Here is a 56738-nt window from a genome sequence, read left to right as displayed (position 1 = left end):
TTGTCGGAGGTGATCATGTGATACGAATCGTCGAGATAGATGGTGCGCATGACCGTCGATCCAATATTGGACGCGACGAATTGCGCATTGCGCGGGCTTGACGTCTCATCGTCGATAGCGTGAATCAACAGGCAATCGTTCTTCAGCGCGGCCAGTGTTTTTTTCACGCTGGCGGCGAGTCGGCTGGCTTCGTGCAATGCGGGAAGCGAGATGCTCGACGGGCCGACTTCGCTCAGGTCGTTGCGCTGCATCGCCCGGCCGACCTTCGCGCGCAACGCCTCGTTGCGCAGCCCGAACGGCGACTCTTCGCGATACCGCCAGCGATGCCGCAACGGCGTGTAATACGCCCAGTCGAGCAGGAAGCGATACCACGGCATGGCCCAGCCGTCGTAGTCGAGCGTGACGGACAGCAGCACGATAGCCTGCACGCTGGGCCGTTCACGCACCAGCGCCAGCGCAAGCGTGGCGCCCATGGACAGGCCGCACACGGACACGCGCGGGTAACGCGCGCTCAGCGCATCGAATTCCTTCACGGCAGCCGTGACCCACGCTTCCATCTTCAGTTCCGGCGTGCCTGCGCTGTAACCGTGGAGGTTGGGCACGCACGTGGTGAGCCCTTCGCTATTCAAATAGCGCGCGAGATGGCGCATTTCAAGCGGTGAACTTGACAGGCCGTGCAGCATCAGGACGGCATGGTCGCTGCCGGAGTAGAAGGTCGACGTATTCAACGCGGGCGTTTCCTTGGTCACGCTAATCAACCCTGCGCAAGATCAGGAACTCGCCGGCATGCGTGGTAAAACGCTCGCAGATGCATTCCACGAGTTTATGCACGCCATCGCCGGAACCAATGCGCACGCGATGCCGCCCCGGTTGCAAACCACGCTGAAGCCTTTCGATATCGTCAGGATGCGCACTGGCAAAAAGCCGCCCTGGCGCCATTTCCTTCGCGCCTTGCGCCGCGTTGCGATCGACCGCCTGCAGCAGGATGATGGCGTCGTGATAATGCGGAAGATGCCGCACGAGCCGATGCGTTTCGTCCACCGCACGGCGCGAAAGCGCACGCTCGTTATCGGCGCGCAGCAGCATTTCATAGCGCGAGAGAGCCACCGCCGCTATCAGTTCTGCGCTGAACTGCGCGCGTCGGAGCCGTTCAATAAGGGTAATCGTGGAAAGCGTGACAAGCGGATAAGAAATCGCCAGCATCACGTCAGCGCGATTGATGACAGCAATCTCGCCGTAAGGTGGCACGAACAGGTAATCGGCAATGCCCAGTCCCAACAGCATGACCGTCAGCGAAGGGATGAGCCCAAAGAAGTATTCGACCATGGCCGCCGCTATGCAGAAGGCGACGCCCGGCATGACCGGGCCCAGGAACGGGTGCAAGGCAAGCCTGACGCCGCTTGCGATACAAAGCGCAAGCGCGCTCATTAACCACACTCGCTTGCCTCGCGGCGCCCAGCGGCGGGCGTTTTGAATATTCATTAATGCGGCTTGTGTCAGCGGGATATCCAGGACGGGGGTGAATTATTACACACAGTTACACGCATTGTGCTACCCAGTTGCTTAAGACATGCTTAAGGTCTTGTTAGCGGCTGACTTGTCGCTCAGGGCTGTAATTTTTCAGTTGTTTATAATCGCCGAATACTAAGGATTACTGGCAATTTGCGACGTTCGGGCAAGCAGCGATTGATTCCTGGAAGTCCGTGCTTAAGAAACGCTTAAGGAATACTTAAGCACCTTCCAGGGACAATTCATGCTCGATACTTGTTGGCAAGACCGGGGAACTTCACGATGCGGCTATTACTGGTGGAAGACGACGAAATGATTGCCGAGACCGTGCTGGATTCCATGCGCCGGCTGGGTTACGCAATCGACTGGGCGGCGGATGGACGCGCCGCTGACCTGTCGCTTGCCAATGGGGTGTACGACCTTGTTTTGCTCGACCTCGGCCTGCCGAAACGCGATGGCATACAGGTGTTAAACACGTACCGCAAAGCGGGCGGTGCGGCGTCGGTCATCATCCTGACGGCGCGCGATGCGGTGGACGACCGCGTTCGCGGGCTCGACGCAGGCGCGGACGACTACCTCATGAAGCCTTTCGATCTCGACGAACTCGCCGCACGCGTGCGCGCTGCACTCCGGCGTCGTACCGGACAAAAGCAGCCTGTTTATACGCATGGCGAGCTAGCGCTGGATCCCGCGTCGCACGAGGCTAGCAAGGCCGGCGTGCCGTTGCCGCTGGTGCCACGCGAGTTCGCGTTGCTCCAGGTGCTGATCGAGGAGCCCACGCGCGTATTCAGGCGTGCGGAGCTGGAGGAGAAGCTGTACGGATGGGGCGAGGAAGTGGGCAGCAATACCATTGAAGTGCATGTCCACAGCCTGCGGCGCAAGATTGGCGCGGAGCAGATACTGACGGTCCGGGGCGTGGGCTATCGGCTCAAGGGACTCGAATGACATCCATTCGCCGCTGGCTGCTCGGCTGGCTGATCTTCGGGCTGGCGGCGACGTCGCTGATCGCGGCCTATGGCATCTTCCACACCGCGCGCCGCGAGGCGAGCGAGTTGTTCGATTACGAACTGCGCACCGTCGCGTTGTCGTTACCCGGGAATATTGCTGCGGCCGATGCTGCCGACCGGGCCAGCCACGACTTCAACGGCATAGCCGACGACCGGATCGCCATCGATATCTGGGACAAGCAAGGCAAGCTCGTTTATCACTCGCTCAAGGAGCCGGCGTTGCCGCGCGTCGCCGAGGGATTCCGGTCGATTAAACGCGATGACTATTCGTGGCGTGTGTTTGGCCTGCAGCAGCCGGACCGATACATCCAGGTGGCGCAACCGTTCTCCGTTCGCGAGGATCTGGCGTTGCGGCTCGCATGGCGCACGTTGTGGCCGCTCGCGCTGGTCGTGCCCGTGACCATTGCGCTGGTGTTGTTTGTCGTGGCGCGGGGCCTTGCGCCTATTGGTGGATTGTCGCGGGCGTTATCGCGGCGCTCGCTTGACTCGCTTGAACCGTTGCAAGTGGGCACGCGAGTACCCGTGGAGATCCGCCCACTGGTCGATGCGTTGAACGACTTGCTCCGGCGATTAAGCGACGCGTCGCAGGCGCAGCGAATCTTTGTTGCCGACGCAGCCCACGAGTTGCGCACGCCGCTAACCGCATTGAAGTTGCAACTTCAGGCGGCACGTCGCGACGGCACGTTGCAAGGCGATGGCCAGACACTGGAACGTCTTGAGGGGCGGTTGAACCGGATCATCCACCTTGCACATCAGTTATTAGCGATGGCGCGCGAGGACGCGAACCGGGCGGCTTCCACGACGCTCATGAGTCTGCGTCGGCTTGCGGAGCGGTCTGTGAGTGATCTGTCGTTGCTGGCGGAGGCCAAGGGTATCGATCTCGGACTGGAGGAGCGCGGGCGCGATACATCGGACAACTATGTCGTGCTGGGCGATGAACACGCGCTGGGGATCCTGTTGAACAACCTGATCGATAACGCGATTCGCCATACACCCGAGGGCGGTAAGGTCGATGTGATCCTCGCGCGCGATGCACAGGGTGTGGGCGTTGAAGTCATCGATACAGGGACGGGCATTGCCCCCGATGAACTCAACCGTGTCTTCGACCGGTTTTATCGCGGTGCCGGTGCGCAGGGATCGGGCAGCGGACTGGGACTCGCGATTGCGTCAAGCATTGCGGGGCGGCATGGGGCTACGCTCGAGGTGCGCAATCGCGATGGCGGGGGTGGGCTGATTGTGAAAGTGGGCGGACTGGCGGCGGGAGTCGTCACCGGCTAAACCCTCAATCGACCAACGCCCCATCGTCGTCAAAAAACGGATACGGCCCGTCGAACTGCTCAACGTATTCATGATGCGACACAAGCCCCACGCCCGCCGTCCAATAGTGCAACGCGAACGCCCCAGGCTCGAGCACGAATGCCGAAGGCGCATCGGCATGCAGATCAAGCACCACCTGATGCGCGGTCGACGGCGCGATAGAAGCGATCGTCCCCGCGAACCGCTTATGCACCGGCCGATGCACATGCCCGCACAAAACGCGCTCCACATTCGGATACCGCGAAATCAGCGCCTCCAGCTTCGCCGACGCCTGCGCGTCGAGCGCCATGTCGTCCATATGCCCAATACCGGTAGCAAACGGCGGATGATGCAACGCCACAATTACCGGCCGGCCGTCAGCCGCCTTCAACTCACGTTCAAGCCACGCAAGACGCGCGTCGCATAACGTGCCCGGACTTTCCCGCGGCTTCTGCGAATCCAGCGCAATGACCCGCATATCGTGCAGATCGAACGCGTATTGCACGAAGTCGCTACCCGTACCGCTGTCGTGCAAATAATGCGCATCGAAAACCTCGCGCAACGCCGCGCGATCGTCGTGATTCCCGACCATCAGGTACACCGGTATTTCCAACGGTTTCAGACACGCCGCTAGATGCCGGTATTCATCGGCGGTGCCAAAATCCACCAGGTCACCGGTCACAAGCACGGCATCCGGACGCGGGCTCAGCGCGTTCAGCCGTTCGACACAGGCACGCAAACAAGCGGCGGTATCGACTTTTTTATACGCAAGCACACCGGGAAGCTTGATATGCAAATCGGTGATTTGAGCGAGCAGCATGGCATCTCCTTGGTTTGACCTGAAGCGAACGTGAAGCCTCAATGCAGCGCAACCCATCCTTCATCGCGCACCGATATCCCCACGGCCGTTCCCTGCGCCAGTTCAACGCGGCCGGCCACATCGACAATCAATGCATCCGGCGCCGCGTCCCTGATTTTCAACCGGGTGCGTTCACCCAGAAACAGCGCCGACTCCACCGCGCCGCGCAACTGCGCAGACTGCGGGTCGACAAGCACTGCATCTTCCGGCCGGAAGAAAATTTCCGACCGTGCACCCTCGCGCGCGCGCAGTTGCGCAACGAGTCCCGTGACGCTAATCGTACCGCCAAGCGTGACGAATGCGTCATCGCGACACTCGCCCGTCACCCGGTTCAATGTGCCGATGAATTGCGCCACCGCGCGGCTCGCGGGCTGGTAGTAAATCTCACGCGGCGTACCGCATTGCTCGATGCGCCCGGCGCTCATCACCACGATCCTGTCGGCCAGCGCCATCGCTTCGGACTGGTCATGCGTGACATAGATGCTGGTCACGCGAAGTTCGCGCAGCAACGCATTCATCTCGGCACGCAAGGTTTCGCGCAAGCGGGCGTCGAGTGCGGTCAGCGGTTCATCGAGCAACAATACACGCGGCCTCGGGGCCAGCGCGCGAGCCAGCGCAACACGCTGACGCTGACCGCCGGACAACTCGGTAATCGACTTGTCGGCATGCGCCGTCAGCTCGGTCATTTCAAGCAGTTCATCTACCCGTCGACGCGCCGCCGAGACCTCGACCCTCTGGATCCGCAAGCCATAACCCACGTTGCCGCGCACCGTGAGATTGGGAAACAGCGCGTAGTTCTGGAACACCATGCCTACCTGACGACGCTCGATAGGCAATGCCGTGACATCGTCGGCACCGAAGCTCACGCGGCCACCGGCATCGGGCTTTTCCAGGCCCGCGATCAACCGCAACGTAGTGGTCTTGCCGCAGCCTGACGGTCCGAGCAGCACGAGCGTTTCGCCAGGTTCGATGCTGAGATCGACAGGTTCGAGCACGCGCTGCCCGCGAAATGTTTTCGCGCAACGGCTGAGGGTGACGGGAACGGCTTCGAGTCTCATCGTGCAGTCTCTACAGGTTGTGTAAGTGGTTGCTGCTCTGGAGCACTGCTTTTCGATAACGCGCGCTTGCGTTTCGCCGCGGCACGCGCACTCTGCGCGCCCACCGGATCGACACCCAGCCATTGCATCGCAATCAACAACGGCAAGGTCATCAGCAAGAAAAGAATGGTGTAGGCGCTGCCGACTTCAAGGCGCATGGACGCGTAGGCATCGGCGAGACCGACGGGCAAAGTCTTGGTGTCGGGCGTATGCAGCATCCACGTCAGGTTGAATTCACCTATCGACAAAGTCAGCACCGCGAGCGCGCCAGCGACAATGCCAGGACGCGCATTCGGGAGCACGATTGTCAGGAAGCGCTGCGTGAACGACGCGCCCAAACTGGCCGCGCCCTCTTCCATGGTTCGCAGATCGGTGCCTGCGCAAACGGCTGCAACCGAGCGCACCATGAATGGCAGGGTAAAGACCACGTGCCCTGCAACGATGAACCACATGCTCGATCGAAACGCGCTCCAGCCACCGTACACGGACAACAAAGCCAACGCCGTAGCGAGACCCGGCAACGCGATAGGCAGGACCAAGAGTTCTTCGACAAACCGCGCCCAGCGCGTATTGCTGCGTGCCAGTGCGTACGCTGCGGGCACACCAATCGCGAGCGTGATGGCAAGCGTCGCAAGCGCGATCTCAATTGATAGCCAGACCGAACCCTGATACATCGCCCACACTTGTTCGAGCCATTTAAGCGTCAGCCCACTCGATACACCGCGAAAATAGTTGACGGTCAATCCGGCCATGACCGACATCACCACGGGCACGACCATGAACGCAACCAGCGCAAGCGTCAGCAGCAGTTGCCCTGCAACGAGCAGACGACGCGGCTTAAGGAACTCAGGCATAAGCGTCCTCATGCAGTTGCGGCAACAGTCGCGCCGGTGAGGCTGCGCGCAACCGCCAGTACGGCCCACGTCACCAGGCCGAGCACGATCGATAACGCCGCCGCCGTCGCAAGATTCGCGTTCAGCGTGAACTCGGTATAGATGGTCATCGGCAATACGTCGAGGTCGGTGGCGAGTGTGAACGCGGTGCCGAATGCGCCCATCGCGGTAGCAAAACACACGGCGCCCGCCGCGATCAACGCAGGCATCAGCGCGGGCATGATCACGTCCATAAAGATGCGCCACGGCGATGCCCCCAGCGAACGCGCCGCTTCTTCCAGCGACGCATCCAGCTTCGTCGCAGCCGCCATCACAGTGACGATCACGCGCGGAATCGAAAAATAAAGATAGCCCAGGAACAGGCCGCTGAGTGAATAAGCGAACACCCAGCGGTCGCCCGTCAGCCGTGTTGAAATGGCGCCGATCAACCCCTGGCGCCCGGCGAGCATGATCACCATGAACCCCACCACCACGCCGGGAAACGCGAGCGGAAACGTCAGCAGCGCGACCAGCAAGCGCTTGGCCGGCAACTCGCGTCGCGCGAGAAACAAACCGGCGATAGTCGACAATACCAACGTCGCCGCCGTCACCGCCAGCGACAACGCAACGGTCGCGAGCAAGCTATGCAGATAACGCGCGTTGGTCAGGACCTCGCGATACGCGGTGAACGCGTCCGGCACCGCGCTGGCCTGCAGCAACGCGACCAGCGGCAGCAGCCAGAACGCGCAGAAGACAGCCAGCGCGGGTGCCAGCAGGAAGACCCGCGCGTGGTTGGAGAAGGTGGAATCTTGCATCGCTAAAGTGTCAGTGCATGACGCGCAAATACTCTTCGCCGAACGCGCTTTGCTTCGCGGCCATCTTCGCGAAGTCGACGTCCTTGGCGCGCGCATACTCCGACGCCGGCAAGAACTTCGCAGCGATATCAGGCGGCAACGTTCCACCGCGAACCGGTCGCAAATACGCGTTCGCCCACAGGCGCTGTCCTTCATCCGACAGCACGAAATCCAGCACTTTCTCGCCGTTCGCCTGATGCGGCGCGCCCTTCACGAGACTCATCACATAGGGCACCACGATCGTGCCTTCCTTCGGAATCACGAACTCAACGTTCGCATGATCCTTGTATTTCGCACGATACGCGTCGAAGTCATAGTCCAGAAGAATCGGAATCTCGCCCGACATCACGCGTGCATAAGCGGTCTGTTTCGGCACGATCGGCGCGTTCGCTTTCATCTTCGCGAACCAGTCGAGACCGGGCTTGAAGTTATCGAGCGTGCCGCCCAGCGCCTGATTCACTGCCACTGCACCCGCGTATCCCACGAACGCCGATGACGGATCAAGATACCCAACCATGCCTTTGTATTCCGGCTTCAACAGGTCGGCCCACGAGCGCGGTACCGGCTTGCCATCGAGCGCATCCTTGTTCACGAAAAAGCCTAGCGTGCCGGAGTGAATCGCGAACCAGGAGCCGTCAGGATCCTTCATGCCGGCAGGGATATCGTTCCAATGTGCAGGTTTATACGGCTGCACGAGACCCTTGTCTTTCGCCTGGAACGCCGACGACACGCCGAGATACACCACGTCCGCAATCGGGCTCTTTTGCTCGGCCATCATCTGCGCGATCGCCTGGCCGGAGCTCTTGTTATCGAACGGCACGCGGATGCCGGTCTGCTTCTGGATAGCAGCAATCTGGCTCGCCCAGTCCGCCCATTCCGGCGGACAGTTGTAGCAAATCGCCGTGCTGTCGGCATAAGCCGCGCCGGCCGCGCAAAACGTAGCCGTCGCTGCAAGCAGCGTAGCGAGGACATGACGGATTTTCATGCAGGTTTCTCCGATACGAGGGAGGCCGTTGTGGCCGCGGGATCGATCAATGACGCGATAGTCGCGCCGGTTCTTACGCTATGAGGCAACTTGAACGGAATGGGGCCGCTGGTGGTATCGCCGGGAAGGCCGAGCTGCGTGGCGAGATGAAGCCACGCGCACCGGCCGATCTCGCGGTTCGGCGTGGCGACGCTGGACAACGCTGTCGACAACCATTCGCCAAGCGGAATGCCATCGAAACCAAGCACTGAAATATCGTGCGGCACGGACAAGCCCGCATGCCGCAAACCGCGCATCACGATAATCGCCAAGCGGTCATTGCTGCAGAAAAGCGCAGTGGGGCGGCGAACAGGATCGGCGAGATGAGCGAGCAGCGAAGCCGGTAAATCGTCTGCGTTGAAATCAAGTTCAAGCGGTGGATGAGGCGCGAGACCGGCGTCGAGCATCGCGTCTTCGTAACCGCGATACCGCAAGCGCGCACGGTCCGATTCGGCGAACGAACCCGCGAGCATCAGGATTCGACGATGCCCGCGCTGCAACAAAGCACACACGCCATCACGCGCCGCCCGCCGGTTATCGACCGACACCGCCGCGCGATACGCCGTGTCGTTATGCGCCAGCACATAAGGCAAGCCGATGCGATCAAGTTCGTCCAGCAACGGGTTGGATTCGGCATCCGCGACTGTCGCGATCAGGCCATCCACGCGCTGCTCGCGCAAAGTCTCGATCGCGCGACGCTCACGCGCGCTGTCATACGCAGTGGTCATCAGCATCAGCCGATAGTCACTGGCAGAGGCCGCTTCATCGATGCCTTGCAACGACTCGGCGAAGACCGGGTTGGCGAGCGTGGGTACGACCACGCCGACCAGCCGCGTGCGCACGCCGCGAAGCTGGCGGCCTCGTGCGCTGGGCATGAAGTCAAGCGCTTCGATCGATTCGCGCACCTTGGCAAGCGTCTCCGCATTCAGCAATTGCGGTGCGTTGAGTGCACGCGAAACGGTGGCGATAGACACGCCTGAATGCGCGGCAACGTCCTTGATGGTCGAGTGCATGAGCGATGGCAAGAATGAACTGAAAACGTTTACAGAAGCGATTATCGAAGCGCTCTGTGACGTCCGCGTGAAAGCAAGCGACTCATTGCCATGGGCTTCATTCGAGCTTTTTCATGCAATTAAAAGTGCCGCTGTCAAACCGTGGATTCAGCGTTGGAGCGCTGATTCCAGCGTGATTTGACGTCCGGCCTTACCGACTCTTTCTGCTTGTTATTTTCACGTAACCCCAGCGAAAGCGGACCGTCTTTTAGGGTTCATACGCAAGTGTTCCAATGCGCTCGGATCGAAAGAAAGGTCTTTGAACAGTCCGCATCCTAGTCCGCACCCGTCCCCAAAGGCCACGCGGCCACAACAAGCACTGAAACAACGACATCGGGAGCTTCACACATGTTTCGTCGAGCCTTAATGGTTGGCGTACCCACCGCAGCAATGGCCATCGGCCTATATGCCTGCGGCGGCAGCAACAACAGCAGCAGCGGGTCCATCCAGAACCGGATCGCGACCGCTACCCCCATCAAGCACGTCGTCGTGATCTATAACGAGAACGTCTCGTTCGACCACTACTTCGCGACTTACCCGAACGCAGCGAACCCGGCAGGCGAACCGGCATTCACGCCGGCTGCAGGTACGCCGGCAATCAATGGGCTTAGCGGCACGTTGCTGACGGCCAACCCCAACTTCACGAATACGGCGAACGGCACGGGCGCAGCCAATCCGTTCCGCCTGGACCGGACGCAAGCCGCGACCGCCGACCAGAACCACTCGTACACACCGGAACAACATGCCTACGATAACGGCGCAGCCGACCTCTTCCCGAAGTTCACGGGTAAGGGCACGGCAGGCGGCGCAGGCGCATTCGGTACCGCAGGCCAGGTCATGGGCTACTACGACGGCAACACGGTCGGCGCTCTGTGGAACTACGCGCAGCACTTCGCAATGAGCGACAACGCGTACACGGCCACGTACGGTCCGTCGACGCCGGGTGCACTCGAAGTCGTGTCGGGCCAAACCAACGGCCTGACGCCGGTCAAGTTCAGCACGGCCGCAGTCAGTGCAACGAACACGGGCTCGTACTACGTGAACGACGGTCAAGGCGGCTTCACGCTGATTAACGACGTCGATCCGGCCAACGATATCTGCTCGAGCACGACCGACACCGCATTGCTGGCCGCCAAGAACATCGGCGACTTGCTGAACGCGCAGAACATCTCGTGGGGCGGCTTCATGGGCGGCTTCAACCTGGCGACCGTGAACAGCAACGGCACAACGGGTTGCAAGCGCAGCACGTTGTCGCCGGTCGTGGGTCAGGCTACTGCCGACTACGTCCCGCACCACAACTGGTTCCAGTACTTCGCATCGACGGCTAACCCGACGCACGCACGTCCGAGCTCGACGGCAGTGATCGGCTTGTCGCTTGAAGCGGATGGCAAGACGCCGGAACCCGCAAACCACCAATACGACACCGACGACTTCATTGCAGCGGTCAAGGCGGGTAACTATCCGTCGGTCAGCTTCATCAAGGCGCCGGCGTTCCAGGATGGCCACGCAGGTTATTCGGATCCGCTCGATGAGCAGGCTTTCACCGCGAAGATCGTCAACTTCCTGCAGCAGCAGCCGGACTGGGCGAGCACCGCTGTGATCGTGGCGTGGGATGACTCGGACGGCTGGTACGACCATGCTTACGCAGTGCCGACCTCGGCGTCGTTCGATGCGATCGCCGACCAGGTCAACGGTGCGGGCACGTGCGGTACGGCTACGGCTCCGCTGGGTGTGAAGGGCGCGCCGGTGAATGGCCGCTGCGGTCCGGGCACGCGTATTCCGTTCGTCGTGATCTCGCCGTGGGCGAAGGTGAACTACGTGGACCACACGCAGATTACCCAGGCTTCGGTGGTTCGCTTCATTGAAGACAACTGGCTCAACGGTGCGCGTCTCGGTGGCGGTTCGTTCGACGCGACTGCAGGCAGCATCAACGGCATGTTCAACTTCAGCGGTCCGGGTAACAACCCGACGCTGTTCGTCGACCCGAACCTGGGTACGCCGGTCGCATCGGTTCCCGCGATCTGATCGTAGTCTGAACGCCTGCGTCGGCTCACTGACGCAGGCGGCAATGTTCTTGTCGCGTCGCCGCCGGGCAATTGGCCGGCGGCGTTTTTTCAATGCTGCTTCTGCTTCCTGGCTCACATGTCGCACACCGTCATACCTCCGGTTACGCCCACCACTGGCGAGAAGCCACGCCTTCCCCGCCCGAAACATGTCTTGCTCGGATGCCTCGCCGCCGTGGTCGTGGGCGCCGTCGGATTCAGCGCATGGGCCGTCGCGTTCCCCTCCCAAGTCCCTGCCCGCGTGGGCGCTGTCGTGGAAGACCTGACGGGCGCCAATCCGGCTCCTGTCGTACTCTCCCGTCCGCCGGTCGCGCCGCTGAGCGCGGTCGCGCAACTCGGCCAGAAGATTTTCTTCGACGAGTCGTTGTCCGGCTCCGGGAAACAGTCCTGCGCGTCCTGTCACAGCCCGGACCACGCCTACGGACCGCCGAACAAACTTTCCGTGCAGCTGGGCGGACCGCACATGAATCTGGAAGGCTACCGTCCGCCGCCTTCCCTGATGTACCTGTATCTACAGCCTAACTTCAGCATTGGTCCCGATGCCGGTGAAGCCGAGGCGCCGCCCGATTTCGCCGCCCTCGCCTCGCAAGCCGCCGGCACCGCCAAGGCGCAAAAGAACGCGGGCGTCGCGCCCGCTGCGCCGGCCATGGTGCCGCAAGGCGGTTTCTTCTGGGACGGCCGCGCCGATACGCTGCAAGCTCAAGCGTCCGGCCCGATGCTCAACCCTGTGGAAATGGCCAATAGCAGCGAAGCCGATGTCGCCGCAAAATTGCAGCGCACGGCGTACAAGGACGACTTCACGAAGTTGTTCGGCGCAAATATTTTCCAGAGCACGCAGCTCACCGTCTCCGAGGCCATGTTCGCAATTGCGCGCTATCAGGTCGAAGAGCAGTCGTTCCATCCGTACTCGAGCAAGTACGATTACTGGCTCGAAGGCAAGGCGCGGCTCTCCCAAACCGAGTTGCGCGGCTTGCGCCTCTTCAACAATCCCGACAAGGCCAACTGCGCCGGTTGCCATCTGTCGAAGCCGAGTGCCGACGGCATCCCGCCGATGTTCACCGACTACCAGTACGAAGCGCTCGGCGTTCCGCGTAACACCACGCTTGCTGTGAACCACGATCCGAAGTTCTACGACATGGGCGTGTGCGGCCCGTTCCGTGACGATATCAAGGACCAGACGCAGTATTGCGGCATGTTCCTCACGCCCACGCTGCGGAACTCCGCTACGCGGCAAGTGTTCTTCCATAACGGCGTATATCATTCGCTCGACGACGTCATGTCGTTCTACAACGACCGCAATACGGCGCCGGAGAAGTTCTATCCGAAGGGCGCTGACGGCAAGGTCAACAAGTACGATGACCTGCCGGCGAAGTTCCACGCGAATGTCGATGTGGCCGACGCCCCGTTCGACCGCAAGTTCGGCGACAAGCCCGCGATGACGGATCAGGAGATGAAGGACATCATCGCGTTCCTGCATACCCTGACCGACGGTTATCAAAAGGGCAGCTGACTTTTTGATCAGCTCTTCGCGAGCTTGATGCTGGAGGCGTCCGCGGTCAGGTAACCGACCGTGGCGCCGAAGCGGTCCTTGTAGTTGGCGCGCACGAGCGGGTCCAGCGCGGCCTTCACCTTGTCGTGAACCGGGCTTTCCCAATCGCCCGCGTGCTGGAAGTTGCTCATGATGTAAGTCCAGCCGTTGATCTCGTCAACCGCGTGAAGGCCGGTCGATTCCGCGCCGGCCGGACACGACAGCACGCGCGACAAAGTCTGCGTGTCCACGTTGTAAGCCCACAGGAAGTTGTTCACGTGCATGCTCGAATCCTCGCCGATGAACAGCGTGCGCAACTTCTCCGAGAACTTCACGTTGTCCGGGTTCGCAATTTTGCTGGCGCTCGCGGTATTGCCGAGCGCATCCGCTGGTGAAAGATCTTCGCCCACCAGCGCGGCCGGCGCGGCCATGTCGACTGGCACCCATTCGCTGTTGATCGCGGCGCCGCTCGTGTCCCTCTGCCCCGCTTTCAGGTTCAACGCATAGACCGCACCGGCGTTGATGGTTTTATCGACGGCTACATCGGTCGATGCCGAGTTGCCCTTCACCATCGACTTCTCGATGCGTGACATCGCGCTGTACACGATCTTGTCCTTCGCATTGATCGTCGTGCCTTCGAGCTTCGTAAAACCCATGCTCCCGCCGATATACGCCGCATAGCGATGCGTCTCCAGATACGCCGCCGCCTTCTCCATGCCGGGCTTGATGCGGATCCAGTTGAACGTGCCGTTAAAATTGATCTTCGTGAAGCTCGCGTCGAGCGGGTCCTTGGTGCTCACGTCCATGATGTCGGATGCCTTCAGCTTCGACGCCATCGCTTCGATCTCCGCACTCGTCGCGCTGCCAATCCTGATCCACGTCAGGTTGGCCGAGCCCGCGCCCGCCGATGATGTCTGCGCCCACTTCGCCACATACAGCGTGCCCGAGGACAAGTCCTCTGCCCGGTCCGCGATGAACATGAAGAGGCCGCCGTTGGTCGCGTCGTCGCCCATCATGACGGTGCGTTTGTCCGGCATCACCTGCACCAGTTCGTGGGAGATGCGTCCGAGGTTGTAGTGTTTCTTGATGGTGCCGGTGCCGTCCGGGTTCACCGTGACTTCCGGGAGATGGCCATAGTTGTACGGGTTCGCGCGGCTCGCGTCGCCATAAAGACTTGTGCTGAACGCCTTGAACTGTGCGTTGGTTGCAATGGTGGTCGCGTCCGGCTCGTACTCTTCGCTCGACAAATGCGTGTTCCATGGCGACAAGCTCGCGCCGCACGTGATCCACAATCCGTTCGCCTTCGACGTATCCACGTTGTGATACTTCACGAGCGTGAGTTTGCCGGTCGTTTGATCCTGGTCGAGCGTGAGCACGGCGATAGGCGAAGGCAACTGTCCATACGCCGACACGAGGCTCTGGTCGCGCGTCGCGTATTCGAACTGCACGACGGCGAACACGGCCTTGCCCTTGATGCCGGCAACGGTGGGTTTATCGAGTGACAGCAGCGAGGTTCCATCCGGGCAGTCCGAGAAGAACTGGCGCTCTTTGCCCGACACGGATTGATCGATGATCGGCTGGTTGTTGATGTCGTAATAACCGCCGGCGAGCGTCGTGCCTCCGCTGCCGTTCGGGACCATGTCGCCCGTTACGAAGAACGGCTGGTAGGCGAGCTTGTACGCTTGTGTCGTGCCGTCGCTGTAAGTCACGCTGAGCGTCGAGCCGACCGTGGTGGTCGCCATGGCGGCCGCGTCCGTGAGGGAGGGCGCGGCCATTGAAGCAAACGAAGCGGACTTGAACGATGCCGACGCGGCCGGTGCCGCCGCGCTGTCGCCGCCGCAGCCTGCCAGGAGCGTGGAAACCGAGAACGCGCCTAGAGGCAGCATGGGTGCGCCCACCAGCAGTTTGAGGGCTTTACGGCGCGATACGTTGGGCTGCTCTTGCATGTCGTCTGGTCCGGTTTTCTATTGAGTGGGGTCCTCGTGTCCCTGTCATTAATGGCCCAGGCACACGCGATGAAGGCGAAGTGTAAGTTTCATTAATGAAAGCTATATGACAGTAAATGGTATTGAATATGGAAGATTTTACGAAGCGCAGGTTGGCGAGCAAGAGGAAGTAGTTTTTTCAACGCGACGATGAAACGCTTTATGTGGCGCGCGCCGGAGCACGGGCACGCAAAAAGCTGACGTGGATAGAACCTTCGTCATCTGGTTCGATCAAGGAGCTTTCATGAAGCACGATCTTCAATCTGCCCGCCACGCTTCAACCCTCGACTATGAAATCCTCAGGCTGACACCGCACGCGTGGGTCCCGAACAACCGGCACTTGCCGGTACTGATTTACCGGCGTGCGCTTTCCCCCTCCCGCAAGGACCTCGGCCCGGAATTTGAAGCGCTCTTCGCACGCAATCAATGGCCGCCGCAATGGCGCGACAGCATCTTCGACTACCACCACTTCCACTCCACGGCGCATGAAGTGCTTGGGGCAATATCGGGGAAAGCAGAGGTGATTGTTGGTGGACCTGGCGGACTCGTGGTCTCGCTGGACCCGGGCGACGTCGTGCTGCTTCCAGCAGGAACCGGCCACTGCCTGCAAGCAACGGAGGGGCGGTTTCAGGTAGTCGGCGCGTACCCCGAAGGGCAGCAATGGGACATCCGGCGCGAGGCGTTATCGGAGGGAGAAATCGCTGCAATGGAGGCGTTGCCGTTTCCACGCAGCGATCCTGTTGGAGGACGCGAAGGTCCATTGCTTGAGCAATGGACTTGAATCAACACGCCCTCGTCATTCCATGACGATCTGAACCTTCACGTCGGCAGGGTTGCCGCTGGCGGCTTCCTCGAACGCCTTGATGCCGTCTGCAAATGCAAACGAGCGCGAGATGAAGGGTTTTACATCGAGCCGGCCCGATGCAATCAACTGGATCGCGCGCGGGAACATATTGGCGTATCGGAACACGGACTCGATCCGCACTTCCTTGATCTGGACCGCGACAATATCGATAGGCACGGCGTGTTGTGGCATCCCGACGAGGACGAGGCAACCGCCGGGACACATCAGGTCGACAATGCCGTCGAACGCTTTTTCGTTGCCGCTGGCTTCGAACACAACGTTCGCGCCCCAACCGCCTGTAAGTTCCGACACCACGTCCTGGACGCGCTGATCGCGAATGTTCACTGCCGTCACGCCCTGCACGCCGCCGATCAGTGCCAGCTTCTCCGGCACGAGATCGCATACGATCGCGCGGCTGCATCCCCCTGCGAGCGCGGCCAACGCACACATCATGCCGATGGTGCCGGCGCCCAGAATAACGGCTACATCCCCCGGTTTTATCTTCGCTTTCGTTGCCGCCTGCACGCCGATAGCCAATGGCTCGACAATCGCGCCTTCCGCAAAACTCACGTTGTCCGGCAGCTTGAATGTGAACGCCGCGGGGTGCACGACGAACGGCGTCAGACAACCGTGCACGGGCGGCGTCGCCCAAAAACGCACGCTCGGGTCGAGGTTGTACATGCCCTCGCGCGACGCGCGTGACTCCATGTCGGGCACGCCCGGTTCCATGCAGACGCGGTCGCCCACTTTCAGATGCTCCACTTCATCGCCGATCTGGATCACGGTTCCCGCCGCTTCGTGACCCAGGACCATCGGCTCGTTGACAACGAACGGCCCGATCCGGCCGTGCTGGTAATAGTGGATATCGCTGCCGCAAATGCCGACCGTATTGATGCGAATCCGTACATCGCGCGCACCGACGGCTTGCGGCAAGGTGAACGGACGCAAGCTGATACGGCGCGCTTCTTCGAGAACCAGTGCTTCCATGATTGAAGCCCTCTGCCATGAGTAAAAGTAGTGAAATCAGCCGGCCTGGAAACGGCCGCTCTTTACATCGTACCCTCCCCCTTTCGTTCCAATACGCGGCCCTGCTGCCGTTGACTTGTGCACGGTGGCACTTTATCCATGCACGAGTGCGTTGAAATCCCACTCCGGTGCATGCCGGCCAGCCTAAAACATCGCGTCACGGGTCTTTTTCATATGGCACACTTCATGCATAGTGAATTTCATTCAAGTATCTTGAACAAAATTCACTAACCCCTCTTTGCGGCGTGGCCGCACGGGAGCATCATGCATCAGTCACTTCGCAGGTTTGTCTTGTCAATGACCGGCGCACTTGCGCTATGCGCGTCGATTCCGGGTCACGCGCAAAGCGGCGACTTGCTTGCGCGCGTAAAAGCGAACAAGGAAATCACGGTGGGAACTGAAGCGCGTTATGCGCCGTTCGAATCCGTTGAGAACGGCAGGATCGTGGGATACGACAGTGACCTCCTGCAATATGTGCTGAAGTCATTGCCCGACGTCAAGCTCAAGCAACTCGACCTGCCGTTCCAGGGCTTGCTGCCAGGCCTCGATGCCAAGCGCTTTGACATGGTCATCACCGCCGTCACCGTCAACAAGGATCGGGAGAGCCACTTCGCGTTCACGCTGCCCATCGCCGATGCAACCGCAGGCGTCCTCGTGCGTTCGAATGAAGCATCCATCAAGTCTCCCAATGACCTGAACGGCAAGATTGTCGGATCGCAAACGGGCTCGGCGCAACTGCAGGCTCTCATGACGCTCGACAAGAACCTGAAGGCCGCAGGCGGTCCCGGCATCAAGCAGATCAAGCAATACGTCGCCTTCGATGAAGCCTATGCGGACCTCGCGGTCGGCCGTCTGGACGCGGTCGCGCAATCGGTCGCGAATCTTGGACCGCTGCTGAAATCGCGTCCGGGCGTGTTCAGCGTATTGCCGCAAAGCATTGGACCGAAGAGCTATTTTGCGTGGGTCGCGCGTAAGGACGCGGACAGCGCGACGCTGCTCAAGCTTTTCAGCGACGCCATCGCCCGCGCGAATCATGACGGCACCATGAAAGCGCTGCAAATGAAATGGTTCGGTACGACCATGGATGTCCCCGCCGACGCGATGCCCGAACCGTCGATGTAGTCAGGTATTAACAAGCATCAAACATCGACTGATATGAACCCACCCGATCTCCTCGCGCGTTGTCTTGGCTATCTGCCGCAACTCTTGGACGGCGCGATCACGACGCTATGGCTCTCGGCGATCGCAGTGGCGTGCGGCTTTTTCGCGGGCATCTTCATCTACATGATGTCCGCGAGCAAAAGCCGCACGCTGGCCACAGCGGCGCGCGTCTATGTGAGCCTCTTTCGCGGCACGCCAGTCCTCGCGCAATTGCTCGTGTTTTATTACGTGCCCTCGGGACTTGGGTGGGCCATCCCAGGCGTGGTCGCGGCGGCAGTGGGTTTGTCGATGAACACGGCCGCGTATCAGTCGCAGATCCTCGGCGCGGGTTTTCGGGCGATTCCGCGCGGGCAGATCGAAGCGGCGCAGACTTTCAATCTCACGCGCCGCCAGGCGTTGTGGCATGTGGAGATTCCGCAGGTCATCGCGTTGACGTTGCCGGCGCTGGTGTCGGAGATGATCGACATAGTGAAGGCTTCAGCGGTGGTGTCGGTGATTGCGGTCACGGACCTGATGCGCGTCGGACAGCAATTGTCTTCGGTCAGTTATCGGCCGCTGGAGGTCTATACGCTCGCGGCGTGCTTCTATCTCGCGATTACTTCGCTGCTGTCGCTTGCGGGTCGGGGTATCGAACGACGCGTGGCGCGACGGACCTGAGCCGACCATGAACAGTTTCCTCTCGCTCATCCCGCGCTTCGCCGACGCCATCCTGGTGACGCTCGAGGTCAGCTTGCTTGCAGCCTTCATCGGCGCGCTGGGTGGCTTCGTCCTCAATGCGTTGCGGCTGCGGTTCCCGCGCTGGCTTGCCGCGCCTTATCGCGCGTATGTGTGGCTCGTACGTGGTACGCCGTATCTGTCGCAACTGGTGATCGTCTATTTCGGCTTGCCGGTCATCGGCATCACGATGACCGCGGTGCAAGCCACCATTGTGTCGCTCGCGTTTTATTCGGCCGCGTATTTCGCGGAGATTTTTCGTGCCGGCTGGGCCAGCATTCCGCGCGGACACGGGGAAGCAGCGCGCGCTTTTGGCATCAGCCGATGGGCTGCGTTTCGCAGCATCGAGATGCCTCAGGCCATTGCGTTCGCTATTCCCTTGCTCGCCAACCAGACCATTCTCGTCATCAAGGAAAGCGCCGTGGCGTCGATCATCACTGTGCCCGAATTGACCATGACAGCAAGCGACATAGTTTCGTCCACTTACACGTACATCGCTCCGTACACGATGTTGATCGTGTGCTACTGGCTCCTCACGCAATGTATCGCCCTCGCTGCCCGATGGGCGCAAGTGCTGATTGCTCCTTCGCGGAAAACCTCATGAGTTCATTGCCCATTCTCGAACTGCGCGCCGTGGGTAAATCGTATGGCGCTAATCGCGTGCTCAAGGGCATCGATCTCGCGGTGACACGCGGTGAAATCGTCTCGCTGATCGGGCCTTCCGGTTCCGGCAAGACAACGGCATTGCGCTGCATGAACTTTCTCGAAGCCTACGATGAAGGCGAGGTATGGATCAAAGGTCAGCTGCTTGGTTATCGCTCAGCAGGGCGTTCGGCACGTGATCGCGATAGTGAAAAGAGCATTGCGGAAGTGCGTCGGCCGGTGTCCATGGTGTTTCAGCAGTTCAATCTCTGGCCGCACATGAGCGTGCTCGGTAACGTGGCTGCGCCGCTGGTGTTGTCGAAGAAAACGGGCAAGGCCGATGCTCACAAACAGGCGCTGGCCGCGCTGACGCGCGTTGGCCTTGCCGAGAAAGCCGATGCATACCCCGCGTCCCTGAGCGGCGGTCAGCAGCAACGCGTGGGCATCGCTCGCGCATTGGCAATCGAACCGGAAGTCATGCTGCTCGACGAACCCACTTCGGCGCTCGATCCTGAACTCGTGGAAGAAGTATTGAGCGTGATCCGATCGCTTGCGCAAGACGGCATGACGATGGTCATGGTCACGCACGAAATGAGTTTCGCAGCGAAGATCTCGGATCACGTCGTGTTCATGGAAGCAGGGCAGATAGTGGAGGCGGGGCCGCCTGAACAGATCTTCGGCAATACGCGCACGCCGCGTTTACAACAGTTTCTGAAGCCGTGGTTCGATCGCAGCTTGACCGCAGCCACGGGAGTCGCGTGATGTCCAACGATGCACTTAAGGCGGCCTCTTGCATTGATGCATCACGTCTGCTCGAATCGATAGAAACGCTCGCTCGCTTCGGTGCGCGTGAAGACGGGGGCGTGGATCGTCCGGCGCTGTCTTCTACTGATATCGACGCACGGCGTTTCCTGATCAATCATGCAATCTCACTCGGCTGCTCGGTGCAAACGGACGCGTGCGCAAACCTGTTTTTCCGCCGCCCCGGTTTGGAGAACCTGCCGCCGGGGATGACGGGCAGCCATGTCGACACCCAACCAACGGGCGGCAGGCTCGATGGCTGCTACGGCGTCCTGGCGGGCTTCGAATGCCTTGCCGCACTCAACGATGCCGGTATCCGTACGCGCCGCCCGCTCGAAGTGGTGGCATGGACCAACGAAGAAGGTACGCGCTTTCAGCCGGGTGCGATGGGGTCGAGCGCGTTCGTCGATCCCGCATTGATCGAACGCTACAGCCAGGCGAAAGATTCCGATGGCATCTCGCTCGACAGCGCGCTCGCCGCGCATCGTGAAGCATTTCCGTCACTCGAGACACGCGTTGCAGAGAAGGCCGCGCATGCGTTTATCGAATTGCACATTGAGCAAGGGCCCTTGTTGGAACTCGCCAATGTTCCGCTGGGCGTGGTGAAGGGAATTCAAGGCGTGCGATGGTATGCGGTGCGTTGCAAGGGTGTCGCGGCCCACGCCGGCACCACGCCAATGCATGCCCGCCACGACGCCATGACGCTTGCCGTGTGTATTCGCGCCGAGGTCGCGGCCTTCGCGCACCAGCTCGGCGGCAACGATACCCGCATTACCTTCGGCCGGTGGACCGTGCTGCCGAACTCGATCAACACGATTGCATCGGACGTGACGTTCAGCATCGACTTCCGTCACCCGAACCCGGCGGTGCTCCACTCGTTCGATACACAGCTCGCGAATTGCATCGCACGCCACGCCGTGACATCGGAAGTGTTATTCATCCATCCGCCCGTGGACTTCGCACCCGCCGTTATCCAACGCGTAGCCGATGCATGCGATGCACTCGGCGCGCCTTCACTGAGCATCACATCGGGCGCATTCCACGACGCCATGTACCTCGCGAAACATTGCCCGAGCGCGATGCTGTTTGTTCCGAGTCGCGGCGGCATCAGCCACAACCCGCATGAAGCCACCGACGACGATCACCTCGTACTGGGCGCCCGCGCATTGGCGCATTGCCTGGTTCATCTCTGCAACGAAGCACCTTGAAACCGATCCGACTGAAGGAGTCACCATGAGCACGCCGCACGTTGAACATCATCACGACAATAGCCATGCACTCGGCGAAAACGCCACGCTGCGCGAACCCATTTCCGCCGATGGCACCCCCGAGATTGGCAAGACCTACACGGTGCCGGCGCGCAACGGCCGCGCGGTCAAGGTGCAGTCGGGCCAGACGATCCGCATCACGAACACGCACGGCACCCAGGTCTGCGATACGTGGATCTTCAATGCCGGGCATCTCGACGAATTCCTGTCGTTCGAACATGCCCGCGCATCGCTCGACAAGGTCATTCCGCAAGCCGGCGATCCGCTGATGACCAATCATCGGCGGCCGATTGCGGAACTGGTCACCGATACCTCGCCGGGTGTGCACGACACGTTGATGGCCGCGTGCGATCTGTATCGGTACAAGAACCTGGGCGTGCGCGGCTATCACGACAATTGCGCCGACAACATGCGGCTCGCGCTGAAAGCGATCGGCCTGCGGGCACGCGAAGTGCCGCAACCGTTCAACTTGTGGATGAACATTCCGATCAGGCCGGACTACTCAATTGAATGGCTTGCGCCGGTATCGAAGGCGGGGGATTACGTGGAGATCAAGGCGTTGATGGATTGCGTCGTGGTCATGTCGGCGTGTCCGCAGGATATTATTCCGATCAACGCGTTGAATCCGCTGGAAGTCGAGTTCACGGTGCTCGCGTAGATCCCCTTACTTTTAGGAAGAGCGTCCCGGTGGTCACAAAAAAAACCGCAGCACGCAAACCAGCGAGCCCGCGCCGGGCCGCGACCAAGCCGCCCGAGGTTCAGCCGGATCCGTCCGCCGCGCTCGGCGTGCGTCTCAAGCACGCGCGCATGGTCAAGCAGTTGACGCTCAAAGCGCTTGCAGCGGAAGCGGGTTGTTCGGAGAGCATGCTGTCCAAACTCGAGGGCGGCCACGCGCAGCCCTCGCTCGCAACGCTGCACAAGATTGCGCTGGCGTTGTCGACCAATGTGGGTGCGCTCGTCTCGGGACCGGACATCAATACGTCGCCCGTGCAGCGCGCAAATGAGCGTCCCACCACGGAGTTCCCGTCGGCCGGCAAGCGTCTTTCGATCATGCTGGAGCGGGTGATCGTGCCCTCGGCGGGGCAGTTGCTGCAAAGCGATATCCACGTAATTGAACCGCTAGCGAGCAGCGACGAACAGATCAGCCACGCCGGGGAGGAACTGGGTTACGTGATTGAAGGCCAGTTCGAACTGACGCTTGGCGATGAATGTTATTTGCTGCAAGCCGGCGACACCTTTTATTTCCCCAGCACCGTTCCGCACAGTTATCGCAACCCCGGCAAGACCGTTACGCGTGTGCTGTGGACCAATACACCGCCTACCTTCTGACGAGAACATCATGCCCGGTACCGATCGAAGCCAGATGGCGTTACCCCGCTTCAGCGGCATCCCAACCTTCATGCGCGTGCCGTACTGCACGGATATCAATGAGATGGATATTGTGCTGGCGGGCGTGCCGTTCGACGGCGGCGTGACTGCCCGTCCGGGTGCGCGGTTCGGTCCGCGCGAGATCCGCAACATGTCGAGCATGACGCGCGCGATCCATCATGTGACGCGTTTCAATCCCTTCGATGTTTGCCGCGTGGGGGACATAGGCGATGTTCCGTTCACCGATCTCTATCATCTTGAACGTTCGCATGAGGACATCCGGCGTTTCTTCGAACCCGTGTTTGCGGCCGGCAAGATTGCGTTGAGCGCGGGCGGCGATCATTCTATTACCTACCCTATTTTTCAGGCGATGGCGCCGAAGCAGCCTATCGGCATGGTGCATATCGATGCGCACACTGACACCTGGGATAGTTTCAAGGGATCGAAATTCACGCACGGTGCGCCGTTTCGACGCGCAGTGGAAGCGGGTTTGCTCGACCCGAAGCGCACCATCCAGATTGGTATTCGCGGCGCGCAGAATTCCGATGAAGGCTGGCGGTATTCGCTTGAGAGTGGCATGCGTGTGGTGTTTATCGAAGAATTTGAGGCGCGGGGGGTGGGAGCGATTATCGATGAGGCGCGTAAGGTCGTGGGTAATGGCCCGACGTATCTTTCACTCGATGTCGACGGCCTCGATCCGGTGTATACGCCAGGGACGGGCACGCCGGAGATAGGCGGACTGACGACGCGCGAAACGATGGCGCTGCTGCGCGGGCTTGATGGTTTGAACTGGGTCGGCGGTGATGTGGTGGAAGTGTCACCGCCCTATGATCCGAGTGGTAATACCGCACTCGTTGCGGCTACGCTCATGTATGAGATTTTGTGTTTGTTGGCGCGGCGATTTGAGTGAGAGGGTTGGTGGTCAGGGGTCAGTGTTGGGTTGTACGGGTTCTGCGTTAGCGGTCGGGGTTAATGCCGGGTTGGTGCTTTCTAGGTCTTCGCGCGTTTTATGTTGGATGTTTTCTTTATCACTATTAGCCACTGTGCGTGGCGGCACGTCATTTCTTTGTCCAAAGCGACAAAGAAACGAAGCAAAGAAAACGCTTTAAACTCTCTAAAAATTAAGTGTCCACAGCGTGCAGTTTTGATTCATTGGTACCCGAAAAGCACGGTGCTCGCAAGAGCTTAGGATGTGTGAAACCCTCCTTCTCGCGAATCCTGACAGTAAAACGCTTCGCCCCTTACGCTCTCGGGCTAGCACCCTTGCCCCGCGAATCCACACGGCCTCACGCGTATTTGCCGCTGTGGCGCTTCGCGGGTTAGCTATGAGTTTGCATTGTTATTTGCCGGGTTAGGCTTCACGTATTCTGCAGATCCATTTCTCGGTGGTTTAAAAAATGGTTCGGCATGCATAAAAAGTTGGAGGTTGGTTTTCCGCGGATAGCGCGGGGTGCTCCTTGGGCAGGTTCAGTCGCTAGTGCTTGCCCGAGAGCGTACGGGGCGCAGCGTTTTACTGTCAGGATTCGCGAGAAGGAGGGTTTCACACATCCGGTGCTCTTGCGAGCACCGTGCTTTTGGGGCACCCATGAATAAAAACTGCACGCTGTGGACACTTAGGGTAGAGCGGTGAAAGCGTTTTCTTTGCTTCGTTTCTTTGTCGCTTTGGACAAAGAAATGACGCGCCGCCACGCGCAGTGGCTAATAGTGATAAAGAAAACATCCAACATAAAACGCGCGAAAACCTGGAGAGCAGCAACCCGGCATTGAACCAGACCGCCCCCCCCGAACCCGCCATCCCGCACCCCCATCCCCCTTAACTCGGTAAATCCTGCCCCTTCGTTTCCGGCGCAAACGGAATCACCGCCAGCCCGATCACAAACGCAATCGCGGTCAGCGCAATCGGCACGCCTAGCGTTTTCATGTGCAGCACCATCGCGCCAATCCCGAAGTTCACGATTGCCCCGAAGAACCGTCCTATCGACGTACAAAAAGCAAATGCCGTCGCACGCACGCGTGTCTCGAACTGCTCCGGCAGCCACAAGCTGAACAACGCGAAGTTACCGCCGAAGAAACCAAGCACCACCAACAGTGCGATGAACGGCACAAGCCCGTTCTCCAGATAAAACGCCCAGCCAAACGCCAGTGCGATCGACACTGCCATACCCACGAAGTACACCGCAAGCGTCAGTTTTCGCCCAATACGCTCAGCCATTGGCGGCAAAGCGAGACAGCCAATGATCGTGCCAATAGACAACAACCCCGTCGCAATCGAAGCCGTCCTGGAAGCATCCGCCTTCGTCATGCCAGCCTTCGTCGCAAGCTGAATCACTGCCGACGGTTCATACACCGCGCCCGCCCAAAGCCCAATAATCGCAACCGTCAACAACACGGTCGCAACGATGGTGCGTTGCCGGTATTGCGCCGAGAAGATCGATCGCAGCGAACTCGCCTGCTTCACCACAGTCGCTTCAACCTTCTGCCACTTCTCGGTTTCCTTCACGCGCAGCAACACAACGATAGATACAACCACCGGCACAATGCCGACCAGGAACATCGCGCGCCAGCCAAAGGTTGCGCCGATCGTGTAGTTGAGTGCGGCAGCAATGAAGAAGCCCGCGTAATACCCCGTCTGGAGATAGCCCGCACCCATCTTGCGTCGATCCTCCGGCCATGCTTCCGCCACATAAGTCCCGGCCAGCGCCCACTCCCCGCCAATTCCCACGCCCGCAAGAAAACGATAGATACCCAACTCCCAAACGGTATGGGAAGTCGCAGCAAGCCCGGTGAAGATCGCGAAGGTGAAGATAGTCGCAGCGAGCACCTTCGTGCGCCCGAAGCGGTCGGCAAGCGGACCCCAGATGAACGACAGCCCCCAACCCACCAGGAACAGCGCAAACAGGATTGACCCTGCCAGCCCCACATTCGCGGGCGTGGCAGCATAGCCGGACTTCGGCAACAGTTCAGTCAGCGCAGGCGCCAGCACCAGTGCATAGATGAACGAATCCATGCCATCAAGCGTCCAGCCGGCCCAGGCACCCCAGAAGCCTACGATCTGTGTCCGGTTAAGTGGTGTACGGGTGCGCCGTAGGGCGCCTGTCGAACGTTCGAGCGTGCTTGGCATAACTGTCTTCCTGGTAGGTGTAAACGTGTATGAGCTGGTATCAGCCAGATATGAACGACGCACTCTGTTCGCCAATCCGGGCGTCTGCGCTAAAAAGATCGGGTTAGCATCTGATCGCCTAAAGGTGCATTTTCATATATAATATTTGAAAACGAGCAGTTGACCACTCCGCACTTGTACCTAGCATCGGTAGAAAAAAGCATGAAAAACGACCTGAATCCCCAGTTTCGCGAGGCGCATTTCGAGCCGCGCCAGAGCACGTCGCGTTATATAGCGGACGCGTTGCGATCGGCGATTGTCGAAGGAACGCTGTTGCCGGGCGAGCCGCTGCGCCAGGACGCTATCGCCAAGCAGTTCTCCGTCAGCGCCATTCCAGTACGCGAAGCGTTCCGGCAACTGGACACTGAAGGCTGGGTCACCATTGAGCAAAACCGGGGTGCGTCGGTCAGCCTGCAATCGCCCGATGAAGCCCGTGAGATCTACGAAATCCGCGCTTCGCTGGAAAGTCTGGCGATCGGCATTGCGATCGAGCGTCATACAGACGCAACGCTGGCCGAGGCGCGCGAATTGCTGTTGGCCGCGTCCAAAGAACAGGACCAAGCGCTCTACGTAGTACGAAATGAACAGTTCCACATGAGCCTGTATGCGCCCGCCGAGCGCCCTCACCTCATGGAATTGATTGGCACGATGCATCGGCGGGGCGAGCGTTATTTGCGGCTCAAGTTCGGCATGCCCACGTTCAAGGGGCAGTCCGACGCCGAGCACGAAGCCATTCTCGACGCACTGCACGCCCGCGACACCGAAGCGGCGCAAACACTAGTCGCCCGCCATCTGCTTGCGACGGGCGAACTGGTTTATCGTTTTCTCCACGACGCGCAAATGCAGGCTCAAGCCACGCAGCCCAAGAAGCGCCGCCGTCCTTCCACTTCGCGGTCAGACTAAACGCTGATGTCGTTTCGCTGATCCTGCCCAACACCGAGGCCACCGCATGAATCCCCCCGCACAAGCCGGCATCACCCCAGGACCGCGCCAGTGGAACACGCGTGCGCTTGAAAAAGCGCGTCGCCTGAAAGCAATCGAAGGTTGGCTCGACAATGGCGTGCTCAAGGCAGAACGCATTGTCGACGCCCTCGAAACACTGATCCAATCCGGCGATCGTGTCGCGCTGGAAGGCAACAACCAGAAGCAGGCCGACTTCCTCTCTCGTGCGTTTGCGAAACTCGATCCGGCGCGCGTGCAAGACGTTCATCTGCTGATTTCCAGCATCAGCCGGCCGGAACACTTGACGCTGTTCGAGCGCGGCATCGCCCGCAAGGTGGACTTCTCGTTTGCGGGGCCGCAGAGTCTGCGCGTCGCACAGTTGCTCGAAGACGGGCAACTCGAAATCGGCGCGATCTATACGTATATAGAACTGTATGCACGTATGTTTATCGACCTGACGCCGCAAGTCGCGCTGGTCTGCGCCGTGCAGGCCGATCGCCACGGCAATTTGTATACGGGCCCGAACACCGAGGACACGCCGACCATTGTGGAGGCGACCGCGTTCCGTCATGGCATCGTGGTGGCGCAGGTGAACGAGATCGTCGATGAACTGCCGCGTGTCGATATCCCCGGCTCATGGGTCGATGTCGTCGTGCAAGCCGACCGGCCGTTTGCCGTCGAGCCGCTGTTCACGCGCGACCCGCGTCATATCGGCGAGTTGCAGATCCTCATGGCCATGATGAGCATCCGCGGGATCTACGAGCGTTATGGCGTGAAGGCGCTGAACCACGGCATTGGCTTCGACACCGCCGCGATCGAATTGCTGCTGCCCACTTATGGCGCAGCGCACGGGCTGAAGGGAAAGATCTGCACGCACTGGGCGCTCAATCCGCATCCCACGCTGATCCCGGCCATCGAAAGCGGCTGGGTCGAAAGCGTGCATTGCTTCGGCAGCGAAGTGGGCATGGAGGATTACATCGAAGCGCGCTCGGATGTGTTCTTCACGGGCCGCGACGGCAGCCTCCGATCGAACCGCGTGTTGTGCCAGCTCGCGGGGCAATATGGCGTCGATCTGTTTATCGGCTCGACGTTGCAGATGGACGCCGACGCGAATTCATCGACTGTCACGCTGGGCCGCCTTGCTGGATTCGGCGGTGCGCCGAACATGGGACACGATCCGCGCGGGCGCCGTCATTCGAGCGAAGCGTGGTTGAAGCTGATGAAAAACGATGGACCGAACAACGCTATCGGACGCGGGCATAAGCTGGTTGTTCAAACCGCCGAGACCTTCAAGAAAGGCGGTGAGCCGACTATCGTCGATGCGCTCGATGCCATCGCCGTCGGCAAGCAAAGCAACATGCCGATAGCCCCGGTCATGATCTATGGCGACGATGTGAGTCACGTAGTGACCGAAGAAGGGATCGCGTACCTGCACGCCGCCGAAGGCGTTGAAGAGCGCCGTGCGGCGTTGCGTGCGGTGGCGGGCGTTACACCTATCGGCATGCGCGCTGACCCCGTCAAGACGGCGGAGCTGCGGCGGCGAGGCATTGTTGCGTACCCGGAAGACCTCGGCATCCGGCGCGGAGAGGCGAAGCGCTCGCTGCTGGCGGCACGGAGTATCGACGATCTGGTTGCGTGGTCGGGTGGGCTGTATCAGCCGCCGCCACAATTCCGCAGCTGGTGAGCCGCGATGGCCTGCACTCAACCTGTATTCCTCGACGTTACGTGTGACCCGTCGGCGCTCGCGGAGCTTGCGGTCGCTGCGTTGATCGACGAAGCGAGTCTCACGCCGAAGCCAGCGTTGGTGGACCGGCGCGGAAGCGGTGCGCATCGTGATCTCGACCTCGACACCATGCTGCGTTCGGCACATTCGTTGCGGCCGACGTTCCTTGCACTGGCGCGCGCGGCGGTCGGTCAAAAACCTTCGCAACGGCTGCGCGAGCAACTTGCGCGGATCGGCCGTGGAGGTGAAGTGGCCATGCTGCGCGCAACGAATGGCAGCAATGCACATCGCGGGGCGATATGGATTGTTGGCTTGTTATGCGCGGCGGCGGCAATGACTTCATTGGCCGGGCCATTGGAACTCTGTACGCAAGCTTCCGCCATCGCACGTTTCGAGGACCGTTTCGCGCCTGATGCGATGAGTAACGGTGCCCGCGTTGTCCAACGTTTCGGTGTAGCCGGCGCACGCGGTCAGGCGGCGGAAGGTTTCCCGCACGTACGTGAGGCCGGCTTGCCTGCGTTGCATCGTTCGCGTGCGAACGGCGCGACCGAAGATGAAGCGAGGCTCGATGCATTGCTCGCCATCATCGCGACGCTCGACGATACCTGCCTGCTGCATCGCGGCGGTCGGGTCGCACTTGAGGCCGCGCAAACAGGCGCACGCATTGCACTGCAGGCTGGCGGAGCAGCACGGCCGCAAGGCCGCGCCGCGCTCGCCCGCCTCGATCAACGTCTGACTGAATTGAACGCATCTCCCGGAGGCGCAGCGGATTTGCTGGCTGCCACCCTCTTCCTCGATACCCTGCCGCGCGTCGACTGACGCGGAGAACACGTCATGGAAAACTTGCGCTACGAATATCCCGCCACCCGCCCCGTGCCGCAACGCGCGCATGTGGGCGTGGTCGGCTCGGGTGACCTGGAAATCCTGCTGTCGCCATCGGAGAGTGAACATGCGGAAGTTGTGATCCGCACGAGCGTCGACGGTTACGAACACGTATGGAAAAGCGTGCTTGACCGCTTCTTCTCACGCTACGACGGCGCCGCGCGCCTCGAACTTAATGACTTCGGCGCAACGCCCGGCGTGGTCATGCTGCGGCTCGCCGAAGCCGTGGAAGCGAGTGAAGGAGTTGCGTCATGAACGCTCACGAGAACTTCATCGCGCAGCATAGTTTTATCGAACTGACCGCACGCGAACGTGCGCGCGCTTTGCTCGATGCCGGCACCTTCCGCGAGTTGATCGGACCGTTCGACCGGCTCGAATCGCCGTGGCTCGCCATGCAGAACGTGGTCTGCCAAGCCGACGACGGCGCGGTCATTGCGCGCGGTACGCTTGGTGGCGAAGCGGCGGTGATCGCGGCGATCGAGCCTGCGTTTCAAGGCGGCAGTATCGGCGAAGTGTCGGGGGCGAAGATCGCGGCGGCACTTGAAATGGCTGTGCGCGAGTTCGAAGCAGGCCGCAAGATCCTGCCGGTGATCCTGTTCGAAACGGGCGGCGTCCGGCTGCAGGAAGCGAATCTTGGGCTCGCAGTGATCGCCGAGATCCAGGCGGGAATCGTCGCCTTGCGCCGATATGTCCCGGTGGTCGGCGTGATCGGTGGCATGGTGGGTTGCTTCGGCGGCATGTCGCTCGCGGCGGCATTGTGCACGCGCTTGATTATGACGCGACAGGCACGGCTCGGGATGAACGGGCCTGAGGTTATCGAACAGGAAGCAGGCGTTGAAGAACTCGATTCACGCGACCGGCGCCTCATCTGGTCGATGATCGGCGGTGAGCAACGAGCAGCGGTGGGCCTGGTTGATGCCCTCGTGGAAGACGATACCAACGAAGTTCTCAACGCTGTGCTCAGCGCGTTCAAAAGCGGCGTGCCGGCGAGCCATCGGACCGAACAAGTCGATGCACAACTTGAACGGCTTGCGCGCGTGGATCCATCGGCAATCGACCCCGCTGTGTTGCGGACGCTTTGGCAAGGAGAAGTGTGATGAACGCATCACGTGGACAAATCTGGTTCGACGCATTGACGTCGAACGCTCAGCCGGCCTCGGGCAACGAAGGCCACGAAGGTCCGATCCGCAGCGCTGACGCACCGCTTGGCGACACGCGCGCACGTTTCATCAGCATCGTGCCCGATCCGCATAACCGCTTTCCGCGCGCGACCGATAACGTCGTCGGCCTCGAACAAGGCTGGTTGCTTGCACTCGCCGTACGTGACGCGATGGATGCGGATCGCGATGCTGCAATGAAGCGTCCGATCGTGGCTATTGTCGATGTGAAGAGCCAGGCATACGGTCGTCGCGAAGAGCTGCTCGGTGTTCATCTTGCGTGTGCGGCCGGTGTCGATGCCTATGCAAGCGCGCGGCTCGCCGGGCATCCGGTGATCGCGCTGATTGTCGGCCCGGCAATGTCCGGTGCTTTTCTCGCGCATGGTTATCAGGCGAACCGGATCATCGCGCTCGACGCGGATGGCATCAGCGTGCACGCGATGGGCAAGGAAGCCGCCGCGCGGGTCACGCGTCGCAGCGTTGAAGGACTGGATGAACTCGGCGATCGCGTCTTGCCCATGTCGTACAAGATGAGTGCTTACGCCAAGCTCGGGCTGCTGCATGAACTGATTGCCGGCATCAATGCGGATGCGCCCGGGAATGACGATATCGACCGCGTGCGTAGTTCGCTGATCGCTGCGATCGACGATGCCCGGAAAGGTCCACGCGATCTTTCATCGCGATTGCAATCCGACGATGCCAAGAAGATTCGCGCGGCGTCGATAGAAGTCCGCAAGCGCATGGCGGAGCAATGGGACGCGTCGTGAATCCGCACGACCTGTTGCGGCTCGCGCCGGGAACGCCGGATTTTCCCGATGCGCCGGCGTGGGTTGCAGCATCGCTAAAACGCGCACCGTTCGTAGTGGTTCGACGCGCGGCGTCCGTGAATGATTTGATCGCGGTTGGCATTCGTGGCGAAGTGCGGAGCAAGCGTTTCGGCTCGTGGCTTGATGCGCGTTATGTTGAGCACGTGTTGCAACCCGAGACGCTTCTTGCAAATTTGAAGCGCTCAACAACGCGCGCGAACTTGCCCGCGTTTGCATTGCTGCAAGCAATTACGCCACTGTGCGATTCGAGCGGCCACGCTTGGGGACCTACTGGCAGCGCTGGCTTTGAGCTCGCCAGTGGCTGTCCGACGGTCACGCAAACAAGCGATCTCGACCTGGTGCTGCGTGCGCCTGAGCCGCTCGACCGCGCCACTGCGAACACTTTATTCAATGCCCTCTCTCAAGCCGCGCTCGACCACGGCACGCGCATCGACATCCAGATCCAGACAAACGACGGCGCATTCTCGCTGGCCGAATATGCGCATCCCGGCGCACGTGTCATGCTGCGATGCGCCGATGGTCCGAAGCTCGTTGCCGACCCTTGGCAAACGAGCCAAGCAACATGATCGCGTTCCTCTTCCCCGGCCAGGGTTCGCAATTCGCGGGCTTTTTACACACGCTAGGTGGCGCGACGCCGCACGCGCGTATTGCTGAAACCATCGAGGAAGCATCGGATGTACTGCATATCGATATGCTCTCGCTCGATCGCGCCGACGCTTTGACGTCAACCGTAGCGGTGCAACTCAGCTTGCTTGTTGCCAGCGTCGCGACCGTGCGAGCATTGCAGGATGAAGGGATCGAGCCGGATGCGGTAGCGGGTTTATCGGTGGGAGCGTATGGCGCTGCGGTTGCATGCAATGCGGTTTCTTTTAGCGACGCGTTGCGGCTCCTTCAGCTTCGCGCGCAATTGATGGAGAATGCTTTTCCCCACGGCTACGGGATGCTGGCGGTGTCGGGCTTGAGTGAACGCGAACTGAATACCGTGATCGCGAATGCTCACGCGCAGGCCGCGTACATTGCAAATTTGAATGCGCCGCGACAAATCGTAGTGGCAGGCGCCGATGCTGACCTCGACCACGTCCGCGAATGCGCATTGAAAGCTGGCGCGCGCAAGGCCGAGCGGTTGGCGGTCGGCGTGCCGTCTCACTGCGTTCTACTCGACGACGCCGCTCGCGAACTCACCGAAGCCGCAAGCAAGATCACGTTCCATGCGCCATCGGTTCCCTACATCAGCAATCGCGGCGCACGGCCCTTGCGCCAGGCCGACGCTATCCGTGCCGACCTCGCAACGAACTTGCGATATCCCGTTCGCTGGCACGACTCCACTATCGTGCTGGGTGAACTCGGCGCACAGGTGTTCGTTGAGATGCCACCGGGGCGCACGCTGATCCAACTCGCGGAAGACGCGTTGCCGAATGTCGCCAAAGTAGCGATAGAGCAGATATCGATTCCCTCGGCTGCCGCGCTGATCCGGGCACGCTCCGGCGGGTAGTCCCCGCCTTGCGCTTCACCAACCTCTCCATTGCAAAGCGTTTTCCCCGATCACTTTTCGCGGGTTCGCTTGTTATAATCATTTCATCTAGCGAACAAAATCTAACAACCACATCCACGACGCGCGGCTTGCGTCCACTGTCCTCAGCGAATGACCAAAAGCGATCGTTTGCGTGTTCTTGCCGATGCTTTGCGTGAGCAAAGTGTGATGCGTCTTCGCGATGCGGCGACCTTGCTCGATGTATCGGAGATGACGGTTCGCCGCGACATAGCGGCGAGTCCGGGGACGTTCACTTACCTTGGCGGTTATATCGTTCGCGCTTCGGATGTCCCGAACGGCGCGGGTTATACCATCGATGAAGAGAAGGATCATTTTGCGCAGGCCAAGGCCGAAGCATCGGCGGTCGCTGCACGGTTGCTGACTGACAACGAGACTATTTTCATCGATTGCGGGACGACGCTGACCACCCTGGCGCGGCTCATTCCGGCCGAGATGCATTTAACGGTGCTGTGTTATTCGCTGAATGTCGCCGAAATTTTGCGGCGCAAGACCAACGTGCGGATGATTTTGTTAGGCGGCGTTTATGCGCCCTCGTCGGATTCGTTTTCGAGCAATGAGAGCATTGAGACGTTGCATCGAATGGGCATTAACAAGGCGTTTATATCGGCCGGCGGCGTGGATGAGGCGCGCGGTGTGACGTGCTGGAATTTTCACGAAGTGGCAATCAAACAGGCTGCCATGGAGAGCGCGGTTGAGAGGCATCTTGTAGTCGATGCCAGCAAACTGGGGAAGGTCAAGGCAGTGCGGTTTTCCCAACTGGATCAGTTTAATTCGCTGATCACGGAGAAGGGGATGGAGGTGAGGAAGTGAGACCGCGGTGAGCCCGGCAAACTTACGGGCAGTCGGTCTCCGACTGCCCGTAAGTAAAATCAACCTCCCCTAAGCCGCCCTTCTCCCCAGCGCGAACAACGTCCCCGCCACCAGAATAAACGCTCCGATAATCACTTTTTGCCAGGTACTCGGCACGCCGATCAGAATCAGCACGCTATTGATCAGCGTAACCAGGACCACGCCCAACAACGTCCCGACCACCGTCCCCGTCCCGCCGGTAATCCGCGCCCCGCCAAGAATCACCGCCGCGATCACGTCCAGTTCAGTCCCGACCAGGTCGAACGGATTCGCCAGCCGATTCGTCGATACATGCAGAATCCCGGCAATCCCGGCGAGCATCCCGGTGTACCCAAACACAAACAGGTGAATAGCCCGCAGGTTATAACCAAGCCGCTCGGCGATCGGCAAACTGCCGCCCATCGCGTACACACCGCGTCCCATCATCGTGCGGTTAAGCAACCACCACGTCACGGCCGCCGCGAGAAACAGCGCGATCACCGAGACCGGCAGCACTGCCCGAAGCCCATCGTTCGTGTGATAGAAAAACAGCGGCAACTGCCCGAAGCTGTCCATGCTATGCGGGATATTCATGAAGAACTGCGTGCCCACGAACGTCAGCAACAACCCGCGATACAGATACTGCGTGCCAATGGTCACGATCAACGAAGGCGCCTTCAGCCGATGCACCAGCACGCCATTGATCAGCCCAAGCAACACGCCGCCCACCGCGCCGCAAACCAGAATCAGAAAAAATGGCGCATCGGGCCACCACGCAAAAACGGCCTTGGTGATGGAATACATCGTAAAAGCGGCAATGGCTGTAAAAGACACATCGATACCGCCCGATGCCAGCACAACCAGCGTCCCCATTGCGAACAACGACACCGTCGTCCCCGAATGCAGCAAATCGAAGAGTGTCGCGAACTGGAAGAAGCGCGGATTCAACGTGCCCACCACCACACACGTCACGAGAATCAGCCCAAGCGTGAACCATTCAGGATTCCGCATCAACCGTGCAGTAAAACTGAGTTGCCGAAGTGGCGGCGCAACCTCGGCCAATACGGGACTGGGCGCCGTTGCGCCTTGCGATGTCTGAGCAACGCGATGAAGTGACTCGCTCATGCTGCCTCTGAAAGTAAAGCGTGATAAAGATCGGCTTCGGTCAACTGCTCCGCTCGATATTCGTTCGAGACCCGCCCCTTCTTCATCATCAAAATTCGGTCGCAGTTCTGCAGCAACTCAGGCAAGTCATCGCTGATCAAAATGATGCCGATGCCCTGCTCCGCCAGCCGCTGCATGATGCGGTAAATGATGTCCTTCGATCCCACATCCACGCCCACGGTCGGGCCGTGCAGGATCAACACACGCGGATCAATAGCCAGCCATCGGCCGATCAATACGCGCTGCTGGTTGCCGCCGGAAAGCGACTGGACCGGTTTATCGACGTCAGGCGTCGCGATCTGCAACTCCTTGACGGTGCGCTCAGCAAGCTCGCGTGCGCGCTTCCGGTCAACCTGTCCAAAGCGGTCGCGCAAACTTGAAATCATCGCGGTGATGACGTTGTCGCGAATGGATTTATCGAGGAAAAGGCCTTCATTCAAGCGGTCTTCCGGTACATAGCCAATCCGTTGCCACTTTGCATCGGAAGGCGTCTTGAGCCTCACGATGGAACCGTCCAGCGTGACTGTGCCGCTATCCGCAGGCGCGACGCCGGCCAATGCACGCGCCAGTTCGTTGCGCCCCGAGTCGAGCAAGCCCGTCACGCCAAGAATCTCTCCGCGATGCAGCGCGAACGTGACATCGGCGAACTGACGTGAGCGCGATAACGCCTTCACATCCAGCACAACGTCGTGACCATCCATGACTTCAGCCTGCCGGTATCGCTCATTCGACAACTGCTTGCCCGTCATCAATTCGCCAATCTGCGCCTTCGTATAATTGTCGATCGGTCCCTGCGCCATCTTCTGGCCGTCGCGCAGAACGATCACTTCACCGCCGATCGCGTAACACTCATCCAGCTTGTGGCTCACGAACAGTACGGCGACGCCATCGGCACGCAGCTTCGCCAGTACGGCGATCAGGTTGTCGACTTCCTTTTGCGTCAGCGACGTAGTCGGCTCATCCATGATGACGAACTTCGCCTCGCTCGCAATCGCGCGCGCAATAGCCACGAGTTGCCGCGTCGCCAGCGGCAATTGCTCGACCAGCGTGGCCTGAAAATCGGCATCGCCAGGCAAACCCACCGCTTCCAAAGCACGCGCCGCCGTTTTCGCCAGCGCACGGCGATCGAAGGTCCGCGCAAGCCGCCCCGCGTGTGCGGCCAGTTCCGCGGTCAATGCCACGTTCTCCGCCACGCTCATGTTTGGCAGCAGCGAAAGATCCTGATACACGGTTTCGATACCCGCCGACAACGCCTCTAGCGGTGCAAGCCGCGCATGCCTGACGCCTTCGATCACAAGCTCGCCCTGATCGGGCGGCTGCGCACCGGAGATGATCTTGATCAGCGTGCTCTTGCCGCAGCCGTTCTCACCCAGCAGGTGATAGATCTGCCCGCGCTGGAACGAAAGACTCACGCCACGCAGCGCGTACACGCCGGTAAAGCGCTTGTGGATATCGACGACTTCAAGAAGCGGCACTGTACTCATCATTGAACCTTCAACCCTTTCAACTTCCTGAAGACAGCGCGCACGGCAACCGTGCGCGCTTTGCTGCTACGTGAAGACAATCAGAACGGATATTGCTTGTAGTTGGTCTTGTCGACGTCCACCCAACCGGTGCCGCGCACGATGATGCCCTTGCCCGGACCCTTGGTGACCGTGACCTTGTTATAACCAACGAGACCCAGGTCCGTACCGTTCTCTACCGTCTTGCCATCGATCAGCATCTTCGCAATCTTGTTCATCGCGATACCAGCGAGCTTCGGATCCCAGAACGCAATGCCGTTGATCGCGCCGCTCTCCAGGAACTTGCCGGCTTCTGTCGGCAGACCCGTGCCGTACACGCAGATCTTGCCAATCTTGCCGGCCTCTTCCACTGCGCGTCCAATGCCGATCACGTCCAGCGACGACGACCCTTGGAAGCCCGTCAGGTCCGGATGTTTGCGCAGCACTTCCTTCGCAACCTGGTAAGCGCGTTCGCCGTCGTTATTGGTTTCAAGTTTCGGCTCGACCAGATCCATCTTCGGGTACTTTTGCTTCGCATTGCCGATACCGCCATCCGCCCACTGAACCTGCGAACGGCTGCCGAGCGAGCCGACCAGCACCGCCCATTTGCCCTGGTCGCCCATGCATTTCGCCAGACGTTCATTCAGGCCGGCGCCGTACGCGGTGTTGTCGAAGGCTTCGATGTCGACCATCGTGTTCTTCTCGTTGTCCGCTTCATGCGTAACGACCTTGATGCCGCGATCCATTGCTTTCTTCAGCGCCGGTTCGAGGGTCGGCGGATCGTAGGGAACGACTGCGATCGCCGTGACTTTCTTCGCGATCAAATCTTCGATGATCTTCAGTTGTTGCGCAGCGTCCGCGCGTCCCGGTCCGGTCTGATATGCGTTCACGCCGGGATTGTCCTTCGCGAATTCCTTCACGCCGTCGTCCATGCGGTTGAACCAGTTGATCCCCGTGACCTTCACCACCGTGACGATGGTTTGATCGGTCGCAGCCTGCGCGACAGCAATGGCTCCGGCCGCAAGCGTGACTGCGGTAAGCGCGATGGCGATTCGATTCAGTTTCATGCGTTGTCTCCGTTATGGTGTGTCTGTGATGCACATGAGGTGAAATTTTGAAGCTGACGAAACTTGGTTCATGCAGTCATGCCATGGGTGGCGCTGGTGTTTTTGGCACCTTGGAAACAGGTGCTGCGCCGCCCAGCCCGAAGATCGCGCGCACGCGTTCTCCACCCGCTAACGCAAGCGATGCAAGCAGCAGGAAGCCCCACGCGCAATCGCCGAAGAACTGCGAGACGCCCAGCAAGTTGAACAGGCTCGACAGGAACTGGAGCACGGTCGCGGCCAGGAAAACGCAGATAATCCGCCCATAACCACCCGCCGGATTCACGCCGCCCATCACCGCGATCAGGATCGCGATCAGCAAGTACGAGTTGCCGTAATCCCACTTCGCACTCGACGTATGCGTCGCGCTGATCAACCCGGCGAGCGACGCGAGCACGCCGCACATGCCGTACGTGAGGATCAACATGCGGTCGCGCGGAATGCCGGCATAGAATGCCGCTTTCGGATTTGTGCCCATTAAATAAAGCCGCAATCCGAAAGGCGTGCGCTTCAACACCCAGCCGAGCAGCAACACGGTGGCCACGAAGATCCACAGCGAGATAGGCACTTGCAGGAAGGTGCCGTTGCCGATGTCGGAGAGGGCATCGACGTATTCCACCCGCACCGACGCACCATTGCTCAACACCACGGCAATGCCTGTGAACAGCAGCGACGTACCGAGCGTGCAGAGAATTGGCGTGAGTTTCAAACGCGCGATGATCACGCCGTTCATCAAGCCGCCAATCGCGCCGAGAGCCACGGTAATCACGCAGAACACGGCGGTGTAAAGCGACGGGGAGTTATCGGCGGAAACGAGCATGGGCAGCAGTTGTGCGGCCACCATGCCCGAGAGGTTCGCGAGCGCGACACCCGACAAGTCGATACCGCCATTACCCGAGACCATCGAAAGCATGATGCCAAGTGCAAGCAGGCCTAGTTCGGGCAACTGACTACCCATGGACTGGAGGTTGTCGATATCGACGAACTGGCCATGCGACAACACGGTCGCGACGATCACGACCAGCAGGTTCACGCCGACAAGAAAATTCAGTTGCCGGTCGGCGAGCCATTTCGATGTATTCATCGAGGCGCTCCTCCGTTCAAGATTGATGAGCCGGCGCGCTGCCGGACTTCGCAGGCTCGGCAAGCACGGCTTCAATTTCAGCGAGCGTCGGCATGGACGGCGCGGTGCCGGCGCGCGTGACTGACAAGCTCGCCAGCGCGCAGCCGAAACGCACCGCGTCCAACGGGCTTTCGCCGCGTGCGAGCGCTGCAGCAAAGCCGCCGGTGAAGCCATCGCCGGCGCCCGCGGTCTCGACCACGCGGCCGCAATTGAAGGCCGGCACCAGCACCGATTGTTCCAGCGTATGCAGCAACGCGCCCGCCTCGCCCAGCGTCACGATTACCGCGCGCACGCCCTTTCCTAGCAGGACATCGGCGGCACGGCGTGCGTCGTCAACGGAGACAATCGGGATACCTGTCAGCGCCGTTGCTTCGGTTTCGTTCGGCGTGATGTAGTCGCAGAGCGGGAAGATGTCGTCGTCGAGCGGTAGCGCGGGCGCCGGATTGAACACGGTGGTCACGCCGTGACGGCGCGCGAGTTCAAGACCGCGTCGCGCAGCGGGAACGGGTTGTTCGAGTTGCGTCACGAACACGGCGGCGGTCGAGATATCGGCTTCTATCGCTTCGACGTCTTCGGGGCACAAGCGTCCGGCCGCACCTGCTGCAACGATGATCGCGTTGCCGCCCGTGGCATCGTCGACGAAGATATGCGCCGCGCCGGTTGCCACGCCATCGGTCGTGATCGCCCGCGCCGTGATGCCTTCGGCGGACCACGTCGAGCGTGCGATATCGCCGAACGCATCGGCGCCGAGGCGCGTGCAGAAGATCACGTCGGCACCGGCACGGGCGGCAGCCACGGCTTGATTCGAGCCCTTGCCGCCCGGTCCCATCGCAAACGCCGATCCGGCGATGGTCTCGCCCAGCAGCGGCATGCGCTCGGCGCGGAAGGTGAGATCCGTCACGTAGATGCCGAGGATGACGACACTGCGGTTCATCGCGTGCTCTCCGTACCGGACGCCGGCGCATCAGGCGCAAGGTTCACGCCCTTCTTGAAGATGAAGCAGCCATACCCGCGCGCTTCGCCCGTCGCGATCACGCAATAGGCTTGCTTGGCGCGTTCATAGAACGCGAAACGTTCGATGGAAGCAAAGGGCGTCGCGCGACCTTCGGCGGCGTCCACTTCGGTCTGAGCTTCGCGTTGCACGGCAGGAAGCGCGTTGGCATCGCCGACCACTTCCATGCGCTCGGCCGGATGATCGACGAAACTGTCCAGCGGCAACACCGACAACACCGCGCGGATCGCCCGCGGCGCATTCGCGCCATCGAGCCGAAGCACATGGCCGAGCACCGTTTGGCGCGCGACGGAATCAGCCGGAAAATTGGCGTCGCAGATCACGACTTCATCGCCGTGTCCCATTGCGGCCAGTGCGTGCAGCACGTCGGCGTTCAGCAGCGGATCGAGGTTCTTCAGCATTACGTCTCCTTCATGTTGAGCGTGCCTCGCTGTGTTGCGAGGTCATCGCTCATGAGTCTGTTTCGAACCCGTACGTCCTGGCGCTCAGTCTCCGTACGGGATCCAGATGTTCTTTACTTGCACTGCTTGCCGCAAGAACGGCAGGCCTTCGCTCGCGGCATCAAACCAGTCGAACGCGCGGCCATAATCGACGAACGTGCGCTTCAGGTTGCCCACCGATTCACGCTCTGTCAGTGTCGATAAATCCGCGCCGCCGAAGCACCATAACGCGTCTACATCGTCGTGTTTCGCCAGGGTCGACGCCAACGCCTTACGCTCGCCGGTGACAATGTTCAACGCACCTGCCGGTACATCCGAGGTCTCCACGACCTGATAAAAATCGGTCGCCATCATCGGGCACGTTTCGCTCGGCACGGCGACCACACGATTACCCAACGCAAGCGCCGGTGCGATCAGCGAGACGAGACCCAGCAACGGCGCTTCGTCCGGACACACCACGCCGATCACGCCGAGCGGTTCGTGCATCGCCAGCGCAACGCCTCTGAGCGGCGGCGAATGCACCGCGCCATCGAACTTGTCGGCCCACGCGCCGTACGTGAACAAACGCGTGATCGATGCTTCCACTTCACGCTCGGCATCGGCGGCAGACACGCCCGTCCGCGTCACAAGTTGCTTCGCGAATTCATCGGCCCGTGCCGACAAATTCTCCGCGAGGTAATACAGCACCTGTGCGCGGTTATGCGTGCTGGCTTGCGACCACTTTTCAGCGCTGCGCGCAGCGGCGACCGCGTTACGTACGTCCTTGCGATTACCCTCGCCCACTTCGCCGACGATCATCCCCGACGGCGCATGCACGAGCCGCGAATAACCGCTGTCCGGCCGAACCTGCTTGCCGCCGATAAACAGCTTCGCGGTACGGTCGAGCGCGCTGACGTTATTCGTGGCAGCTTCGAAAGAGGAAGGCTGCGCAACTCGCTCGCCAGGCGCGGAGCGAACGGCCAGCTTAGTCCACGCACGCGGCTTCAGATACTCGTAAATCCCCTCGCGTCCGCCTTCACGCCCGAAGCCCGATTCGCGATACCCGCCGAAGCCGACACCGGCGTCGAAGAGATTGGTCGCGTTGATCCAGACCACGCCGCATTGCAGGCGCGGCGCGATATCCAGCGCACGACCAATCGTCTCGCTCCACACGCTCGCGGCCAGCCCATAGCGTGAATGATTCGCTAGCGCGACCGCTTCGTCAGGCGTGCGAAAGCTCATTGTCACCAGCACCGGCCCGAATATTTCCTCTTGCGCGAGCGTGGACGCGGGCGCGACATTCGTCACCAGGGTAGGCGGATAAAACGCGCCTTCCTCGGGCATCCGAAGCCCTTTGGGCTGATGAATCTCGCAGCCTTCCTGCACACCGCGCTCAACCAGCGAACGAATGCGTTCGAGTTGCACGGTATCCACGATCGCACCCAGATCGATGCCCTTGTCGAGCGACGGTCCAACGCGCAGCGTGTCCATGCGGCGTTTCAGTTTATCGATGAAGCGCTTCTCAACCCCTTCCTGCACCAGCAGCCGCGAACCGGCACAGCAGACCTGGCCCTGGTTGAACCAGATTGCATCGACGACACCTTCCACGGCGCTGTCGAGATCGGCGTCGTCGAAGACGATGAACGGCGACTTGCCGCCGAGTTCAAGCGTGAGCGACTTGCCCGAGCCCGCAGTCGCGACGCGAATCTGCCGGCCCACTTCCGTCGACCCGGTGAACGCAATCTTCGCCACGCGCGGGTGATCAACCAATGCAGCGCCCGTGCGCCCATCGCCCGTGACCACGTTCAGCACGCCGGCAGGCAAGCCTGCACGCGCGGCCAATTCGGCGAACAACAACGCGGTCAGCGGCGTATATTCCGCGGGCTTCAGCACGACGCAATTACCCAATGCAAGCGCCGGTGCGATCTTCCACGAGAGCATCAGCAGCGGAAAATTCCACGGCACGATCTGGCCGATCACACCCAGAGGCGCCCAGTCGGCGAACTCGCGATCCTGCAACTGCGCCCATCCAGCGTGATGCAGAAAATGCCTTGCTACAAGGGGGATATCGATGTCACGCGACTCGCGAATCGGCTTGCCGTTGTCCAGCGATTCGAGCACCGAAAACAAACGCGCATGCCGCTGCACCATGCGCGAGAGCGCATACAAATGCCGCGCGCGGCCCGCGCCGCCCAGCGCTTGCCACGCAGGCAGCGCTCGATGCGCAGCATCGACTGCCGCGTCGATATCGGCGTGATCGCCCTGCGCGATGCTCGCGATCACGCGTCCGGTGGCCGGTTCCAGCGAGTCGAATTGCTCACCGGCCGATGGCGCGCGAAAGGCGCCGCCGATGAAATGGCCAAAGCCCGTTGCATGTTGATCCAGCCAGGCGCGCGCGGCGCCGTCGTCTTCCGGTGCAGGTCCGTAATCCATCGAGGTGAAGTAGTCGGCTACGCTCATGGGGAGCTCGTGTAAGAGAGGGTGCGGTGCGAAATCAAGCAAGCAGATCAGGCAACCGGATGTCGATGGAAAGCCGAATAGCGGCCGGTGACGTGATGCTCGAGCTGACGTTCGATATCGGCGAGAAGGCTTGATGCGCCTATGCGGAACAACTCCGGTTCGAGCCATTCGCGGCCGAGCTCTTCCTTCATCAGGATCTGGTATTCGAGCACCGACTTGGCGGTGGACACGCCGCCTGCTGGTTTAAAGCCGATCATCACGCCGGTCCGCTCAAGGTAATCGCGGATCATGCGCACCATGACGAGCGAGACGTCGAGCGTGGCGTTGACGCCTTCCTTGCCGGTGGACGTCTTGATGAAATCCGCGCCGGCCATCATGCAGACCATGGACGCCTTGGCGATGTTCGATAGCGTGCGGATGTCGCCGGTCGCGAGAATCGCCTTGATATGCGCCGGGCCGCAGGCAGCGCGGAAGTCGCGCATTTCGTCGTAGAGCGCTTGCCAGTTCCCGGTGAGTACGTGTTCACGCGTGACGACAATATCGATTTCCGCCGCGCCGTCTTTCACCGACGCCTCGATTTCCTTCAACTTCAGCGGATGCGGAATGAGACCTGCTGGAAAGCCCGTGGAGACGGCCGCGACGGGAATGCCGCTGCCTGCGAGCGCGGCGACCGCCGTGCCGACGAAGCGGTGATACACGCACACGGCGCCGGTCTTGATGGAGCCGGCCGGCATGCCGAGCGACTCGAGCAGGTCGTCGCGAACCGGATGGCGCGCTTTGGCGCACAGGCGCTCGACGCGGGCGGCGGTGTCGTCGCCATTGAGCGTAGTCAGGTCGATGCAGGTGATGGCCTTGAGCAGCCACGCAGCTTGCGCGTCTTTTTTAACCGCGCGGCGCGTGCCTAATGTGCCGACCCGCCGAGCGACGGCGGATTGGTTGACGCGCAGGCTGTCTACCCACGAGAGATCCAGCGGCACGCCAGAATTGCGCTGCTGCTCATGATGGGAGAGCGGTTTGCCGCGCAAGGAAACAACAGGTTGGGAAGCAACATCGAGCATGAGCATGGCCGGTTGTGCAGCGCACAACATTTTCCGGTTAATCGATGCATTATTCTAACACCTTGTTGTTACGATTATAACATTCGGGATTATACCGAGAGAGGCCGTTTGCCGGACTGAACCCCAGCCAGATATAAAGGCTTTTTGTCTCCACGGTTAGAATTGACCCTTGAGCACCAATCGCTGTAAGAAAGCTGGACGACACCGCGGTCAAGGAGAACCCGATGGATGCATTGCCACCCGAAGAAACCATCCGCAGTGCCGTCGACCGGTCCGTAAGCCGTCTGCGCATGCAGCACGAGATCGCGGTGCAATTCGCGACGTCCGTGCTGCGCGTACACAGCGCGAACGTACTTCTCGATGAAGCGTGCAAGGCGGTATCGGCGGGATTGCATTCGCGCTTTGCCAAGGTGCTCCGCTATCAGCCCGAAAGCGAAACCTTCGTGCTGGAAGCCGGCGTGGGCTGGGACGCGGCGGATATCGGCACCACGGAGCTCGGCGCCGACGACGCCAGCCCCGCCGGCCATGCATTCGTCAGCGGCCGGCCGGTCTTGTCGAATCACCTGGGCACCGAGCATCGTTTCCGCACGCCCGAACTGCTGGCGCGGCACGGCATCAAGCGCGCCATCAACGTCCCCATTCGCGGCATTCCGGAGACTTTCGGCATTCTCGAAGCCGATAGCCCCGACGACGAAGACTTCACCGAAACCGATATCGTTTTCCTGGAATCGATCGCGAACGTCATCTCCATGAGCCGCGAACGGCTTGCCGCGGAATCGCAGAGCGGCGCCGACGAGCTGTTCTCCACCAGCGTGCTGAACGCGAGCACGGACTGCATCCAGGTGCTGTCGCTGGATGGCGGTGTCGAATTCATGAACGACAACGGGCTGGCAGCGCTAAGCATTGACGACTTCGCGGAGGTGGGCGGCACGCATTGCGCCGACCTGTGGCCCGACGATCAGCGCCCGAAAGTGCTGCAGGCGCTGGCGAAATCGGCCAGCGGCGAACCGGTGCGATTCGAGGGACCTTGCCCGACGCGTATTGGCGACGCCCGCTGGTGGGATGTATCGGTGGCGCCTATTCTTGATGTCGATGAACGCGTGAAGCGCATCGTGCTGACCATGCGCGATGTCACCGAGCGGCACGAGAACGAGGAGAAACTCGCGGCGCTCGTGTTGAGCCAGGAGACGCAATTGGGTAACTCCGCGCTGATGATGAAGGAGGTTCATCACCGGGTTCGCAACAGTCTTCAGCTTGTGCAGACGCTGCTTGCGCTGCAGGCGAATCTCGCCGGGGATAAATCGGTCGCCACGCATTTGCAGGCGGCCGCGACGCGCGTGCGCACGGTCGGGTCGGTGCATCACCGGCTCTATCAGGACGATGGCGCGGAAGCGACGGATGCGACTGGATATCTGCGCGGATTGACGGCCGATCTGGCTGAACTGACGGCGGGGCGGGAGGTATCGCTGGAAGGCGAGTCGATCGTGCTGCCCGCCGGGCGGCTCGCACCGCTCGGGCTGGTGACGGCGGAGCTTGTGACAAACGCGCTGAAGTATGGGCGCGGGACAGTGCGCGTGAAGCTGGAACGGTCCGAGGCCGGCGTACTGCTGACCGTGGAGGATGAGGGCGACGGTTTTCCTATCGACTTCCCGAAACCGCAAGGGACAGGGCTTGGTATGCGGCTTGTGACGACCTATGCGGGCAAGGGCGCGGGCGCGGTTACTGTCGACAGGTCGGTGCCGTTCAGTCGGATTCTGGTGAGGTTTCCGGCGGGGTAAGGGTGCTTGCCCCTCACCCCCCCTTCTTCCCCCGCAACCGCTCGACCAACTCGCCCGGCACATTCCAGTCCCGCAAAATTGCGTCGGTATCCTGCCCCGGACTCGCGGGCGGGGAACTCACCTCCGGCATCGTGCGGCTAAACCGCGGCGCCGGGGCCGGTTGCTTCACGCCCTCCACGTCGATAAACGTCCCCCGCGCCCGGTTATGCGCATGCTCCGGCGCCTCGTCCATATCGAGCACGGGGGCAAAACACACATCTGTCCCTTCCATCAATTCACACCACGCCGCTCGCGTTTTCGTCGCGAAAATAGCCGCTATTTTCGTCTTCAGCAGCGGCCATTGTTCGCGGTCCATCTGGGTATCGAAGGCTGCATCATCAATACCGCAAAGCTTCAGCAGCAACGCGTAAAACTGCGGTTCGATGGCCCCGACCGACACGAATTTGCCATCCGCACACGCGTAGGTATTGTAGAAATGCGCGCCGCCGGCAAGCATGCTCGAGCCTCGTTCACCCGTCCACGCGCCGAACGCCTTATAGCCGTAGATCATCGCGCCGAGCAGCGCGGAGCCTTCGACCATCGCGGCATCGATCACCTGGCCCTTGCCCGATCCGCGTGTTTCCATCAGCGCGCACAACACACCAAACGCGAGCATCATGCCACCACCGCCAAAATCGCCGAGCAGATTCAGCGGCGGCACCGGCGGTGCGTCGCTGCGCCCGAACTCGTGCAGCATCCCGCTCATCGCGATGTAATTCAGATCGTGCCCCGCAGTCTTGGCGAGCGGTCCATCCTGCCCCCAGCCCGTCACACGGCCGTACACAATTTTCGGATTGCGTTCCAGGCACACGTCCGGCCCAAGACCTAGCCGCTCCATCACGCCAGGGCGAAAACCCTCGATCAACGCATCGGCTTGAGCAACAAGATGCAAGACCAGCTCACGTCCCTCCGGTTGCTTGAGATCCAGCGCGAGCGAGCGGCGTCCGCGCGCCATCACATCGAATTTCGTGCCTTGCATGGGATACGGCGTCGCACCGCCAGTCGGCTGACGATCTATGCGGATCACTTCCGCGCCCATGTCGGCGAGCATCATGGCGGCGAACGGACACGGCCCGAGCCCAACCATCTCGACGATGCGAATACCCTTCAGCGGCCCGCTCATCGCAACGTTCCATGCAGTGAACCCGAGCCCCGCGACACATGAATAGCGGGAGACTTCATATTGGCTTCCCCTAGCGGAAAAGGTTGTTCGAGACCAGCGTTTCCCTTTAGCGGCTGATTTCCGGATGCTCTTCAATCCGAGAAACTCTACATTAGCGGACCCAAACGTCTCCAGCTTACGTTTAATACCGCGCCCTCGCGCCAATGTCCCCATTTATCTTTTCTAGCCGGGTACGATTGAATAGAATTGAAGAACAATGAATTGACTCGAATGCTGCTCGTGCAGCGCGAAGACCAGGCGGTCCGCGATCATATCCATGGGAGTCTGCTAATGAGTCTTCAGGAAATAAAACGAGCGGGCGTAAGTGCCGCTTGTGCTCTTCTTTGCGTGTGTGCAACAGCAACAGCGCAGGCTCAGTCGGCCAGCAGCGCAATCGCGGCATCCGGGAGAACGGAGGATGTGGCGCCAATCAGTATCGTGGTGACGCCGGGTTTCACTGGCGACGATCCGGCCGCCGTCAGGGACGCGCTGGCGCGCAAATTCACTGACAGCAAGACTCGCACATTCACGCATCGCGTAGAAGATCTGATCAACGATGCGTTGCCGAAGACGCTGCACGACTCCGCGCTGATGGACGCCAAGCTAAGCCGCGATCTCGCGTTCATGGTGCCCGCGCCATTTGGCATTCGCTACCGGTCGAAGGTCCACGTCATGACGGTCGACGTGGGTTTATCGGACTCTGATCACCCCGACACGATCGTTCTCAAGAAGACTATTACCGGGCCCCGTGGCCGGAAGCTGGTGGTTGAATCGGAAGCGAAGTCAAAGGGCTTTATACAGAACATCGATATCGTCGAACTGGATCCCGTCAACAAGCACAACAAGACGACAGTGCATGGACGCTTCGTTTTATCGCCGGAGGCGTTCGCGGAGGAAGACGGCGATCTCGCGCTCGTGCTGATCTGTCGCGTAGTGCCGCCTTATCTGACCCAAACCAAGGACCATACCGACCCGAGCAACGAGGAGCCCACCGACATCACCACACGCACGGCAACGCTGCATGCGAATGTCGGCGATATCTGGCTGATCAATCGCGAGAAGGGCATCGTGCTGGCTAAGGGACTGCATTTGGTGAAATAAGCGCGGCGATATTTTTAAGCGTTTGGCATGCCGTTCTAAACAGCTAAGCGCCGCCGCGCTGATTCTCTTTTAGCTCAACAGCAACGCACCAAGCTGACCACGAAGCCGGTCAGTCGCCGGCGTCATCGGCGCACGAAGTTCTGGACGAATCATTCCCAAGACATCGAGCGCGCATTTCACGGGTGCCGGATTAGGCTCGGCTACAAGCGCTTGTATGAGCGGCACCAGCCGATGAAACCGCGCACGCCCTTCATCAATACGCCCAGCCTTGATGTCGTTATAAACCGCAACGAAATCAGCAGCGCGCACATGCGCACTCGCCGCGATCGCACCGTGACCGCCAAGACATAGCGTATTGAACATATTCAGGTCTTCACCCGCCAGTACTGACAAACGTCCATCGAGGATCAGCGCAAGCGTTGTTTCAAGCGATCCGGCGCAATCCTTGATCGCATGAACGTTCGGATGACCCGCGAGCGTCAACAGGGTCGCGAGGTCCAGACTCACTCCCGTTCGATACGGAATGTCATAGACAACCAAAGGAACCGCGCTGGTATCGGCGAGGTTGATGAAGTGGCTTATCAAGCCAGCTTGCGAGGGTCGAACATAATAAGGCGCAGGAACCAGCAATCCGGCAATGGGCAATTCGTTCAAGCGCAAAGTCCGCTCGCGAAGCTCCACGTCGTTGTTCCCAGCAAGTCCCACTACAACCGGTAGATGCGCGGCTTCATCGAGAATGGTGGTCAGCACTTCAGCCTGCTCGCCGTGATCGAGCGACGAAGGTTCGCCCGTTGTTCCCAGCGCAACAAACCCTGCTACCTTGGCTTCAACGTAAGACCTCACCAGTCTTCGCAGCGCATCGTGATCGACTCGGCCGTTCTCAAACGGCGTGACCAGCGGAATCCAGATACCCGAAAAAATCGACATTCCATACTCTCCTGTTTGACCGACAAAAACCGTCAGAGTGTCGGAAAACAGGGATGAGAATGGCCAGCCGCGTCGGTTCCGTCACACCTGACGGAACAGCGCTCCGGTCAGATGAGCGACGGTTTTTTGCTTTTGGAACCCGCATGCGCAACGTGTCGGATCACGATTGAGTGATCTCCGGCCATGTGCGCAGTGTCGTGATGCGAGTTCATGAAGAATAGTTACCGTGACAGCTTGCTGAATGTGTTCGATGAATGAAAAACGCTTGATGAACGACTACTCGAAAGCCGTGCGTCTTCGCGGCATGAGTTCCCAACCTAACGTCGTACCGGCGGCCGCCAGCAGGATCAACACGGCACCGACAATCTGCAGCCATCCTAAGCGTTGTCCGAACGCGACCCGATCAACAATGATCGCCACAACCGGATAGATGAAAGACAACGCGCCCGTCACCGCGGTCGGCAATTTCTGAATGGCGCCATAAAGCAGCACATACATGATGCCGGTATTGACCACGCCGAGCACAACGAGATCGGCCCAGTGATTCGGCGTCGAAGGCGGATGCTGGAAATCGACAAACGGCGCCAGCACGATGATGCCAAGCGCCACGTGCAACAGCGCAATCAAATGAGGCGGCGTTCCCTTGAGCTGCTTGGTCACGATCGAACAAATCGCGTAGAGAAATGCCGCGCCGAGCGCATACCCAATCCCTTCTATATATTCACCGGGCTTGGCCAACACCGCAGGCTCCACGCGCACGACCAGCGCGAGGCCGACAAACGCGACACTGAGCCAGAGAATCGTACGCAAGGTAATTCGTTCGCGAAACACTATGGCGCCAAGCAGGACGAGCATGAACGGCTGGGTGTTATAGACCGTGGTCGCCATCGATATGGACGCTCGCGAAAAAGCCGCAAACAGCAGCACCCAGTTGCCGACAATGGTGACGCTGCCGAGCGCCACCAGTCCGAGCATGCGCCACGAAAACAAGTTTTTGCGCAGCATGCCTTTTAACGCGCAGATCACGAGCAGCGTTGCCGCGCCGAACACGCAACGGATAAACACCACGTTCAGCGGCGTTTGTTGCGACGACACGACGAGCCAGCCGACCGTGCCGGAGATCAGCATCGCAACACTCATTTCTATGCAGCCAACGCGCATTTCCCTCGAGCTCATCGCCTCGCCTTTCATGTGGTGCCAGCTCAATCCGTCTAGTTAGTCTAGTAGCGCGGCAAGCTGGATTCCATGTGTAAAATAAGCGGACATCGACGTTTTAACTTCAAATCGAAGGTCCATTTGAAGAATCGCCTTTCTTCCCCGCCGGGTCCAGTTTTACTCGACCAGACCGATCGCGAATTGCTGGCCGTTCTATCCGAAGACGGTCGTATCGCGATGAGCGAACTTGCGCGCCAGATTGGTTTGTCAGCGCCAAGCACTGCCGAGCGCGTGCGCCAGCTCGAAGCGCGTGGCGTGATCCAGGGCTTCGTAGTCAAGCTCGACCCGCGCGCGCTCGGGTACACGCTTCAGGCAATCGTTCGGGTCAAGCCTCTGCCGGGGCAACTGCACCTGGTTGAAGAAGCCATCCGCCGCATTCCTGAATTCGTCGAATGCGACAAGGTCACCGGCGACGACTGTTTCGTGTGCCGGCTCTTTCTCAAGACCATCGAACAACTCGACGAGATTCTGTCGAAGGTCGCAGAGCGAGCCGAGACAAGCACGGCGATCATCAAGTCAACGCCGGTCGAACGCCGCTTACCGCCCCTGGATTGAACGGCGCGCCGGGACGTTCAACTTGAGCGAGTTCACCGCGTCCTGCAGACAATCCAGCAGCAACGAAGCGGCCGGCGTCAGTGGACTGTCGCGGCGAGTCACTACGCCAATTGCTACCGGTGGCGGCAGGTTGACGATAGGCAACACGACGATACCCTCGCGCACCCACGGCTGGTCTAGCAAAGGCTCGGGCAACACGGCAACGGTATCCGAGCCGCGCAGCAACCCGTGCGCAATCACGAAGCTCGGGCACTCGATAATTTTCTGCGGCACTGGCAAACCGTTCGCGGCAAAGAAATCGAGCAGGCCGCGTGTCGAGCTTTCGGGCGACGGATTCAACAACCATTCCGCATCGACGAGTTCAGCCAGCGACGTACAGTGCGCCAGCGGATGATCTTGCCGGGCCACGACCACCGAACCGATCTTGTATAGCTCGATGTAATCGAACCCGGGATCCAAGTGCTGCGGCACGACCACCGCCACCACGAAATCAAGTGTCCCGTCGCGCAAACGTGGCAATGCAACGCCCGGAAATCCTTCGATAAAACTCACCCGCGCATGCGGCATCTTCTTTCGAAATGTACTGAAGGCTTTCGGCAGGATCGATAACGCCGCGGTCGGCGTGATGGCAGCCGCCACGCTGCCGGTCACCGCGCCTTTCATATGTTCGATATCGTCTTCCGCGCGGCGCATCTCGCTGACCACCATCTGCGCCCGAATCCTCAATTGCGAGCCGAACGCCGTCAACTGCACGCCGCGCGCCGTGCGCAAAACCAGCGGCACGCCCAAGTCTTGTTCGAGTTCTTTTAACGCCTTCGTCAATGCCGCCTGCGACAGGTGCAGGCTACGCGCCGCCGCGCGAATGCTGCCCTGCTCGGCCACGGTGAGGAACGCGCGCAACTGGTGGTATTTCATTGGAAACTCAAGGGTTAATACCGACAACTAACGGTAGTCACAAATTAAATTAACTGTCTTTTGGTTTTCTTTGTGACTTTATATGCTTGACCGCAGGCAGTCACGTTGAATCCGTCACGCTGAATATCGAAACGTATTAAGGATTAAGGAGTTAGTCATGCTGTCAGTCGATCCCGTCATTCCCGGAATTGCAGCCATCGCGCCGGACCTCATCGCCGTGCGGCGCCAGATCCACGCCAATCCGGAACTCGCGTTCCAGGAGCGCGCGACCAGCGACCTCGTCGCCAGCCTGCTTACGCAATGGGGCTACGACGTGACGCGCGGCCTCGGCAAGACAGGCGTGGTCGGCGTGCTGAAAACAGGCGACGGCAGCCGGCGCATCGGCCTGCGCGCCGACATGGACGCGTTGCCTATCGAGGAGGCGACCGGCCTTCCCTACACGAGCGCGGTCCCGAAGACCATGCACGCCTGCGGTCACGACGGCCACACCGCGATGCTCCTGTGCGCCGCGCGCTACCTCGCGGAAAGCCGGCAGTTTTCCGGCACGCTGACGCTGATCTTCCAGCCCGCTGAAGAAAGCTACGGCGGCGCACGCGCGATGATTCAAGACGGTCTCTTCGAGCAGTTTCCGTGTGACGCCGTATTCGGCCTGCACAACATGCCGGGCTACGAAACGGGCGGCATGAACTTCTGCACCGGCCCCGCGATGGCTTCAGCCGATCGCGCGACCATCGTGCTGCGCGGCGTGGGCGGGCACGGCGCGCTGCCGCATCTGTCGCGCGACCCGATGCCCGCCGTGGCCGGCATCATCCTCGCGCTGCAAAGCATTGTGGCGCGGGAAATCGACTCGCAGAAGTCGGCGGTGATCTCGGTGGGCAGCGTGAAAGCCGGCGATACCTTCAACGTGATTCCTCAAACCGCCGAGATGAAATTGTCGATCCGCGCGCTCGACCCATCGGTGCGCGATCTCTTGCGGCAACGCATTACGGCGCTCGTGCATGCGCAGGCGGCGTCGTTCGGGGTGGAGGCGGAGATCGACTATGAATGGGGTTATCCCGTGCTCGTCAATCATCCGGAACCGACCGCGTTTGCCGCTGAAGTCGCGCAGAAGATGCTCGGTACGCAACGCGTGGACACGCAGGCGCATCCGCTCATGGGCAGCGAAGACTTCGCGTTCATGGCCGAGGTCGTGCCGGGCGCGTACGCGTGGATCGGCAATGGCGTAGAGGGCAAAGGAAGCTGCATGGTCCACAACCCCGGCTACGACTTCAACGACGACATTCTCGCGATCGGCGCGAGCTACTGGGTGCGTCTGACCGAAGCGTACCTGGCCGACTGAATCGTACCTACCTATTCCCCACCTGCAGCACGCACCGTGTATCGAGAGAAAACATGAGCATTCCTACCGTATCAAGCCTCGACGTCGCGCCCGGCGCTGCGCAGGGTCAGCGCAAGCAAAGCCGCGTGCGGCTCGTCACCGCGGCGGCAGTGGGCAATGCACTGGAGTTCTACGACTTCACGGTCTATGGGTTTTTCGCGCTGCTGATCGGCAAGCTGTTCTTCCCCGTTCAAGATCCGGTCGGACAGTTGCTGCTGGCGGTCGCGAGTTTCGGCGTGGGCTTTTTCACGCGGCCCGTGGGCGGGCTAGTGATCGGCATGTACGCGGATCGCGCAGGGCGTAAGAAGGCGATGGTGCTCACGCTCGGGCTGATGGCAGTCGGCACGGCGATGATCGCCGTCGCACCAACCTACGGGCAAGCGGGATTCCTGGGGCCCGTCATCCTGGTGATCGCGCGGCTCATTCAAGGATTCTCCGCAGGCGGCGAAGTGGGGGCGTCGACTACGCTGTTGCTAGAACAAGCGCCGCCGAACCGGCGTGGTCTGTATGCGTCGTGGCAGTTCGCGAGTCAGGGGCTGGCCGCGCTTGCGGGTGCGTTGACCGGCGTCGCGCTGACGGCATCGCTTACGACCGCGCAACTCGAAAGCTGGGGATGGCGCGTGCCGTTTCTCATCGGCACGTTGATCGTTCCGGTCGGCTGGTGGTTACGCAAAACGCTCGAAGAAGAGCCGATGCACACGCCCAAGCAAAAGGCGCCGAAGCTGCCTCTGATCGATGTACTCCGCGATCATCGGCGGGCTGTGTTGACAGGTCTCGGACTGACGATCGCGGGGACATCGGCGCATTTCATTATCGTCTTCTATCTGTCGATCTACGCCGTCAAGACGCTCGGCCTGCCGCCGGGCATCGCGATGCTGTCAGGTTGTGTATCGGGCGCGATCATCTTTGTGCTCGTACCGGTCGGTGGATATCTGACCGATCGCTTCGGGCGCAACACGCTTGCGCAAGTCTCGCGTGTCGTGCTGCTGTTCGCGATCTATCCAGCCTTCGTTGCATTGAACCGATGGCCCACGACCACCACGTTGCTCACGGTCGTCACGCTGCTTTCCTCGGTGCATGCGATCAACATCGGCGGCGTTGGCGCGATGCTCGGCGAGCTCTTTCCGCGCTCCGTGCGCGCAACGGGTGGCGCGGTGGTCTACAGCCTCGGCGTCGCGATCTTCGGCGGCTTCGCGCAATTCTTCGTGACGTCGCTGATCGTGGCGACCGGCAGTGTGCTCGCGCCGGCATGGTATGTGATCGGGTGTGGACTGCTGGGGGTGATCGCCGTCGCGTTCATGGATGAAAAGTCGCAGAAGGCGCTGGATTGAATTTCAGAGTCAAAGCAAAGTTTTCATTTGACCGCCGCAACTCTCCAAGCAATCGCTCTCGCTCGATGTGCGATTGCCGACAATCCCAACTGACGAAACGCAGCCGGGCGGCCGGCCACGCTTAGCGCGTCAACATGCGATACTTTTTATACCGCTGCCCTGCCGTGTGGTTTAGCTGCTGCGCGGCTCTCGTCAAAGGGAACCTCATGTCATCCGCTAATACTCCCTCGTCCGCACCCGTCTGGTTTATCACTGGCTGTTCCACCGGCTTCGGCCGTGAGCTCGCACTGGCCGTCCTCGATAAAGGCTGGCGCGCTGTCGTAACAGCCCGTCAAACCAGCTCCCTTACAGAATTTAGCGAGCGCTATGGTGACCGCGCGCTGGTGCTAGAACTCGATGTAACGCAAGCCAGTCAGATCAAACACGCGGTTGAAAAAACCCTGCAGAAATTTGGCCGCATCGACGTGCTGGTCAACAATGCCGGCTATGGCTACCTGAGCGCTATCGAGGAAGGCGACGATCAAGACGTGCGCGATATGTTCGAGGTCAACTTCTTCGGCCTCGCCGATACCATCAAGTCCGTCCTTCCCACAATGCGAGCGCAGCGCGCCGGGCACATTGTCAACATCACGTCGGTGGGGGGCCTGATCGGCAATCCGGGAAGTGGCTACTACGCCGCCACCAAGTTCGCGGTGGAAGGCCTGAGCGAGGCGTTGGCAGCCGAGACGGCCGATCTGGGAATCAAGGTTACAGCGGTCGAGCCCGGCCCATTCCGTACCGATTGGGCAGGACGTTCGCTGAAACAAACCAAAACCCCGATTGAAGCCTACGAGGCGGCCGCCGGCAAGCGCCGCGCCGCCATCTCGGCGGGCAGTGGCAAGCAGGCAGGCGACCCGGCGCGCGCGGCCCTGGCGATCATCGCCGCGGTGGAGTCGCCAACCCCTCCGGGTCATCTGATCCTGGGCAGCAACGGCCTGGAGCGAGTCAAAATCAAGCTGGACACCCTGCGCGCCGAAATCGCCGCATGGGAAGCCACGACCATAGGCGCCGACTTCCCCAGCTAGGCGGACCTGGGTGCGAGCGGCGCCGTGGCATCGGTGAGTCTCAACCGCTTGCACCAGTCGACGATGGCGTTAATCGCAGCCTGCTGGTCGCGAGAATAACCCCTGCCAGCACGATGATCCCCGCGAGAATGCCCGACAGCCGCATGAGCGCGGGTATCGGATCGGCTGACCAATGATGGTCCTGCACGAATACCATGATGAAGGCGATCGTGAATTGCCGGCCGATGTAGCTTGCTCCTTCGCGCCCCGTCTGCACGTGACATCCAATCCATACGCCGACAGACAACGCGAGCATGCACAGGACCGCTTGCCCGTGCATCAGGGGCAGCAGCGCTACCCCCAGCGCGCCGGCCAGCAGGCAGCCGGCCACGCGTTGCACCATCTTTTCGATGACCGGCTGTTGCGTGCTGCTTGCGGACAACCCTGCCGGCAAGACGAGCACCGCGATGGCCGTGACCATCGCCTGCGCGAAACCGGGCAGATTCAAGACGTAAGTCAGGACAGCCAGGATCACGACGGCCAGTGCGCCCTGCAAGCCGAGCAGCGTGCGAACCGGGCGCAATGTTTCCAGCGGCGGTGACGGATTTGAAGCGGCTGGCGCCCCGGATTCCCCCGGTTCGCGGGCGGTTGCAGACATCGATGACGACCGAGACTTCCCATACCACTTCGGCCCGAAATGAAACACGCTCGCCACCAGCAGGCAGGCAAGCGTTCCGACCGCGACCTCGGCGACCCGCAGCGTGGCAAACACCGCGGTCGATTGAACCGACACGAGCTTATGCGCTTCGTACGTCACCATCAACGCAGTCACGCCGCCCAAGACCCACGCGTAGGCCGCCCGGGTCCCGTTGGCGTAATACACCGCTACGCCGCCGATGATCCCCAATGCCGGCACGAACAACCACGGTCGGTCGCCTATCCAGGGACCCATCAAGGTTCCAAGCGCGGCGCCGGTCAGCGTGCCGATCAGTCGATGTGCAGCGCGCTGCACGGAGCCGGCGAAACTCGTTTGCATGACAGCGAAACCGCTGATTGCTGCCCACCACGTGTCAGAAAGATGCAGCGCGTTGGCGAGCGCGACCGAGAGCGCCACTGAGAGCATGGCTTCGGTCCCGAACGTCGCGCGCGCCCTGGAAGGTTTCCAGGCCGACAATTCGCGTCCGAGCGATAACACGGCCGCCCGGCAAGTCTCGAACAGCGTGCCGACAAGCGTCATCCGCGCCTCCATCTGGAAATTGAATCACCGCCTGCGCTTTCACTCCTCGCACGACAGTTTATTCCTGATGAGATGGCCGTTATTTCGCGTCGTGCTTGATCAGGAAAATCGACATCGCCTCGCGCAATGCCCGCGCTTTTTCGCGCAGGCCTGCGGAGGCTGAATCGGCTCCAGC

Annotated in this window: 53 protein-coding genes (1 of these 53 running past the window's edge); 29 read left to right on the top strand and 24 right to left on the bottom strand. The window is 60.6% G+C overall.

All coding sequences use genetic code 11. The annotated features are described in order from the left end of the window. On the bottom strand, positions 1 to 728 hold the 5' portion of the coding sequence (locus ACMX25_RS19275; RefSeq protein ID WP_414951670.1) for an alpha/beta hydrolase. It extends 142 nt beyond the left edge of the window; only the first 728 of its 870 coding nucleotides appear in the window; it begins with the start codon at positions 726 to 728; the stop codon falls past the left edge of the window. Between the two features lie 22 nt (positions 729 to 750). Then, a complete protein-coding gene (locus ACMX25_RS19270; RefSeq protein ID WP_414951669.1) occupies positions 751 to 1482 on the bottom strand; it encodes a DUF4118 domain-containing protein in 732 nt (243 codons plus the stop codon). A gap of 309 nt (positions 1483 to 1791) precedes the next feature. On the opposite strand from ACMX25_RS19270, the gene ACMX25_RS19265 reads away from it, so the two are divergent. Together ACMX25_RS19265 and ACMX25_RS19260 are read left to right on the top strand one after the other, a co-directional pair. Further along, positions 1792 to 2454, top strand: a complete 663-nt coding sequence (locus ACMX25_RS19265; RefSeq protein ID WP_414951668.1) for a response regulator — start codon at positions 1792 to 1794, stop codon at positions 2452 to 2454. Continuing rightward, complete coding sequence (locus ACMX25_RS19260) at positions 2451 to 3794, top strand: ATP-binding protein (protein WP_414951667.1); 1344 nt, start codon at positions 2451 to 2453, stop codon at positions 3792 to 3794. The genes ACMX25_RS19265 and ACMX25_RS19260 overlap by 4 nt, the downstream gene beginning before the upstream one ends. Before the next feature lie 4 nt (positions 3795 to 3798). On the opposite strand, the gene ACMX25_RS19255 is transcribed toward ACMX25_RS19260, so the two are convergent. Genes ACMX25_RS19255 through ACMX25_RS19230 form a run of 6 tightly spaced genes read right to left on the bottom strand, consistent with a single transcriptional unit; the run spans position 3799 to position 9531 of the window. Next, positions 3799 to 4632, bottom strand: a complete 834-nt coding sequence (locus ACMX25_RS19255) for a phosphodiesterase (RefSeq protein WP_414951666.1) — start codon at positions 4630 to 4632, stop codon at positions 3799 to 3801. Between the two features lie 38 nt (positions 4633 to 4670). Continuing rightward, entirely contained in the window at positions 4671 to 5729 is a 1059-nt protein-coding gene (locus tag ACMX25_RS19250) for an ABC transporter ATP-binding protein (RefSeq protein ID WP_414951665.1), read from the bottom strand. After that, positions 5726 to 6634 carry an ABC transporter permease gene (locus ACMX25_RS19245; protein WP_414951664.1) on the bottom strand — a complete coding sequence of 303 codons (909 nt, stop codon included), beginning with the start codon at positions 6632 to 6634 and terminating at the stop codon, positions 5726 to 5728. Before ACMX25_RS19245 ends, ACMX25_RS19250 begins: the two co-directional genes overlap by 4 nt. After that, entirely contained in the window at positions 6631 to 7455 is an 825-nt protein-coding gene (locus tag ACMX25_RS19240) for an ABC transporter permease (protein ID WP_414951663.1), read from the bottom strand. Before ACMX25_RS19240 ends, ACMX25_RS19245 begins: the two co-directional genes overlap by 4 nt. 10 nt (positions 7456 to 7465) lie before the next feature. After that, positions 7466 to 8479, bottom strand: coding sequence for an ABC transporter substrate-binding protein (locus ACMX25_RS19235; RefSeq protein ID WP_414951662.1), 1014 nt, complete (start codon positions 8477 to 8479; stop codon positions 7466 to 7468). After that, positions 8476 to 9531: a substrate-binding domain-containing protein gene (locus tag ACMX25_RS19230; RefSeq protein WP_414951661.1), complete on the bottom strand. Its 1056-nt coding sequence runs from the start codon at positions 9529 to 9531 to the stop codon at positions 8476 to 8478. Before ACMX25_RS19230 ends, ACMX25_RS19235 begins: the two co-directional genes overlap by 4 nt. Here ACMX25_RS19230 and ACMX25_RS19225 point away from each other — a divergent pair. The 3 genes from ACMX25_RS19225 to ACMX25_RS19215 all read left to right on the top strand — a co-directional run bounded on the left by ACMX25_RS19225 (position 9530) and on the right by ACMX25_RS19215 (position 13143). Further along, positions 9530 to 9712 (top strand): hypothetical protein, encoded by a 183-nt coding sequence (locus ACMX25_RS19225; RefSeq protein WP_414951660.1) that lies wholly within the window; start codon positions 9530 to 9532, stop codon positions 9710 to 9712. The two genes, ACMX25_RS19230 and ACMX25_RS19225, sit on opposite strands and share 2 nt — an antisense overlap. A gap of 206 nt (positions 9713 to 9918) precedes the next feature. Then, complete coding sequence (locus tag ACMX25_RS19220; RefSeq protein ID WP_414951659.1) at positions 9919 to 11595, top strand: phospholipase C; 1677 nt, start codon at positions 9919 to 9921, stop codon at positions 11593 to 11595. 117 nt (positions 11596 to 11712) lie between these two features. Beyond that, positions 11713 to 13143 (top strand): cytochrome-c peroxidase, encoded by a 1431-nt coding sequence (locus ACMX25_RS19215; RefSeq protein WP_414951658.1) that lies wholly within the window; start codon positions 11713 to 11715, stop codon positions 13141 to 13143. An 8-nt stretch (positions 13144 to 13151) separates the two neighbouring features. Here the strand turns inward: ACMX25_RS19215 and ACMX25_RS19210 are convergent, their stop codons facing one another. After that, positions 13152 to 15107, bottom strand: a complete 1956-nt coding sequence (locus ACMX25_RS19210; RefSeq protein WP_414951657.1) for a PhoX family protein — start codon at positions 15105 to 15107, stop codon at positions 13152 to 13154. Positions 15108 to 15390: 283 nt separating this feature from the next. Here ACMX25_RS19210 and ACMX25_RS19205 point away from each other — a divergent pair, with 283 nt between their 5' ends. Further along, positions 15391 to 15927 (top strand): cupin domain-containing protein, encoded by a 537-nt coding sequence (locus ACMX25_RS19205; protein WP_414951656.1) that lies wholly within the window; start codon positions 15391 to 15393, stop codon positions 15925 to 15927. Positions 15928 to 15942: 15 nt separating this feature from the next. Here the strand turns inward: ACMX25_RS19205 and ACMX25_RS19200 are convergent, their stop codons facing one another. Further along, positions 15943 to 16977, bottom strand: a complete 1035-nt coding sequence (locus ACMX25_RS19200; protein ID WP_414951655.1) for an NAD(P)-dependent alcohol dehydrogenase — start codon at positions 16975 to 16977, stop codon at positions 15943 to 15945. Between the two features lie 303 nt (positions 16978 to 17280). Between ACMX25_RS19200 and ACMX25_RS19195 the strand changes: the two genes are divergently transcribed. From ACMX25_RS19195 to speB, 8 genes are all read left to right on the top strand, one after another. Then, positions 17281 to 18138 carry a transporter substrate-binding domain-containing protein gene (locus ACMX25_RS19195; RefSeq protein WP_414951654.1) on the top strand — a complete coding sequence of 286 codons (858 nt, stop codon included), beginning with the start codon at positions 17281 to 17283 and terminating at the stop codon, positions 18136 to 18138. Positions 18139 to 18171: 33 nt separating this feature from the next. Then, positions 18172 to 18834, top strand: a complete 663-nt coding sequence (locus ACMX25_RS19190; protein WP_414951653.1) for an amino acid ABC transporter permease — start codon at positions 18172 to 18174, stop codon at positions 18832 to 18834. Positions 18835 to 18841: 7 nt separating this feature from the next. Further along, complete coding sequence (locus ACMX25_RS19185) at positions 18842 to 19495, top strand: amino acid ABC transporter permease (RefSeq protein WP_414951652.1); 654 nt, start codon at positions 18842 to 18844, stop codon at positions 19493 to 19495. Further along, entirely contained in the window at positions 19492 to 20295 is an 804-nt protein-coding gene (locus ACMX25_RS19180; RefSeq protein WP_414951651.1) for an amino acid ABC transporter ATP-binding protein, read from the top strand. The genes ACMX25_RS19185 and ACMX25_RS19180 overlap by 4 nt, the downstream gene beginning before the upstream one ends. Further along, the gene (locus ACMX25_RS19175) at positions 20295 to 21542 is read left to right on the top strand and encodes a M20 family metallo-hydrolase (RefSeq protein ID WP_414951650.1); all 1248 of its coding nucleotides are present in this window, start codon (positions 20295 to 20297) and stop codon (positions 21540 to 21542) included. Before ACMX25_RS19180 ends, ACMX25_RS19175 begins: the two co-directional genes overlap by 1 nt. 25 nt (positions 21543 to 21567) lie before the next feature. Continuing rightward, on the top strand, positions 21568 to 22260 hold the full coding sequence (locus ACMX25_RS19170) for a DUF1989 domain-containing protein (protein WP_414951649.1): 693 nt from the start codon (positions 21568 to 21570) through the stop codon (positions 22258 to 22260). A gap of 128 nt (positions 22261 to 22388) precedes the next feature. Then, on the top strand, positions 22389 to 22931 hold the full coding sequence (locus tag ACMX25_RS19165; RefSeq protein ID WP_414951680.1) for a cupin domain-containing protein: 543 nt from the start codon (positions 22389 to 22391) through the stop codon (positions 22929 to 22931). Between the two features lie 10 nt (positions 22932 to 22941). Continuing rightward, entirely contained in the window at positions 22942 to 23880 is a 939-nt protein-coding gene (speB, locus tag ACMX25_RS19160) for an agmatinase (protein WP_414951648.1), read from the top strand. A 903-nt stretch (positions 23881 to 24783) separates the two neighbouring features. Here the strand turns inward: speB and ACMX25_RS19155 are convergent. After that, positions 24784 to 26091 carry an MFS transporter gene (locus ACMX25_RS19155; protein ID WP_414951647.1) on the bottom strand — a complete coding sequence of 436 codons (1308 nt, stop codon included), beginning with the start codon at positions 26089 to 26091 and terminating at the stop codon, positions 24784 to 24786. 201 nt (positions 26092 to 26292) lie between these two features. Here ACMX25_RS19155 and ACMX25_RS19150 point away from each other — a divergent pair, with 201 nt between their 5' ends. The 9 genes from ACMX25_RS19150 (at position 26293) to ACMX25_RS19110 (ending at position 34023) form a co-directional block, all read left to right on the top strand. Beyond that, on the top strand, positions 26293 to 27033 hold the full coding sequence (locus tag ACMX25_RS19150) for a GntR family transcriptional regulator (RefSeq protein WP_414951646.1): 741 nt from the start codon (positions 26293 to 26295) through the stop codon (positions 27031 to 27033). A gap of 46 nt (positions 27034 to 27079) precedes the next feature. Beyond that, positions 27080 to 28756 carry a malonate decarboxylase subunit alpha gene (gene mdcA / locus ACMX25_RS19145; RefSeq protein ID WP_414951645.1) on the top strand — a complete coding sequence of 559 codons (1677 nt, stop codon included), beginning with the start codon at positions 27080 to 27082 and terminating at the stop codon, positions 28754 to 28756. A 6-nt stretch (positions 28757 to 28762) separates the two neighbouring features. After that, positions 28763 to 29614: a triphosphoribosyl-dephospho-CoA synthase gene (locus ACMX25_RS19140; RefSeq protein ID WP_414951644.1), complete on the top strand. Its 852-nt coding sequence runs from the start codon at positions 28763 to 28765 to the stop codon at positions 29612 to 29614. 15 nt (positions 29615 to 29629) lie between these two features. Beyond that, positions 29630 to 29932 carry a malonate decarboxylase subunit delta gene (locus ACMX25_RS19135; protein WP_414951643.1) on the top strand — a complete coding sequence of 101 codons (303 nt, stop codon included), beginning with the start codon at positions 29630 to 29632 and terminating at the stop codon, positions 29930 to 29932. Beyond that, the gene (locus ACMX25_RS19130; RefSeq protein WP_414951642.1) at positions 29929 to 30774 is read left to right on the top strand and encodes a biotin-independent malonate decarboxylase subunit beta; all 846 of its coding nucleotides are present in this window, start codon (positions 29929 to 29931) and stop codon (positions 30772 to 30774) included. The genes ACMX25_RS19135 and ACMX25_RS19130 overlap by 4 nt, the downstream gene beginning before the upstream one ends. Beyond that, complete coding sequence (gene mdcE / locus ACMX25_RS19125; RefSeq protein ID WP_414951641.1) at positions 30774 to 31601, top strand: biotin-independent malonate decarboxylase subunit gamma; 828 nt, start codon at positions 30774 to 30776, stop codon at positions 31599 to 31601. The genes ACMX25_RS19130 and mdcE overlap by 1 nt, the downstream gene beginning before the upstream one ends. After that, positions 31586 to 32227, top strand: coding sequence for a malonate decarboxylase holo-ACP synthase (locus ACMX25_RS19120; RefSeq protein WP_414951640.1), 642 nt, complete (start codon positions 31586 to 31588; stop codon positions 32225 to 32227). Before mdcE ends, ACMX25_RS19120 begins: the two co-directional genes overlap by 16 nt. Next, complete coding sequence (gene mdcH, locus ACMX25_RS19115; RefSeq protein WP_414951639.1) at positions 32224 to 33153, top strand: malonate decarboxylase subunit epsilon; 930 nt, start codon at positions 32224 to 32226, stop codon at positions 33151 to 33153. The genes ACMX25_RS19120 and mdcH overlap by 4 nt, the downstream gene beginning before the upstream one ends. A 150-nt stretch (positions 33154 to 33303) precedes the next feature. Next, positions 33304 to 34023 (top strand): DeoR family transcriptional regulator, encoded by a 720-nt coding sequence (locus ACMX25_RS19110; protein ID WP_414951638.1) that lies wholly within the window; start codon positions 33304 to 33306, stop codon positions 34021 to 34023. Between the two features lie 69 nt (positions 34024 to 34092). On the opposite strand, the gene ACMX25_RS19105 is transcribed toward ACMX25_RS19110, so the two are convergent. The 8 genes from ACMX25_RS19105 to deoC all read right to left on the bottom strand — a co-directional run bounded on the left by ACMX25_RS19105 (position 34093) and on the right by deoC (position 43882). Further along, positions 34093 to 35166 (bottom strand): ABC transporter permease, encoded by a 1074-nt coding sequence (locus ACMX25_RS19105; protein ID WP_414951637.1) that lies wholly within the window; start codon positions 35164 to 35166, stop codon positions 34093 to 34095. Further along, a complete protein-coding gene (locus ACMX25_RS19100) occupies positions 35163 to 36692 on the bottom strand; it encodes a sugar ABC transporter ATP-binding protein (protein ID WP_414951636.1) in 1530 nt (509 codons plus the stop codon). Before ACMX25_RS19100 ends, ACMX25_RS19105 begins: the two co-directional genes overlap by 4 nt. A 77-nt stretch (positions 36693 to 36769) precedes the next feature. Further along, positions 36770 to 37774 carry an autoinducer 2 ABC transporter substrate-binding protein gene (locus ACMX25_RS19095; protein WP_414951635.1) on the bottom strand — a complete coding sequence of 335 codons (1005 nt, stop codon included), beginning with the start codon at positions 37772 to 37774 and terminating at the stop codon, positions 36770 to 36772. A gap of 76 nt (positions 37775 to 37850) precedes the next feature. Beyond that, positions 37851 to 38894, bottom strand: a complete 1044-nt coding sequence (locus ACMX25_RS19090) for an ABC transporter permease (RefSeq protein WP_414951634.1) — start codon at positions 38892 to 38894, stop codon at positions 37851 to 37853. Positions 38895 to 38910: 16 nt separating this feature from the next. After that, a complete protein-coding gene (gene rbsK, locus ACMX25_RS19085) occupies positions 38911 to 39867 on the bottom strand; it encodes a ribokinase (protein WP_414951633.1) in 957 nt (318 codons plus the stop codon). Beyond that, a complete protein-coding gene (locus ACMX25_RS19080; RefSeq protein ID WP_414951632.1) occupies positions 39864 to 40346 on the bottom strand; it encodes an RbsD/FucU family protein in 483 nt (160 codons plus the stop codon). The genes rbsK and ACMX25_RS19080 overlap by 4 nt, the downstream gene beginning before the upstream one ends. An 84-nt stretch (positions 40347 to 40430) precedes the next feature. Beyond that, positions 40431 to 42824 (bottom strand): aldehyde dehydrogenase family protein, encoded by a 2394-nt coding sequence (locus ACMX25_RS19075; protein ID WP_414951631.1) that lies wholly within the window; start codon positions 42822 to 42824, stop codon positions 40431 to 40433. A 47-nt stretch (positions 42825 to 42871) separates the two neighbouring features. Continuing rightward, positions 42872 to 43882, bottom strand: a complete 1011-nt coding sequence (gene deoC / locus ACMX25_RS19070) for a deoxyribose-phosphate aldolase (protein WP_414951630.1) — start codon at positions 43880 to 43882, stop codon at positions 42872 to 42874. Positions 43883 to 44106: 224 nt separating this feature from the next. On the opposite strand from deoC, the gene ACMX25_RS19065 reads away from it, so the two are divergent. Continuing rightward, positions 44107 to 45660 (top strand): sensor histidine kinase, encoded by a 1554-nt coding sequence (locus ACMX25_RS19065; RefSeq protein WP_414951629.1) that lies wholly within the window; start codon positions 44107 to 44109, stop codon positions 45658 to 45660. A 13-nt stretch (positions 45661 to 45673) separates the two neighbouring features. On the opposite strand, the gene ACMX25_RS19060 is transcribed toward ACMX25_RS19065, so the two are convergent. Next, positions 45674 to 46822 (bottom strand): CaiB/BaiF CoA transferase family protein, encoded by a 1149-nt coding sequence (locus ACMX25_RS19060; RefSeq protein ID WP_414951628.1) that lies wholly within the window; start codon positions 46820 to 46822, stop codon positions 45674 to 45676. A 459-nt stretch (positions 46823 to 47281) separates the two neighbouring features. On the opposite strand from ACMX25_RS19060, the gene ACMX25_RS19055 reads away from it, so the two are divergent. Beyond that, a complete protein-coding gene (locus ACMX25_RS19055) occupies positions 47282 to 47962 on the top strand; it encodes a hypothetical protein (RefSeq protein ID WP_414951627.1) in 681 nt (226 codons plus the stop codon). Between the two features lie 69 nt (positions 47963 to 48031). Here the strand turns inward: ACMX25_RS19055 and dapA are convergent, their stop codons facing one another. Together dapA and ACMX25_RS19045 are read right to left on the bottom strand one after the other, a co-directional pair. Next, positions 48032 to 48889, bottom strand: coding sequence for a 4-hydroxy-tetrahydrodipicolinate synthase (gene dapA / locus ACMX25_RS19050; protein ID WP_414951626.1), 858 nt, complete (start codon positions 48887 to 48889; stop codon positions 48032 to 48034). A 276-nt stretch (positions 48890 to 49165) separates the two neighbouring features. Next, on the bottom strand, positions 49166 to 50065 hold the full coding sequence (locus ACMX25_RS19045; RefSeq protein ID WP_414951625.1) for a DMT family transporter: 900 nt from the start codon (positions 50063 to 50065) through the stop codon (positions 49166 to 49168). A 120-nt stretch (positions 50066 to 50185) separates the two neighbouring features. On the opposite strand from ACMX25_RS19045, the gene ACMX25_RS19040 reads away from it, so the two are divergent. Next, a complete protein-coding gene (locus ACMX25_RS19040; RefSeq protein ID WP_414951624.1) occupies positions 50186 to 50659 on the top strand; it encodes an Lrp/AsnC family transcriptional regulator in 474 nt (157 codons plus the stop codon). On the opposite strand, the gene ACMX25_RS19035 is transcribed toward ACMX25_RS19040, so the two are convergent. Further along, positions 50642 to 51574, bottom strand: coding sequence for a LysR substrate-binding domain-containing protein (locus tag ACMX25_RS19035; RefSeq protein ID WP_414951623.1), 933 nt, complete (start codon positions 51572 to 51574; stop codon positions 50642 to 50644). The genes ACMX25_RS19040 and ACMX25_RS19035 overlap by 18 nt on opposite strands. A gap of 157 nt (positions 51575 to 51731) precedes the next feature. Here ACMX25_RS19035 and ACMX25_RS19030 point away from each other — a divergent pair, with 157 nt between their 5' ends. The 3 genes from ACMX25_RS19030 (at position 51732) to ACMX25_RS19020 (ending at position 55347) form a co-directional block, all read left to right on the top strand. Then, on the top strand, positions 51732 to 52913 hold the full coding sequence (locus ACMX25_RS19030; RefSeq protein ID WP_414951622.1) for a M20 aminoacylase family protein: 1182 nt from the start codon (positions 51732 to 51734) through the stop codon (positions 52911 to 52913). 53 nt (positions 52914 to 52966) lie between these two features. Then, positions 52967 to 54283: an MFS transporter gene (locus ACMX25_RS19025; protein ID WP_414951621.1), complete on the top strand. Its 1317-nt coding sequence runs from the start codon at positions 52967 to 52969 to the stop codon at positions 54281 to 54283. Between the two features lie 206 nt (positions 54284 to 54489). Next, positions 54490 to 55347 (top strand): oxidoreductase, encoded by an 858-nt coding sequence (locus ACMX25_RS19020; protein ID WP_414951620.1) that lies wholly within the window; start codon positions 54490 to 54492, stop codon positions 55345 to 55347. Between the two features lie 40 nt (positions 55348 to 55387). Here the strand turns inward: ACMX25_RS19020 and ACMX25_RS19015 are convergent, their stop codons facing one another. After that, complete coding sequence (locus tag ACMX25_RS19015; RefSeq protein WP_414951619.1) at positions 55388 to 56563, bottom strand: FUSC family protein; 1176 nt, start codon at positions 56561 to 56563, stop codon at positions 55388 to 55390. Positions 56564 to 56738 lie beyond the last annotated feature (175 nt).

It is taken from the genome of Caballeronia eucalypticola (genome assembly GCF_047608185.1).
Lineage (GTDB): Bacteria > Pseudomonadota > Gammaproteobacteria > Burkholderiales > Burkholderiaceae > Caballeronia.
Note: the sequence above shows the minus strand (reverse complement) of the source record. Positions and strands in the feature narration are given on the sequence as shown.

Excerpts from the sequence above, each read along its gene's own strand:
- ACMX25_RS19225 (WP_414951660.1), top strand. The coding sequence starts at position 9,530 with ATGAGCGATGGCAAGAATGAACTGAAAACGTTTACAGAAGCGATTATC.
- ACMX25_RS19190 (WP_414951653.1), top strand. The coding sequence starts at position 18,172 with ATGAACCCACCCGATCTCCTCGCGCGTTGTCTTGGCTATCTGCCGCAA.
- ACMX25_RS19150 (WP_414951646.1), top strand. The coding sequence starts at position 26,293 with ATGAAAAACGACCTGAATCCCCAGTTTCGCGAGGCGCATTTCGAGCCG.
- ACMX25_RS19090 (WP_414951634.1), bottom strand. The coding sequence starts at position 38,894 with ATGAATACATCGAAATGGCTCGCCGACCGGCAACTGAATTTTCTTGTC.
- ACMX25_RS19095 (WP_414951635.1), bottom strand. The coding sequence starts at position 37,774 with ATGAAACTGAATCGAATCGCCATCGCGCTTACCGCAGTCACGCTTGCG.
- ACMX25_RS19025 (WP_414951621.1), top strand. The coding sequence starts at position 52,967 with ATGAGCATTCCTACCGTATCAAGCCTCGACGTCGCGCCCGGCGCTGCG.
- mdcH (WP_414951639.1), top strand. The coding sequence starts at position 32,224 with ATGATCGCGTTCCTCTTCCCCGGCCAGGGTTCGCAATTCGCGGGCTTT.
- ACMX25_RS19100 (WP_414951636.1), bottom strand. The coding sequence starts at position 36,692 with ATGATGAGTACAGTGCCGCTTCTTGAAGTCGTCGATATCCACAAGCGC.
- ACMX25_RS19020 (WP_414951620.1), top strand. The coding sequence starts at position 54,490 with ATGTCATCCGCTAATACTCCCTCGTCCGCACCCGTCTGGTTTATCACT.
- ACMX25_RS19080 (WP_414951632.1), bottom strand. The coding sequence starts at position 40,346 with ATGCTGAAGAACCTCGATCCGCTGCTGAACGCCGACGTGCTGCACGCA.
- ACMX25_RS19265 (WP_414951668.1), top strand. The coding sequence starts at position 1,792 with ATGCGGCTATTACTGGTGGAAGACGACGAAATGATTGCCGAGACCGTG.
- ACMX25_RS19210 (WP_414951657.1), bottom strand. The coding sequence starts at position 15,107 with ATGCAAGAGCAGCCCAACGTATCGCGCCGTAAAGCCCTCAAACTGCTG.
- ACMX25_RS19250 (WP_414951665.1), bottom strand. The coding sequence starts at position 5,729 with ATGAGACTCGAAGCCGTTCCCGTCACCCTCAGCCGTTGCGCGAAAACA.
- ACMX25_RS19195 (WP_414951654.1), top strand. The coding sequence starts at position 17,281 with ATGCATCAGTCACTTCGCAGGTTTGTCTTGTCAATGACCGGCGCACTT.
- ACMX25_RS19015 (WP_414951619.1), bottom strand. The coding sequence starts at position 56,563 with ATGACGCTTGTCGGCACGCTGTTCGAGACTTGCCGGGCGGCCGTGTTA.
- dapA (WP_414951626.1), bottom strand. The coding sequence starts at position 48,889 with ATGTCGATTTTTTCGGGTATCTGGATTCCGCTGGTCACGCCGTTTGAG.
- ACMX25_RS19220 (WP_414951659.1), top strand. The coding sequence starts at position 9,919 with ATGTTTCGTCGAGCCTTAATGGTTGGCGTACCCACCGCAGCAATGGCC.
- ACMX25_RS19120 (WP_414951640.1), top strand. The coding sequence starts at position 31,586 with ATGGGACGCGTCGTGAATCCGCACGACCTGTTGCGGCTCGCGCCGGGA.
- ACMX25_RS19240 (WP_414951663.1), bottom strand. The coding sequence starts at position 7,455 with ATGCAAGATTCCACCTTCTCCAACCACGCGCGGGTCTTCCTGCTGGCA.
- speB (WP_414951648.1), top strand. The coding sequence starts at position 22,942 with ATGCCCGGTACCGATCGAAGCCAGATGGCGTTACCCCGCTTCAGCGGC.
- ACMX25_RS19045 (WP_414951625.1), bottom strand. The coding sequence starts at position 50,065 with ATGAGCTCGAGGGAAATGCGCGTTGGCTGCATAGAAATGAGTGTTGCG.
- mdcE (WP_414951641.1), top strand. The coding sequence starts at position 30,774 with ATGAACGCATCACGTGGACAAATCTGGTTCGACGCATTGACGTCGAAC.
- rbsK (WP_414951633.1), bottom strand. The coding sequence starts at position 39,867 with ATGAACCGCAGTGTCGTCATCCTCGGCATCTACGTGACGGATCTCACC.
- ACMX25_RS19255 (WP_414951666.1), bottom strand. The coding sequence starts at position 4,632 with ATGCTGCTCGCTCAAATCACCGATTTGCATATCAAGCTTCCCGGTGTG.
- ACMX25_RS19030 (WP_414951622.1), top strand. The coding sequence starts at position 51,732 with ATGCTGTCAGTCGATCCCGTCATTCCCGGAATTGCAGCCATCGCGCCG.
- ACMX25_RS19105 (WP_414951637.1), bottom strand. The coding sequence starts at position 35,166 with ATGAGCGAGTCACTTCATCGCGTTGCTCAGACATCGCAAGGCGCAACG.
- ACMX25_RS19180 (WP_414951651.1), top strand. The coding sequence starts at position 19,492 with ATGAGTTCATTGCCCATTCTCGAACTGCGCGCCGTGGGTAAATCGTAT.
- ACMX25_RS19035 (WP_414951623.1), bottom strand. The coding sequence starts at position 51,574 with ATGAAATACCACCAGTTGCGCGCGTTCCTCACCGTGGCCGAGCAGGGC.
- ACMX25_RS19245 (WP_414951664.1), bottom strand. The coding sequence starts at position 6,634 with ATGAGGACGCTTATGCCTGAGTTCCTTAAGCCGCGTCGTCTGCTCGTT.
- ACMX25_RS19200 (WP_414951655.1), bottom strand. The coding sequence starts at position 16,977 with ATGGAAGCACTGGTTCTCGAAGAAGCGCGCCGTATCAGCTTGCGTCCG.
- ACMX25_RS19170 (WP_414951649.1), top strand. The coding sequence starts at position 21,568 with ATGAGCACGCCGCACGTTGAACATCATCACGACAATAGCCATGCACTC.
- ACMX25_RS19075 (WP_414951631.1), bottom strand. The coding sequence starts at position 42,824 with ATGAGCGTAGCCGACTACTTCACCTCGATGGATTACGGACCTGCACCG.
- deoC (WP_414951630.1), bottom strand. The coding sequence starts at position 43,882 with ATGCTCGATGTTGCTTCCCAACCTGTTGTTTCCTTGCGCGGCAAACCG.
- ACMX25_RS19060 (WP_414951628.1), bottom strand. The coding sequence starts at position 46,822 with ATGAGCGGGCCGCTGAAGGGTATTCGCATCGTCGAGATGGTTGGGCTC.
- ACMX25_RS19140 (WP_414951644.1), top strand. The coding sequence starts at position 28,763 with ATGGCCTGCACTCAACCTGTATTCCTCGACGTTACGTGTGACCCGTCG.
- ACMX25_RS19175 (WP_414951650.1), top strand. The coding sequence starts at position 20,295 with ATGTCCAACGATGCACTTAAGGCGGCCTCTTGCATTGATGCATCACGT.
- ACMX25_RS19155 (WP_414951647.1), bottom strand. The coding sequence starts at position 26,091 with ATGCCAAGCACGCTCGAACGTTCGACAGGCGCCCTACGGCGCACCCGT.
- mdcA (WP_414951645.1), top strand. The coding sequence starts at position 27,080 with ATGAATCCCCCCGCACAAGCCGGCATCACCCCAGGACCGCGCCAGTGG.
- ACMX25_RS19270 (WP_414951669.1), bottom strand. The coding sequence starts at position 1,482 with ATGAATATTCAAAACGCCCGCCGCTGGGCGCCGCGAGGCAAGCGAGTG.
- ACMX25_RS19215 (WP_414951658.1), top strand. The coding sequence starts at position 11,713 with ATGTCGCACACCGTCATACCTCCGGTTACGCCCACCACTGGCGAGAAG.
- ACMX25_RS19065 (WP_414951629.1), top strand. The coding sequence starts at position 44,107 with ATGGATGCATTGCCACCCGAAGAAACCATCCGCAGTGCCGTCGACCGG.
- ACMX25_RS19230 (WP_414951661.1), bottom strand. The coding sequence starts at position 9,531 with ATGCACTCGACCATCAAGGACGTTGCCGCGCATTCAGGCGTGTCTATC.
- ACMX25_RS19235 (WP_414951662.1), bottom strand. The coding sequence starts at position 8,479 with ATGAAAATCCGTCATGTCCTCGCTACGCTGCTTGCAGCGACGGCTACG.
- ACMX25_RS19260 (WP_414951667.1), top strand. The coding sequence starts at position 2,451 with ATGACATCCATTCGCCGCTGGCTGCTCGGCTGGCTGATCTTCGGGCTG.
- ACMX25_RS19135 (WP_414951643.1), top strand. The coding sequence starts at position 29,630 with ATGGAAAACTTGCGCTACGAATATCCCGCCACCCGCCCCGTGCCGCAA.
- ACMX25_RS19110 (WP_414951638.1), top strand. The coding sequence starts at position 33,304 with ATGACCAAAAGCGATCGTTTGCGTGTTCTTGCCGATGCTTTGCGTGAG.
- ACMX25_RS19205 (WP_414951656.1), top strand. The coding sequence starts at position 15,391 with ATGAAGCACGATCTTCAATCTGCCCGCCACGCTTCAACCCTCGACTAT.
- ACMX25_RS19130 (WP_414951642.1), top strand. The coding sequence starts at position 29,929 with ATGAACGCTCACGAGAACTTCATCGCGCAGCATAGTTTTATCGAACTG.
- ACMX25_RS19185 (WP_414951652.1), top strand. The coding sequence starts at position 18,842 with ATGAACAGTTTCCTCTCGCTCATCCCGCGCTTCGCCGACGCCATCCTG.